Source organism: Roseibium aestuarii, from assembly GCF_008477545.1.
GTDB lineage: Bacteria > Pseudomonadota > Alphaproteobacteria > Rhizobiales > Stappiaceae > Roseibium > Roseibium aestuarii.
This window is the reverse complement of sequence record NZ_VORA01000001.1, coordinates 685,398-742,708: the sequence shown is the minus strand read 5'-3', so window position 1 is coordinate 742,708 and position 57,311 is coordinate 685,398. Positions and strand designations below refer to the sequence as shown.

47 protein-coding genes and 2 tRNA genes (2 of these 49 cut by a window edge) are annotated in these 57,311 nt (G+C 64.8%); 17 read left to right on the top strand and 32 right to left on the bottom strand.

Features of this window, described 5'->3' with window-relative positions:
- From FR728_RS03210 to FR728_RS03195, 4 genes are all read right to left on the bottom strand, one after another.
- On the bottom strand, positions 1-1,529 hold the 5' portion of the coding sequence (locus FR728_RS03210) for an ABC transporter ATP-binding protein (RefSeq protein WP_149891190.1). It extends 109 nt beyond the left edge of the window; only the first 1,529 of its 1,638 coding nucleotides appear in the window; the start codon lies at positions 1,527-1,529; its stop codon lies off the left edge, out of view.
- Between the two features lie 9 nt (positions 1,530-1,538).
- Positions 1,539-2,672 (bottom strand): ABC transporter permease subunit, encoded by a 1,134-nt coding sequence (locus FR728_RS03205; protein WP_208998633.1) that lies wholly within the window; start codon positions 2,670-2,672, stop codon positions 1,539-1,541.
- 14 nt (positions 2,673-2,686) lie between these two features.
- Entirely contained in the window at positions 2,687-3,610 is a 924-nt protein-coding gene (gene oppB, locus FR728_RS03200; protein ID WP_149891188.1) for an oligopeptide ABC transporter permease OppB, read from the bottom strand.
- Positions 3,611-3,756: 146 nt separating this feature from the next.
- Complete coding sequence (locus FR728_RS03195; RefSeq protein WP_149891187.1) at positions 3,757-5,343, bottom strand: peptide ABC transporter substrate-binding protein; 1,587 nt, start codon at positions 5,341-5,343, stop codon at positions 3,757-3,759.
- Between the two features lie 452 nt (positions 5,344-5,795).
- Here FR728_RS03195 and FR728_RS03190 point away from each other — a divergent pair, with 452 nt between their 5' ends.
- Positions 5,796-7,631 carry an ABC-F family ATP-binding cassette domain-containing protein gene (locus FR728_RS03190; protein ID WP_149891186.1) on the top strand — a complete coding sequence of 612 codons (1,836 nt, stop codon included), beginning with the start codon at positions 5,796-5,798 and terminating at the stop codon, positions 7,629-7,631.
- A gap of 485 nt (positions 7,632-8,116) precedes the next feature.
- Positions 8,117-8,779: an FAD-binding oxidoreductase gene (locus FR728_RS03185; protein ID WP_149891185.1), complete on the top strand. Its 663-nt coding sequence runs from the start codon at positions 8,117-8,119 to the stop codon at positions 8,777-8,779.
- Between the two features lie 401 nt (positions 8,780-9,180).
- Here the strand turns inward: FR728_RS03185 and FR728_RS03180 are convergent, their stop codons facing one another.
- The 6 genes from FR728_RS03180 to FR728_RS03155 all read right to left on the bottom strand — a co-directional run bounded on the left by FR728_RS03180 (position 9,181) and on the right by FR728_RS03155 (position 16,584).
- The gene (locus tag FR728_RS03180; RefSeq protein ID WP_149891184.1) at positions 9,181-9,879 is read right to left on the bottom strand and encodes a pseudouridine synthase; all 699 of its coding nucleotides are present in this window, start codon (positions 9,877-9,879) and stop codon (positions 9,181-9,183) included.
- Between the two features lie 3 nt (positions 9,880-9,882).
- Positions 9,883-10,932: a class I SAM-dependent methyltransferase gene (locus tag FR728_RS03175; RefSeq protein WP_149891183.1), complete on the bottom strand. Its 1,050-nt coding sequence runs from the start codon at positions 10,930-10,932 to the stop codon at positions 9,883-9,885.
- A gap of 87 nt (positions 10,933-11,019) precedes the next feature.
- Positions 11,020-13,482 (bottom strand): DUF3141 domain-containing protein, encoded by a 2,463-nt coding sequence (locus FR728_RS03170; RefSeq protein WP_149891182.1) that lies wholly within the window; start codon positions 13,480-13,482, stop codon positions 11,020-11,022.
- 64 nt (positions 13,483-13,546) lie between these two features.
- Positions 13,547-14,311, bottom strand: a complete 765-nt coding sequence (gene fabI, locus FR728_RS03165) for an enoyl-ACP reductase FabI (RefSeq protein WP_149891181.1) — start codon at positions 14,309-14,311, stop codon at positions 13,547-13,549.
- 89 nt (positions 14,312-14,400) lie between these two features.
- Complete coding sequence (locus FR728_RS03160; RefSeq protein WP_149891180.1) at positions 14,401-15,600, bottom strand: MFS transporter; 1,200 nt, start codon at positions 15,598-15,600, stop codon at positions 14,401-14,403.
- A gap of 84 nt (positions 15,601-15,684) precedes the next feature.
- On the bottom strand, positions 15,685-16,584 hold the full coding sequence (locus FR728_RS03155) for an alpha/beta hydrolase (RefSeq protein ID WP_149892178.1): 900 nt from the start codon (positions 16,582-16,584) through the stop codon (positions 15,685-15,687).
- Between the two features lie 446 nt (positions 16,585-17,030).
- Here FR728_RS03155 and FR728_RS03150 point away from each other — a divergent pair, with 446 nt between their 5' ends.
- Complete coding sequence (locus tag FR728_RS03150) at positions 17,031-17,735, top strand: ParA family protein (RefSeq protein WP_149891179.1); 705 nt, start codon at positions 17,031-17,033, stop codon at positions 17,733-17,735.
- A gap of 105 nt (positions 17,736-17,840) precedes the next feature.
- Here the strand turns inward: FR728_RS03150 and FR728_RS03145 are convergent, their stop codons facing one another.
- The 4 genes from FR728_RS03145 to FR728_RS03130 form a co-directional block, all read right to left on the bottom strand.
- Positions 17,841-18,362, bottom strand: coding sequence for an isoprenylcysteine carboxylmethyltransferase family protein (locus FR728_RS03145; protein ID WP_244304362.1), 522 nt, complete (start codon positions 18,360-18,362; stop codon positions 17,841-17,843).
- 111 nt (positions 18,363-18,473) lie between these two features.
- Positions 18,474-20,582: a putative bifunctional diguanylate cyclase/phosphodiesterase gene (locus FR728_RS03140; RefSeq protein ID WP_149891177.1), complete on the bottom strand. Its 2,109-nt coding sequence runs from the start codon at positions 20,580-20,582 to the stop codon at positions 18,474-18,476.
- A 517-nt stretch (positions 20,583-21,099) separates the two neighbouring features.
- Positions 21,100-22,692: a peptide chain release factor 3 gene (locus FR728_RS03135; protein ID WP_149891176.1), complete on the bottom strand. Its 1,593-nt coding sequence runs from the start codon at positions 22,690-22,692 to the stop codon at positions 21,100-21,102.
- A 243-nt stretch (positions 22,693-22,935) separates the two neighbouring features.
- Positions 22,936-23,772 carry a helix-turn-helix domain-containing protein gene (locus FR728_RS03130; protein WP_149891175.1) on the bottom strand — a complete coding sequence of 279 codons (837 nt, stop codon included), beginning with the start codon at positions 23,770-23,772 and terminating at the stop codon, positions 22,936-22,938.
- Between the two features lie 273 nt (positions 23,773-24,045).
- On the opposite strand from FR728_RS03130, the gene minC reads away from it, so the two are divergent.
- The 3 genes from minC to minE are packed head-to-tail and all read left to right on the top strand — an operon-like array spanning position 24,046 to position 25,935.
- Positions 24,046-24,807, top strand: coding sequence for a septum site-determining protein MinC (minC, locus tag FR728_RS03125; protein WP_149891174.1), 762 nt, complete (start codon positions 24,046-24,048; stop codon positions 24,805-24,807).
- 52 nt (positions 24,808-24,859) lie between these two features.
- A complete protein-coding gene (minD, locus tag FR728_RS03120) occupies positions 24,860-25,681 on the top strand; it encodes a septum site-determining protein MinD (RefSeq protein ID WP_149891173.1) in 822 nt (273 codons plus the stop codon).
- A complete protein-coding gene (gene minE, locus FR728_RS03115) occupies positions 25,678-25,935 on the top strand; it encodes a cell division topological specificity factor MinE (protein WP_149891172.1) in 258 nt (85 codons plus the stop codon). The genes minD and minE overlap by 4 nt, the downstream gene beginning before the upstream one ends.
- Before the next feature lie 80 nt (positions 25,936-26,015).
- Here minE and FR728_RS03110 read toward each other — a convergent pair whose 3' ends face one another.
- Positions 26,016-26,570, bottom strand: a complete 555-nt coding sequence (locus FR728_RS03110; protein WP_149891171.1) for a DUF2585 family protein — start codon at positions 26,568-26,570, stop codon at positions 26,016-26,018.
- Between the two features lie 313 nt (positions 26,571-26,883).
- Here FR728_RS03110 and FR728_RS03105 point away from each other — a divergent pair, with 313 nt between their 5' ends.
- Genes FR728_RS03105 through FR728_RS03095 form a run of 3 tightly spaced genes read left to right on the top strand, consistent with a single transcriptional unit; the run spans position 26,884 to position 29,971 of the window.
- Entirely contained in the window at positions 26,884-27,849 is a 966-nt protein-coding gene (locus FR728_RS03105) for an HlyD family secretion protein (RefSeq protein WP_149891170.1), read from the top strand.
- Complete coding sequence (locus tag FR728_RS03100; protein WP_149891169.1) at positions 27,846-28,829, top strand: ABC transporter ATP-binding protein; 984 nt, start codon at positions 27,846-27,848, stop codon at positions 28,827-28,829. The genes FR728_RS03105 and FR728_RS03100 overlap by 4 nt, the downstream gene beginning before the upstream one ends.
- Positions 28,826-29,971 carry an ABC transporter permease gene (locus tag FR728_RS03095; RefSeq protein ID WP_149891168.1) on the top strand — a complete coding sequence of 382 codons (1,146 nt, stop codon included), beginning with the start codon at positions 28,826-28,828 and terminating at the stop codon, positions 29,969-29,971. Before FR728_RS03100 ends, FR728_RS03095 begins: the two co-directional genes overlap by 4 nt.
- A 6-nt stretch (positions 29,972-29,977) precedes the next feature.
- On the opposite strand, the gene FR728_RS03090 is transcribed toward FR728_RS03095, so the two are convergent.
- Positions 29,978-30,730, bottom strand: coding sequence for a GntR family transcriptional regulator (locus FR728_RS03090; RefSeq protein WP_149891167.1), 753 nt, complete (start codon positions 30,728-30,730; stop codon positions 29,978-29,980).
- A 192-nt stretch (positions 30,731-30,922) separates the two neighbouring features.
- On the opposite strand from FR728_RS03090, the gene FR728_RS03085 reads away from it, so the two are divergent.
- The 7 genes from FR728_RS03085 (at position 30,923) to FR728_RS03055 (ending at position 37,812) form a co-directional block, all read left to right on the top strand.
- On the top strand, positions 30,923-32,134 hold the full coding sequence (locus FR728_RS03085) for an amino acid ABC transporter substrate-binding protein (protein WP_149891166.1): 1,212 nt from the start codon (positions 30,923-30,925) through the stop codon (positions 32,132-32,134).
- Positions 32,135-32,364: 230 nt separating this feature from the next.
- Positions 32,365-33,228: a branched-chain amino acid ABC transporter permease gene (locus FR728_RS03080; RefSeq protein ID WP_149891165.1), complete on the top strand. Its 864-nt coding sequence runs from the start codon at positions 32,365-32,367 to the stop codon at positions 33,226-33,228.
- Positions 33,225-34,154 carry a branched-chain amino acid ABC transporter permease gene (locus tag FR728_RS03075; RefSeq protein WP_149891164.1) on the top strand — a complete coding sequence of 310 codons (930 nt, stop codon included), beginning with the start codon at positions 33,225-33,227 and terminating at the stop codon, positions 34,152-34,154. The genes FR728_RS03080 and FR728_RS03075 overlap by 4 nt, the downstream gene beginning before the upstream one ends.
- Positions 34,151-34,882, top strand: a complete 732-nt coding sequence (locus FR728_RS03070) for an ABC transporter ATP-binding protein (RefSeq protein WP_149891163.1) — start codon at positions 34,151-34,153, stop codon at positions 34,880-34,882. The genes FR728_RS03075 and FR728_RS03070 overlap by 4 nt, the downstream gene beginning before the upstream one ends.
- Positions 34,882-35,601 (top strand): ABC transporter ATP-binding protein, encoded by a 720-nt coding sequence (locus FR728_RS03065; RefSeq protein WP_149892177.1) that lies wholly within the window; start codon positions 34,882-34,884, stop codon positions 35,599-35,601. The genes FR728_RS03070 and FR728_RS03065 overlap by 1 nt, the downstream gene beginning before the upstream one ends.
- A 145-nt stretch (positions 35,602-35,746) precedes the next feature.
- Complete coding sequence (locus FR728_RS03060) at positions 35,747-37,207, top strand: aldehyde dehydrogenase family protein (RefSeq protein ID WP_149891162.1); 1,461 nt, start codon at positions 35,747-35,749, stop codon at positions 37,205-37,207.
- A 254-nt stretch (positions 37,208-37,461) separates the two neighbouring features.
- Positions 37,462-37,812, top strand: a complete 351-nt coding sequence (locus tag FR728_RS03055; RefSeq protein ID WP_188318771.1) for a helix-turn-helix domain-containing protein — start codon at positions 37,462-37,464, stop codon at positions 37,810-37,812.
- Positions 37,813-38,041: 229 nt separating this feature from the next.
- On the opposite strand, the gene FR728_RS03050 is transcribed toward FR728_RS03055, so the two are convergent.
- The 13 genes from FR728_RS03050 to FR728_RS02990 all read right to left on the bottom strand — a co-directional run bounded on the left by FR728_RS03050 (position 38,042) and on the right by FR728_RS02990 (position 51,226).
- Positions 38,042-38,117 (bottom strand) — tRNA-Phe (locus tag FR728_RS03050).
- 295 nt (positions 38,118-38,412) lie between these two features.
- Positions 38,413-41,361, bottom strand: a complete 2,949-nt coding sequence (locus FR728_RS03045; protein ID WP_149891160.1) for a FecR family protein — start codon at positions 41,359-41,361, stop codon at positions 38,413-38,415.
- An 11-nt stretch (positions 41,362-41,372) separates the two neighbouring features.
- Positions 41,373-42,887, bottom strand: coding sequence for a tetratricopeptide repeat protein (locus FR728_RS03040; RefSeq protein ID WP_149891159.1), 1,515 nt, complete (start codon positions 42,885-42,887; stop codon positions 41,373-41,375).
- Between the two features lie 178 nt (positions 42,888-43,065).
- On the bottom strand, positions 43,066-44,676 hold the full coding sequence (locus FR728_RS03035) for a bifunctional metallophosphatase/5'-nucleotidase (protein WP_149891158.1): 1,611 nt from the start codon (positions 44,674-44,676) through the stop codon (positions 43,066-43,068).
- A gap of 331 nt (positions 44,677-45,007) precedes the next feature.
- Complete coding sequence (gene yacG, locus FR728_RS03030; RefSeq protein WP_149891157.1) at positions 45,008-45,214, bottom strand: DNA gyrase inhibitor YacG; 207 nt, start codon at positions 45,212-45,214, stop codon at positions 45,008-45,010.
- A gap of 96 nt (positions 45,215-45,310) precedes the next feature.
- Complete coding sequence (locus tag FR728_RS03025; protein WP_149891156.1) at positions 45,311-45,937, bottom strand: Maf-like protein; 627 nt, start codon at positions 45,935-45,937, stop codon at positions 45,311-45,313.
- Positions 45,938-45,987: 50 nt separating this feature from the next.
- Positions 45,988-46,206 (bottom strand): translation initiation factor IF-1, encoded by a 219-nt coding sequence (infA, locus tag FR728_RS03020; protein ID WP_006939340.1) that lies wholly within the window; start codon positions 46,204-46,206, stop codon positions 45,988-45,990.
- A gap of 145 nt (positions 46,207-46,351) precedes the next feature.
- Positions 46,352-46,822, bottom strand: a complete 471-nt coding sequence (locus FR728_RS03015; protein ID WP_377175304.1) for an arsenate-mycothiol transferase ArsC — start codon at positions 46,820-46,822, stop codon at positions 46,352-46,354.
- A gap of 3 nt (positions 46,823-46,825) precedes the next feature.
- Positions 46,826-47,305 (bottom strand): UPF0262 family protein, encoded by a 480-nt coding sequence (locus FR728_RS03010; RefSeq protein ID WP_149891155.1) that lies wholly within the window; start codon positions 47,303-47,305, stop codon positions 46,826-46,828.
- 98 nt (positions 47,306-47,403) lie between these two features.
- Positions 47,404-48,699 carry a histidinol dehydrogenase gene (gene hisD / locus FR728_RS03005; RefSeq protein WP_149891154.1) on the bottom strand — a complete coding sequence of 432 codons (1,296 nt, stop codon included), beginning with the start codon at positions 48,697-48,699 and terminating at the stop codon, positions 47,404-47,406.
- 99 nt (positions 48,700-48,798) lie between these two features.
- Positions 48,799-49,236, bottom strand: coding sequence for a DUF2948 family protein (locus FR728_RS03000; protein ID WP_149891153.1), 438 nt, complete (start codon positions 49,234-49,236; stop codon positions 48,799-48,801).
- 230 nt (positions 49,237-49,466) lie between these two features.
- Positions 49,467-50,756, bottom strand: coding sequence for a UDP-N-acetylglucosamine 1-carboxyvinyltransferase (murA, locus tag FR728_RS02995; protein WP_149891152.1), 1,290 nt, complete (start codon positions 50,754-50,756; stop codon positions 49,467-49,469).
- Positions 50,757-50,926: 170 nt separating this feature from the next.
- The gene (locus tag FR728_RS02990; protein WP_149891151.1) at positions 50,927-51,226 is read right to left on the bottom strand and encodes a hypothetical protein; all 300 of its coding nucleotides are present in this window, start codon (positions 51,224-51,226) and stop codon (positions 50,927-50,929) included.
- A gap of 641 nt (positions 51,227-51,867) precedes the next feature.
- Here FR728_RS02990 and FR728_RS02985 point away from each other — a divergent pair.
- Positions 51,868-51,942 (top strand) — tRNA-Thr (locus FR728_RS02985).
- 266 nt (positions 51,943-52,208) lie between these two features.
- Here FR728_RS02985 and FR728_RS02980 read toward each other — a convergent pair.
- The 3 genes from FR728_RS02980 to FR728_RS02970 form a co-directional block, all read right to left on the bottom strand.
- Positions 52,209-53,525: an enoyl ACP reductase FabMG family protein gene (locus FR728_RS02980; RefSeq protein ID WP_149891150.1), complete on the bottom strand. Its 1,317-nt coding sequence runs from the start codon at positions 53,523-53,525 to the stop codon at positions 52,209-52,211.
- Positions 53,526-53,585: 60 nt separating this feature from the next.
- Entirely contained in the window at positions 53,586-54,206 is a 621-nt protein-coding gene (locus tag FR728_RS02975) for a TetR/AcrR family transcriptional regulator (protein ID WP_188318770.1), read from the bottom strand.
- A 151-nt stretch (positions 54,207-54,357) separates the two neighbouring features.
- A protein-coding gene (locus FR728_RS02970; RefSeq protein WP_149891148.1) for an autotransporter outer membrane beta-barrel domain-containing protein crosses the window boundary here: on the bottom strand, positions 54,358-57,311 show its 3' portion. Its footprint extends 208 nt past the window's final position; only the last 2,954 of its 3,162 coding nucleotides appear in the window; its start codon lies off the right edge, out of view — the gene reads right to left on this strand; it ends in the stop codon at positions 54,358-54,360.

The window sequence follows — 57,311 nt, the reverse complement described above, 5'->3', positions numbered from 1 at the left end:
TTGCCCGACTTCATCACCATGACCGTATCGGACATGGCCCGCACGACCGCGAGATCGTGGGAGATGAAGAGATAGGTCAGGCCGTAATCCGCCTGGAGCTTGCGCAGCAGATCGACGATCTGCTTCTGCACCGTCCGGTCCAGCGCAGAGGTCGGCTCGTCCAGCACCATCAGCTTCGGCTTGAGCACCATGGCACGGGCGATGGCGATGCGCTGGCGCTGGCCGCCGGAGAACTCGTGCGGATAGCGGTTGCGCATGACCGGATCGAGAGCGACCTCTTCCAGAACCTCCGCCGCACGGCGATCGCGGTCGGCGGCCGAGAGCTCCGGCGCATGGACCTTGAGCCCCTCGCCGATGATCTGGCCGACGGTCAGACGCGGACTGAGCGAGCCGAAGGGATCCTGGAAGACGAGCTGCAGGTCCTTGCGCAAGGGGCGCATCTCGTTGCGGCTGAGGCCTGAGACCTGCCGCCCGTTGATCACCACGCGGCCGGTGGCCGGCAGCAGGTTGAGGAGGGCGCGACCGAGGGTCGACTTGCCCGATCCGCTCTCGCCCACGATCCCCAAGGTCTGGCCCTGGCGCAGGGAGAAGGAGATGTTGTCGACGGCGCGCAGGATGTGGGGCGGCTTGAAGAAGCCGGTCTCCAGCGCAAATTCCACGCTGACCTTCTGCGCTTCCATCAGGATCGGCGCGCGATCGGGCACGGGCGCCTTCATGCCGGTCGGCTCCGCGTCCAGCAGCATGCGGGTATAGGCCTGTTCCGGCGTCTTGAAGATGGTCGCGGTTGCGCCGCTTTCCACCATCTCGCCCGACTTCATCACATAGACCCGGTCTGCGATCTGACGCACGATGCCGAGGTCGTGGGTGATGAAGATCACCGCCATGCCGAGCCGTTCCTGCAGCTCCTTCAGCAGCTCCAGGATCTGGGCCTGGGTGGTCACGTCGAGGGCCGTCGTCGGCTCGTCGGCGATCAGCACGTCCGGGTCATTGGCGAGCGCCATGGCGATCATGACACGCTGGCGCTGGCCGCCCGACATCTCGTGCGGATAGGCGCGGATCTTGCGCTCGGGATCCGGGATGTTGACGAGCTTCAGCAGGTCGAGAGCCTTGGCGCGCGCAGCCTTCCAGCTCAAGCCCCCGTGGACGACCATCGGCTCCGCCAGCTGGCGGCCGATGGTGTAGAGCGGGTCGAGGGAGGTCATGGGTTCCTGGAAGATCATGGTGATCTTCCGGCCGCGCACCTGATTGAGCTGGCTGGTGCCGAGCTTCAGCAGGTCGCGCCCCTCATAGGTCACGGAGCCGCCGGTGCGGCCGTTGGAGGCGAGAAGCCCCATGGCCGCCATCATGGTCTGGCTCTTGCCGGATCCGCTCTCGCCGACGATGGCCACGGTCTCCCCGCGGGCGACGCTGATGTCGACGCCCCTGACCGCCTCGATGGGCCCGGTGGGCGTGGTGAAGGTGACGGTCAGACCCCGGATGTCGAGCACCGCATCGGCGGCCGGGGCATTGGTCTTAGTGGTTTCGGTCATGATCGCCCCTTACCTGTCCTTGGGATCCAGCGCATCGCGCAGGCCGTCGCCGATGAAGTTCAGCGCGAACAGCGTCGACGTGAGGAAGATGGCGGGGAAGATCAGCATCCAGAAGGCGCCCTGCATGTTGCGTGCGCCTTCCGAAATCAGCACGCCCCAGCTGGTCATGGGCTCCTGGACACCGAGACCCAGGAAGGAGAGGAAGCTTTCCAGCAGGATGACCTTGGGCACCAGAAGGGTCATGTAGACCACCACCGGACCCAGGGTGTTGGGGATAATGTGACGGCGCAGGATACCGCCATCGGACACGCCCATGGCCTCGGCGGCCTGGACATATTCCTGGCGCTTGATGGTCAGGGTCTGGCCGCGCACGATGCGGGCCATGTCCAGCCACTCGACCGCGCCCACGGCGATGAACATCAGCACGAAGTTCCGGCCGAAGAACACCACCAGCATGATGACGAAGAAGATGAAGGGCAGCGAATAGAGGATGTCGACCACGCGCATCATAACCTGATCGACACGTCCGCCCAGATAGCCGGAGGTCGCGCCGTAGATGACGCCGATGGTGATGGCGACGACGGTGGCCAGAAGGCCGATGGTCAGGGACACGCGACCGGCGATGAAGGTGCGGGTCATCATGTCACGACCGTTGGAATCCGTGCCGAAATAGAAATGCACGAAATTCACGTTCGCCGTCAGGGTCGCGGCCGTCTTGTCGGCCGACCAGTCGACGAGCTGGGGATCGACGAAGAGATCGCTGCGCTCGAAGTAGCGGGTGATGCGCGGGTCGATCTCGCGGCGCGAGCTGACCCGGGCACGGACCTCGTCCCCCACACGCTCGAAGCTCTCGATGGTGACGCGGGCGCGCTTGAGCACGGCCTCGAAGCCGGGCTGGATCTGATCCTCGGCCGGATAGGCGGAAAGGCTCGCCGGTACCTTCACATAGTCCCGGTAGACCTTGTCGAAGGGATGGGGCGAAAGCATGGGGCCAATGATGGACACCAGGGTGATGGCCACCAGCACGAACAGGCTGGCCATGGCCGCCCGGTTGGCGAGCAGCCGGTCGCGGGCATCGTCCCAGAGGGAGCGGCCGCGCGCGAGCGCCTTGTCAGGCACGGGGGCAGAGCTGAGAGTGGTCACGGTCTGCTCCCTCCTCAATCGTAGCGAACGCGCGGATCGAGCACGGCATAGATCAGATCCACGAGCAGGTTGAACAGGATGACGAAGCAGGCGACGACGACCACCGTGCCCATGACGAGCGTATAGTCACGGTTGAGCGCGCCTTGCACGAAATAGCGGCCGATGCCGGGGATGCCGAAGATGGTTTCCACGACCACCGAACCCGTCAGCAGGGCGGCAGCGGCCGGTCCCAGATAGGACACCACCGGCAGGATGGCGCCGCGCAGGGCGTGAACCACGATCACCAGCCATTTCGTCAGGCCATAGGCGCGCGCCGTGCGCACGTGGTTGGAGCGCAGGGCCTCGATCATGGAACCACGGGTGAGACGGGCCACCACGGCGATCTGCGGCAGGGCCAGGGTGACAACCGGCAGAACCGCGTTGACGAAGGCGCCGTTGTTCCAGCCGCCCACGGGCAGCCAGCCGAGCCAGACCCCGAGCGACAGGGTGAGCAGGGGCGCGACGACGAAATTCGGCACGGTCACGCCGAGGGTCGCGGCCGCCATGACCGCATAGTCGGTGCCCCGGTTCTGTCGCAGGGCCGCGATGACCCCGAAGATGCCGCCGACCACGAGGGCGAGCGCCAGGGCGCTCAGGCCAAGCTGCATGGAGATGGGCAGGCTCTCGGCGAAGAGTTCATTGATCGAGAAATCGCGGAAATAGAAGCTCGGCCCGAAATCCAGGCGAGCGATGCTCTGCAGATAGAGCAGGTACTGTTTCCAGAGCGGCTCGTTCAGATGATAGATCTTGCTGAGGTTTTCCATGACCTTCGCTTCCAGCGGCCGCTCCAGGTCGAAGGGCCCGCCCGGCGCGATGCGGATCAGGAAGAACGAGAGGGTGATGATCAGGAACAGGGTCGGGATGGCGCCCAGCAGTCGTCCCAGCACGTAGCGGTGCATGGCTGTCTTGCCCTTTTCTTGGTTGAACGCGGTCTTCCGCCGCGCTTTGCGGGGATCGCGCCACGGCCCGGACATCTGGCGGTCCGGCGGAGCGGCTGCGAAAACCGGAACCGGCGGGGTTTCCCCCGCCGGTCCGCTTGTCACTCTTATTCGGCGATGCTGATCCAGCGGGTCGGGTGGACGTTGAGGAGGTTGTCCTCGAAGCCCGAGACCTTGTCGGAGACCAGGTTCATGGAGCCGTAGTACATCATCGGGATGAAGGGCAGGTCATCCATGAAGATCTTCTCTGCAGACTTCAGGATCTCCGCGCGCTTTTCCAGGTCCACGGTCCCAGCTGCCTCGTCCATGATCTTGTCATAGTCCGGGTTGGCATAGTTGGCGTAGTTGAAGCCGACGTTGTCGCTTTCCACCAGGAACAGGAAGTTCTGCGGGTCGGAGTAGTCGCCGATCCAGCCAGCGCGGGCCAGGTCGAAGTCCCCCTTGTCGCGCAGCATGGCGTAGTGGGTCTTGGTGTCCGTGTTGATCAGCTCGATCTCGACACCCAGCGGCTTCCACATGTCGGCCAGGGCAACGGCCGTGTTCTTGTGGTTTTCCGAGGTGTTGTAGTTGATCGTCAGCTTCAGCGGCTTGTCCGGACCGAAGCCCGCCTGCTTCATCAGTTCGATCGCCTTTTCCTCGCGATCGATCATGGACATGTCCTTGTAGTCGGCATAGGCCGGCTCGCCGTAATTGCCGATCCCCGGGGGAACCAGAGAGTAGCCGGCTACCATGGTGGAGCCCCAGATCTCGTCAGCCAGGAACTCGCGGTCGATGGTCATGGACAGGGCCTGACGAACTTCGCGCTTGGCGAGGTTCTCGTCCTTCATGTTCACGGCGTAATAGTAGGTGCCGAGATAGGGCGCGACGCGGAACTGGTCGCCGAGTTCCGTCTTCATGAACTCGACCTGTTCGGTCGGGGCATCGTTGTTGGTGTCCAGCTCGCCGGCCTGGAAGCGGCGCAGGGCTGCACCGCGATCTTCGGTCGGATAGTAGTAGACGGAGTCGATCTTCACATCGGCGGCGTCATAGTAGTTGGCGTTCTTGACGGCCTTGATGTGGTCGTTGGGGACAAACTCGGCGAGCGTGTAGGCGCCGTTGGTCACCATGTTTTCCGGCTTCACGAAGTCAGAGCCGAACTTGTCGACGGAGGCCGGATGAACCGGCAGTCCGGTCTGGTGCGCCAGAAGGTCGACGAAGAAGGGGGTGGGCGCCCCGAGGGTGATTTCCAGCGTGTGGTCGTCGATGGCCTTGACGCCCAGCTCGTCCCCCGGCTTCTCACCCTTGTTGACGGCTTCGGCATTCAGTATCGGATAGAGCACGGAAGCGTATTTCGCGCCGGTTTCCGGATTCATGATACGCTTCAGCGAATAGACGAAATCGCCGGCAACCACCGGATCGCCATTGGACCACTTGGCTTCCGGGCGCAGCTTGAAGGTATAGACCTTGCCGTCATCGGAAACCGTCCACTCGGTCGCGGTGCCGGGGATGATCTGGCCATCGGCGCTGTAGGCAACCAGGCCTTCATAGAGATCGCGCAGGATGTGGGCTTCATAGACCGTGGAGGTCTTGTGCTGATCCAGGGTCTCCGGGTCGGCGGAGTTGCCGCGGTGGTAGACCATCTCAGCCATGGCGGACAGGCTGGTGGCGGCCATCAGGGCGGTGGCAAGCGCGGTTACCCGCAGGGACTTCATCATCTCGGTCTCCCCTCATTGTTTTGAGTACCAAACGATGAGGGCACGATTCCACTTCCCCCCGCCCTGCGCAAGAGTGACGAGGGACTACAACCCAAACTAAACAGGAAACTTTCCACATCTCCCCCAAATCCCCACTGGAAGACGAACGTATCTTCCGACGTCACGTTAAAATGAGGAAATTCCTTCCGCCTGAACGCCTGCCCGCCAGGCGCCAGCACTACCTTGACGCGAGTTCAAGCACTTCTTCTCCATTGTCAAAAACACCAGTTTCCCTTGCGGAAGAGCCCTGCCCTTCCCCTCCCCGTTGAGCACCATGCCTCACGTGACGGCTGCAGACCGGCGGATTTCCGCGTCCGGATCCGGCACGGGGGCTTGTATTTTGTGGCGCGGCTCTTATTCCTCCTGTCCGGCGCTCGATGCCCGCTTCCGACTTGCAGACCCGACAGGACTCCATGGCCCTTCCCCCGCTTCTGACCCTCCGCGACATCCACCTGACCTTCGGCGGCACGCCGCTGCTGACAGGGGCCGATCTTTCCGTCTCCGAGGGCGAACGCCTTTGCCTTGTGGGGCGCAACGGGTCCGGCAAGTCGACGCTCCTGAAGATTGCCGCCGGCATGGTGGAGATGGACAAGGGGGAACGCTTCTTCCAGCCCGGCCGCACCCTGCGCTATCTGCCGCAGGAGCCGGACCTTTCGGCCTATGCCACCACGCTGGACTATGTGAACGAAGGACTGGCGCCGGGCGACGATCCCTATCGCGGACAATATCTGCTCGACGTTCTCGGCCTGACCGGCAAGGAAGACCCGAAGGCACTTTCCGGAGGCGAGGCGCGCCGGGCGGCGCTTGCCCGGACGCTCGCGCCGGAGCCGGACGTGCTGCTTCTGGACGAGCCGACCAACCACCTCGACCTGCCGGCCATCGAATGGCTGGAAACGGAGCTGAAGTCCCTGCGCTCGGCCATCGTGCTGATCTCCCACGACCGCCGTTTCATGGAGAACCTGTCCCGGGCCACCGTCTGGATCGACCGGGGCATCGCGCGCCGCATGGACCGGGGCTTTGCCCATTTCGAGGCCTGGCGGGACGAGGTCTTCGAACAGGAAGAGATCGACCAGCAGAAGCTGGCCGCCAAGATCAAGCGCGAAGAACACTGGATGACCTATGGGGTCACCGCGCGGCGCAAGCGCAACATGCGCCGGGTACGCGAGCTGGCCGACCTGCGCCAGCAGAAGAAGGACCACCGCGGGCCGCAGGGCTCCGCCAAGCTGACGAGCGCCGAGGCGGAGACCTCCGGCAAGCTGGTGATCGAGGCCAAGTCGATCGCCAAGACCTACGGGGACCGGGCGATCGTGCGCGAGTTCTCCACCCGCATCCAGCGCGGCGACCGGGTCGGCCTCGTGGGGGCCAATGGCGCCGGCAAGACCACCCTGCTCAAGATGCTGACCGGCGAGCTTGGCCCCGACAGCGGCTCGGTGCGGCTCGGCACCAATCTGGAAATGGTGACGCTGGACCAGAAGCGCGAGAACCTGGACCCGAACGACACGCTCTCCTCCGTGCTGACGGGCGGACGCGGCGACACGGTCGTCATCGGCGACGAGACCAAGCATGTCATCGGTTACATGAAGGACTTCCTCTTCTCCCCCGAACAGGCCCGCACACCCGTCGGCGTGCTGTCGGGGGGCGAGCGCGCCCGCGTCATGCTGGCCCGGGCGCTGGCCAACAAGTCCAACCTGATGGTGCTCGACGAACCGACCAACGATCTGGATCTGGAAACCCTCGACCTGCTGCAGGAACTGCTTGCGGACTATCAGGGCACGGCGCTGATCGTTTCCCACGACCGTGACTTCCTCGACCGGGTCTGTACCTCTGTCATCATGTCGGAAGGGGACGGGCGCTGGCAGGAGTATGCCGGTGGCTATTCGGACATGATCGCCCAGCGCGGCGAAGGGGTGACCGCTCGCAAGGTGGACAAGAAGGGTCCGGCTAAAGACAAGGGCGCAGACAAGTCCACGGAGAAGGCCAAGCCGGCCGAAAGCGCAAAGCCTGCGGCCAAGAGCAAGCTCTCCTTCACCCAGCAGCATCTGCTCAAGACCCTGCCGGACACGATCGCCGGGATCGAAAAGAAGCTCGAGAAACTGCAGGGCGAGATGAACGATCCAACGCTCTATTCCAAGAACCCGGACAAGTTCGCCAAGCTCTCCGCCGAGATCACGAAGCTCACGGCCGACAAGGACACCGCCGAGGAACAGTGGCTGGAGCTGGAGATGCTGAAGGAAGAGATGGAAGGCTAAGACGCCTGACACTCTGACCGAGGTCCCGGCTCAGGGGCGGGGCAGCGGGCCGCCTGGTCATCGATAAGGACGCAGCTCGCCCGGCTCACCGATCCCGGCTCAAGGCCGGAATGACGCCGCAGGTCGGTGCGGCGCGATGAGTAGATCCCCGGTCGAGCCGGGGATGCCCCCTGCGAGTGGGCGTAACACACGCGCGATGAGACGAGTGCCGGCGGGGATACCCGCGGCGGTCTCTCAGCCCTCACACCACGAACTCCCAACCTGTCGCCGGTCATCCTCGGCCCTGTGCCGAGGATCCAGCCTGCGGCCCCAAGTCCTCCTCACGGTCAACCCCGCCTTGCGCGGGGATCCACTCATCAACACGGCGAGACCCTTCAGCTCAGCCGCACCGCATGGCGGCAGTCACCAGAGCATGGCACAGCCGAGAGGGAACCCCGCCCCTCCTCTTCCGTTGAAAGCACATGCCCTTTTCAACGGAGACTGACATGCAGACGACAACGCTCCTCGCCGTCGAGGCCGTGACCCATGACGTGCGCCGCTTCACCTTCCGCCGCCCCGGAGGCTTTGCCTACAAGACCGGCGATGCGACCGAACTGGCGCTCGACATCGAAGGCTGGCGGGACGAGAAGCGCCCCTTCACCATGACCTCCCAGCCGGAAGACATCGATCTGGAATTCACCATCAAGTCCTATCCGGAGCATGAAGGGGTGACGACACGGCTGCACGCGCTTTCCCCCGGCGACACGGTGCTCATCGACAGCCCCTTCGAGACCTTCCGCTACCAGGGCCCCGGGGTGTTCATTGCCGGTGGCGCGGGACTGACGCCGTTTCTCGCCATCCTGCGCGACCTGCGCGGTCGCAATGCGCTGGAGGGCAACCACCTGATCCTGGCCAACAAGACGCGTGCCGACATCATCCATGCGGAAGAACTGGCCTCGATGGAGGGGCTGCGCCTGACCCACGTCCTCTCGGAGGAGGAGGCGGAAGGCTATCGCCACGGTCATCTGGATGCGGACCTACTGCGGGAGCTCGTCCCCGACCGGGATCGCCGGTTCTATCTCTGTGGCCCGCCGCCGATGCAGAAGGCCGTTCAGGAGGCACTCAACGAGCTTGGCGTGGAAGCGGACAGCGTGTCGCTGAGCGACTGAGCGACAGGCCTCGATGGGACGTGAACCCTCATCCGATCCTGCGGATCGACCTCTCCCGGTCTCGGGAGAGGTGATGGTGCCCGAGTGACGGGCGGGGAGCGATCTCACGCCAGCCAGGCAATCGCTTCTCCTCCGTCATGGCATGGATGCCATGCTCGAGCCATGGCCTGACGACCGTGAGAAACGCGCGCGTCTCCTTCGTCATCCTCGGGCTTGTCCCGAGGATCCAGCACTCTCTTCCTGAGCGAGCGGAAAAGACAGCTGTCTCAGCGGGTTACTGGATCCCTGCCTGCGCAGGGATGACGGGAGCACAGGGCGTGCGGCGGCACGCCGGCCGGTGCCTGGGGCTTGGGCGCTTGGGGGCGTGCGGATGCAGTCCGGGAAGGCCGCCAAGCCGAGGATCAGCCGAAGATCTTCGCCTTGTCGACTTCGTCCAGCAGGCGCCACTCACCTTCCGCGACGCCGTCGAGGCCGAGGCCGCCGATGGTGAGGCGGGAGAGCGCGTTGACGTGGTTGCCGGTGGCGGCAAACATGCGGCGGACCTGATGGTAGCGGCCCTCGTGCAGGGTCAGACGCGCACGCTTCTCGTCAAGAACCTCGAGCTCCGCCGGACGCAGGGGCTTGTCCTCCCCTTCCAGCATCATGTCGCCGGACGCAAAGAGAGCCGCTTCGTCGCCGCGCAAGGGGCGGTCGAGCTCGGCCTCATAGACCTTGGGCACCTCGGACTTCGGCGAGATCACCCGGTGCAGGAAGGTGCCGTCGTCGGTGAAGAGCAGCGCGCCGGAGGTCTCCTTGTCGAGCCGGCCGATGGTGGAAAGCACGGGCTTGCGCACGCGGAACCGGTCCGGCAGGAGATCATAGACGAGGCGGCCGCTGTCCTTCGTCGAGCAGGTGTAACCGACGGGCTTGTTCAGCAGCAGCACCATGCCAGGTGCGGGGTCCAGGGGCTCGTCGTCGAAGAGGATGTCCTCATGGGCCGTGGTCGCATCGGCCTTGAGACGATTGCCTTCGCGATCGGTGACCCAGCCGTGCCTGATGGCGGTCTGGATCTCCTTGCGCGAGCCATAGCCCAGATTGGCGATCAGCTTGACGAGACGCATGGATTATTTCCCCTTGCCCGTTGCCTTAACGGCGCGGATGACCTTGTAGCCGCCCTCGTCGGCAATCATCTCCACCCGCGCGAAGACCTCGTTCAGGGTCTGCTCGTAGGGCAGATGCCGGTTGGCCACCATGAAGAGCTGTCCTCCGCCGCGCAGGCCCCGGGCGGCCGCCCGGATGAAGCCCTGCCCCACGTCGGACCGGTCGGCCTTGCCGCCCTGATGGAAGGGCGGGTTCATGACGATGAAGTCGTAAGGGCCCTCGATGCCGCGGGTCACGTCCGACCAGACCCCGGTCATGGCCTTTGCCGAGGCGAAGCGCTCCAGGTTCTGGCGCGCGAGGTCCAGGGCGCGCTTTTCCGCCTCATAGAGATCCATGGCGACCACCTTGGGCGCGCGCTCGAAGACAGCGCGGGTGAGCACGCCGAGGCCACAGCCGAGATCCGCGCCGCGACCGGCCAGAGTATCCGGCAGATGGGCCATCAGCAGACGGGAGGCCGCATCCACCCGGTCCCAGGCAAAGATGCCCGGACGGGAGACGAACTCGCCCTCGATCACAGGGCGCGGCGCATCCAGCTCTGCCCATTCGGCCACAAGCGCGCTGTTCAGGATGGCGGCATCCTTCACCGCCCAGATGGCGCGGCACTTGTTCTTGATCAGCGTATCGACGGGGCCGCACAGCGCCTTCAGATCGGTCTCGACCGTCTTCGCGCCCTCGGTGTTGGGCGCGCAGGCCAGCACGATGCCACCGTCGCGGGCGGCCAGGACCGCACGGGCGAGTTCGGCACGGGCTTCCTGACGCTGGCGGGTGGGTAGCACGAAGACCCGCTCGAAGGCCTCGCGGGCGGAAAGCTCCGGTTCGACCTTGAGGCCCAGCGCCTCCAGCCGGTCGCGCTCGGGCGCGAAGCTCTGTTCGCAGGTCAGCGAGGCCGCGCCGAGCCCGGTCAGGGCACGGTCTGCGCGGGCGCGCAGGAAGGCCACCGCATGATCCGGAGCGGGCGTCAGGGCCTCCAGATCAAGGGCCATCATCAGGGTATCCAGGGCCGGGTCGCGCATGGTCTGTCCGTCACGGGTTGGCGGAGCGGCGTCAGGCCGCTCCGCAAAAGGCTGTGGCGGGTGCTATAGGCGCGATGGCCGGCGAGGTCAAAGGGAATGGGCCGGCGCGCTGCGGATCCTGCGGGCAACGGGGGCCCGCGACACGGCAGGCGGCGCGCCTGCCTCGTCCAGCGGATCGTCCAGAACGTCGCCCGGGGTCATGTCGAGCTCCAGGACCTCGATGAAGCGATCGATCACCGCGCGGGTATGCTCCGTCATTTCGGCGCGCGGTCCGGGAACATACTGGACGACCAGCACCGCAAGCCGGCGCTCCTCCGGTGTCTTCAGCAGCCGGGCGAGAGAACTCATCGCGGCCTGGGGCGCAAATTCCACGATCAGCTTCTGCTCGTTGAGGATGAGCGCGCGGGTGTCTGCGGGGATGGAGCGGAAAGGCTCGTTCTGGGTCAGTATGCGGGAGGCCCGTTCCAGCCGGTCGGAGCGCACGTTGCCCCGGCTGTCGGCCAGCAGGATCAGCATGCGAATGACCGCCTCGGCAAAGCCCCCTTCCTCCAGGTGATGGAGGGCGGCGCGCACGGCGGGAAGCGAGAGAAGCTCCTCTTCCGTCTTCAAAGTGCGGCCCGGCTGATGGGTGCGGCCGAACCAGCGGGCAACCGGCGTGCCCCAGAGGCCATAGAAAGTGGCCTCATGGCCCATGTCGCGCCAGTCGCGCCACAGGTCGAGAGACTGTTCGACCATGCCGGCAAAGATCGTCTCGCCCAGCAGGAAGGGATTGTCGGCGCGCGCGGGCTTGCGCTCCCGGGTGGCGCGCCCGGCCGCTTCCTTGAGCGGGGCGACGAGAGGATTGCGGGAGGAGAAGAGACCGCGCTGCAGGCGCATGGGGTGCATCTTGCGGCGCAGGTCCGCGCCCTCCTCCGTCACCATGGCCTGGACGAAGGGACGCAGCAGCACGTCATAGGCCTCCGCCTGCTGCTCGGAGTGGCGGGCAACGGCCGCGAAGGGGATCTCGTCGTCACGGCCATCGTCGAAGGCGGCGATGTCGGTCATCTTGCGTTCGTGGAAGGAGACGGTGAAGGTCCGCTCCATCAGCGGCCCCTCGAAATCCTCGATCGTCATCTCGTAAAGGCCGGGGGCAAGACTCTCGATGGTCTTGAGCGTGGAGGCCACGTGGGTGTGCTCGCGCCGGGCGATCTTGGACGAGACGAAGATGCCCAGATGACCGATCTGCTCGTGCACCATGTAGATGATGCGCTGGCCGCGAATGGCGATCTCGCGCTCGTCCGTATAGGTGTCGAGGATCCAGTTGAGCGCCTGTTGCGGCGGGGTGATGTTGTCGCCCCGGCTGGCGAAGGCGATAATGGGCGAGCGGATCGACTTGATGTCGACGGGACGGCCCGGCTCAAGCCGTGCCTCGTTCTTGGCCAGGCGGTTGCCGACGAAGAGCTGCTCCACGATCCAGCGCATCTCCGCCTCGTTGAGCAGGAAGAACCCGCCCCACCAGCGTTCGAACTCCAGGAAACGCTCCCGCTCCGTGTCGACCTTCGAATAGAGATCGAAATACTTGCCGAAGTAATTGCGCGACGGGTTCAGCAGCTCGAAGTTCTGGACGATGTCGGCGCCATCATAGATGCCGTGACCGAGGTCGGCCGCCAGCATGGCGTTGGCGGTGCCGCCCAGAACCCCGCCGTTGTAGCGCATGGGGTTTTCGCCCACACGCCCGGCCCAGGTCTGCACCGGCGCCCCGTTGAGCAGCACGGGGCCGCAGAGATCCGGGTTGGTGGCGGCCAGCAGCAGCGCCGCCCAGCCGCCCTGGCAGTTGCCCGCGACCACCGGCAGCGGGCTGTCGGGATGCAGTTCGCGCACCTTGCTGACGAAGGCGGCTTCCGCATGGGTGACGGCGGCGAGGGTCTGCCCCGGTTCCGGCATGCGGCGGAAGGCGACGAAATAGACCGGGTGACCATCGCGCAGGGCCACGCCCACCTGGCTGTCCGGCTTGAACCCGCCGATGCCGGCACCGTGACCGGCGCGCGGATCGATGATCACATAGGGCCGCTTCCAGTCGAGGATCTCGCAGCCTTCCGGCGGCAGGATCTTGAGCAGCATGTAATTGCAGGGGCGCGGCAGGTCGGCCCCGTCCAGCACCAGCTCATAGTCATAGGCGAGCACGGGCGGGCAGCCGGCGGCCTCGTGATCGAGGTAGATGTCGCCCCGCTCCCGCAGGGTGTCGAGGGTCAGGGTCATGCGCTGGGCGGCGTCGAAAAGATACTCGTTCCAGGCATCCAGCACTGTGGTGCCCTTGGCGGGTTCCAGCAACTGATGGGCAAAGGCGGTGGTGCGCTCCGCCGTTTCCTTGAGCCGCTCCGAATGGCTCTGCATCAGCTTTTCCATGTGAATGGAGATGCCGCGCTGGAGGATCCCGGCGGTCGAGCCCCATTCCTGGAACTGGGCGGTCCAGGCCAGCATGCGATCGCTTGGCGACCAGGCGGTGGCGTCGGTCATGCGGTCGAGCAGCTCGTTCTGGCTGGCGGTGATGGCGTCGAAGATGTCTTTCATGGCCGTGGGTTCCTGGATCCCGAAAGGTCAGGCGGCGGCTGGTCGGACTGACCGGCCCGCCGGCCTAGCCGATGATGCTGTAGCCCCCGTCGATGGGGTGAACGCCGCCGGTGAGGTTTCGTGCCTCGCGGCTGGCAAGAAAGGCGCAATAGGCGCCCACGTCGTCGATGGATGCCAGATGATGGGTCGGCGCGCGGGCGGCCGCATCATTGAGCAGAGCGTCGAAGGAGGCGATGCCGGAGGCGGCGCGGGTCTGGAGCGGCCCCGGCGACAGGGCGTGAACCGAGATGCCCTTCGGGCCCAGTTCGGCCGCCGCATAGCGGGTGGCCGATTCCAGGGCGGCCTTCACCGGCCCCATGAGGTTGTAGTGGCTGACCACCCGCTGGGCACCGTGGAAGGATACGGTCATGCAGGTGCCGCCGTCTGGCATCAGGGGCTCCGCCTTGCGGATCAGGCGCAGGAAGGAATGGACGGACACGTCCATCGCCAGGGCGAAGCCTTCAGCCGAACAGTCGACCACCCGGCCCTGAAGATCGTCCTTGAGGGAAAAGGCGATGGAATGCACCAGCGTGTCGAGACGGCCCCACTGGCTGGCGATTTCGGCAAAGAGCGCGTTGACCTGAACCTCGTCGCGCACGTCGAGCGGCTCGAAGATCTCCGCGCCGAGTTGCTCGGCCAGCGGCCGCACGTGGGGTTCGGCCTTGGCATTGAGATAGGTGATCGCAAGATCCGCCCCTTGCGCCTTGAGCGCGCGGGCACAGCCCCAGGCGATGGACTGGTCGTTGGCGACACCGACAACCAGCGCCTTCTGACCGGTGAGATCAAACATGCGGCTACCTCCGGATCCGTCCCGACAGGGGAGCGAAGGCTTCATATTGCGCCGCAACAATGAAAGTTTAAAGGCAGGGAATGGATTTTTTAATCCGCAGGCGCGCCTTTTGTCGCAGCGCAGCATGACCAGAGGGCCATCGCGCCCCCCACAAGCGCGGTAAAGAGCGCAATGGCGAAGATCACGGCACGGGCGTCCGCCCCGACGGCAAAGAGCGTGACCAAAAGCCCGGCAAGCGGCTGGGACAGATTGTTGAAGCAGACGATCAGGCCTGTTGTCTTGCCGAAATCGGCCAACGGTATCAGCGTCTTGCGCAGGGTGCGCACATAGACGTTGAACATCTTGTCAAAGCCGGTGAGCAGAATGAAGCCGGCCGCATAGACCACCGGGTCGGCCCCGAAGCCCGTCAGGAAGGCGCCGAGGGTGATGGCCCCGTAGGACAGGCCGCCAAGCAGCGCGAGCGGAAGGCGCACATGGGCGGTCAGGAACAGTACCGCGATGGTTGCCGCAGCCCCCGCCGTCTGCAGCAGCGCATAAGCGGTCTCGTCCTGCCCCTGCAGCCCGGTGACCATAGCGGCCGACGTCGCCAGCGTCACCCCAATCACCAGATTGACCGCCATGGCAAGCAGGATCGGGCGGAATAGCCCGGGAATCGTGCGGATCCGCTCCAAACCGATGAGGAGCGACGTCGCCCAGCTCTCCCGCACGGGAGGCAGCGCCTGAAGCGAGGGATCGTGCCGGCCGGACCACAGTGTGCTGAACAGATCGGCCACCAGAAAGATGACGGCGGCAATGAGCACCACGCCCTGCCAGGGCAGAAGGCCGAGCAGGAAAGCGGCCACAAGGGGCCCCAGCACCGTGCCGAGCTGGTCGGCGAGCTGAGTGTAGCTTGCCACCGTCTCGAACCGTTCGCGGGCAAAGACCCGGGGCAGGATCGCCTCGCGCGCCATCAGCCCCTGGGTGGTCAGGACACCGCTGATCGCCGAGAGCCCGATGAGCCACCACACGCCGCCCATGGTCCATTCCCCCGCCATTCCGAGAAGGCAGACCAGCGCGCGCAGGGCCTGGCTCCAGCGTAGCAGGCGATAGGGCGCGATGCGATCGCACAGGATGCCGGTGACGGGAAAGGCCACATAGCGCGGAAAAGTCTCCGCAAAGAAGGCCAGCCCCGACCAGCCGACGCTTCCCGTGATCTGAAAGACCACGAGCGGCACCAGAAACAGCAGGATCTGGTCACCGAGCCGGGTGAAGAACAGTGAGACGAAGAACGACGCGTGGTGGCGGAGCATTCGGGTTCCTTCAGCGATGGCACGGGGCGCCGGAACCGCCTCGCCCTCGTCCTGCTCGGGCAAGGCGCAGACCGGAGGAGGCTTCTAGCGGGAGAAGATCCAGTTCAGCACAAGACGCCAATCCGTCATGCGGATGGGGGTGCCGTGGGATCCGGTGTCGAAGAGGTGGAACTTGATCGGATAGTCGGGAGCATTCGCCTTGATCTGCTGGAAGAAGGCTGCCTGGTCTTCCCAGTTGTAGACCGTGTCGGCGGAGCCCTGGCCCATGTAGATCGGCACCCGGCGCCCCAGCACGCCGGCAGAGAAGATGTTCGGGTCCTTGGGCGACCCCATGAGCATGATGCCGTCCACCAGTCCGGCGGTGCGGCCATCCTTGATCAGGTTCCAGCAGATGATGCCGCCCATGGAGCCGCAGGCCACCACGACCTGCGCCCCGGGGGACAGCTGGCGCTGGTAGGAGATCAGGGCGGCCAGGTCGGCCGTGCCCTTGTCGCCGAAATCGGCGAACTCGGTGGAGAGATAGGCTCCCCCGTTGCGGACCATCAGGTTCTTGATGCGATTGAAGTTGCCGCCAAAGCTCTCGTCATTCATGCCCTGGAAGCGGTTGCCGCCCTGGCCGTGAACATAGATCACCACCGCCTTCGCCCCGCCGCGAGCCTTGCCCACGCCGACATAGCGGATGGTACGGCCGTTGGCGGAGAGCTCGTAGTTGGACTGGGAACCGCGCGGCTTGTAGGACACGTAATGGCCGAAGACCTTGCGCTCGTCGATCTCGTCCCGGTCCCACAGGTCCCGCTTCTTGGAATAGTCCACCACCAGGAAGTCGCCGTTGAAGCGGCTGTCGGTCACCGTTCGGTAGGAGAAGAGGTTCTCCTTGTAGGGCTGAAGTTCCAGCGCCAGGGCCCCGGCGGGCAGCGCGAGAGAAAGGGCGAACGCCATCGCCAGCGCCCGCAGTCGGCCCCTGTTGGCGCGCAGATGCATCATCACGTCCTGGTCCTTCCACTGGAACGCAAGCGGCGTTCCCTGTCTTGAGCGGCGCGGCGCTGCCTCGCGCCTCCGGTTTGCCGCAAGGGTTTCACGGGGCCCGCCGGCTTGCAAGCAGGCGCCGTGTGCGCCCTGCCCCGGTCCACAGGCAAGACGCTCCGCCCGGGATCCGCTCCCCCGCATTTCCAGCCTCTGCGTTTTCGTCTGCGGTGCGTGCGCCTTGCGGCTGCTTCGCCCCTTCCCAAGGGCGTGTAGCGCGGCTGCGAAAGCAACCTTCGTCAGTTTTGCGGAGGTCTTGGCCATGGTTCTCAGTCATCACCATAAGCATTTGAGCGAAAAAGACATTTTATTAACCAATTAATCTTTTGGTAACCATGTTTCCATGACACTCCCGTTAGGAAACCCGCCCTGAAGAAAGCGGGGAAAATGGAGCCAGGAGACCCAAGATGCCAGTCATTTCCTTCGCGAACGCAAAGGGCGGAGCAGGCAAGACAACGGCAGCCCTGTTGCTGGCGACAGAAGTCGCCGAACGCGGCAAGAGTGTGACCCTGTTCGATGCGGACCCCCAGAGATGGATTTCCACCTGGTCCGATCTTCCCGGCCGGCCCGGCAACATCCAGGTCATCAGCGAGACAACTCCAGCCTCCATCACCGAGCAGATCATGGATGCGGCGGCCCGCAGCGACTATGTGATCGTGGATCTGGAAGGCACGGAAAACCTCATCGTGGCCAACACCCTGTCGGTCTCCGATCTGGTGGTCATTCCGATCCAGGGGTCGTCCATGGACGCCCGCGGCGGCGCCAAGATCCTCAACCTCATCAAGAAGCTCGAAAAGATCGTCCGGCACGACATCAAGCACTGCGTGGTGCTGACGCGCACCAATGCCGCCGTCACGACGCGGGCGCTCAAGGCGGTGCAGGAAAACCTGGCGGTCGCGGGCATCGACGTGCTGCTGACACCAATCGTCGAGCGGGCTGCCTACCGGGATCTCTTCGACTTCGGCGGCGGACTGCGCAGCCAGGACACCCGCATGGTCAGCAACCTGGACAAGGCCAAGGAAAACGCCGAGATGTTCGCGGCCGAGATCCTGGAACGCGCCATGGTGAGCCCGCGCCGGCGCTGGTACGACATCTTCAAGAAGGTCTCCTGAGAGCCCTCCCCCGATCCCATCCCTCTGCTCGATATCAGCCGACAGAGAACCTTGACGCCCCGGACATGTCCCCCCGGGGCGTCTTTTCGTTCTGCACCACGCCCGTCAGTAGTCCGGGAAATGCCCGCGCATGATCGCCTCTTCCTGCCGGATGCGCAGGGCGAGCACCGCCAGATAGACCGGAAGTCCGACCGCTAGCGTCCACCAGGCGCTCAGAGCCAGGGCCAGGCCGATCATCTCGGGCAGCAGGTTCAGGATGTAATTCGGGTGGCGCAGGCGTCTGAACAGGGCGTTCGTCACCAGATGGTGGTCGCGGGCAACGATGATCTTGACGGTCCAGAACCGGCCGAGCACCCGCATCACCCAGCCCAGCGCCAGCATGGACAGAGCCCACAGCACCATCCCGGCGATGCTGAGCCCGCTCACCGCAGCACCCGTCACTTCGGCCTCGCCGATGGCACAGAGGTAATAGGCAATGTGAACGGCGGCCAGAACGGCGCTGGTGCGGGCATGAAATTCCACCGCGCCGTCGCGCTTCATCCGGGCCTCGTTACGCAGGGACACGCGCAAGGCCGCAAAGCGGAGGATCACGGCGAGCGCGATGAAGAGCAGAAGAGGCGTTGGCACGAGGGTTCCCTTTCGGATCATGGGCCCCTGGCTCAAGGGGCGGACTGCCGGAAGGGTTAAGGGGTTTGCGGCCCTCACGCAACGTCGCGAGAGCGACCTTGAGGCAGAGTCTCAGCCGCGCCGCTCGCGCAGATCGACGACCAATGGGGTCCGGCGTGTGGAGATCGGCTTGCGCCCCGAGCCCGGCGGGGGCTCAAGCGTCTCCCGGAGGGCCCGGCGGGCATCGCTCACCGGACACGGATGCCCGAGATGGAAGCCCTGACCTTCCGCGCAACCCTCCTTGCGCACCAGGTCCAGCTGATCCGGCGTCTCGATCCCTTCCGCAAGCACCGGAATGTCCAGCGCCTGTCCGAGGGTGAGCACGGCCTTGAAGATGGCCTTCGAGGTTCGGTCATGGCCAATGCGGTCAACGAAGGACTTGTCCAGCTTGATTCGGCTGAAGGGAAAGACCTGCAGGGTTTCCAGGGAGAAATGCCCGCTGCCGAAGTGGTCCAGGGCAATGCCCACCCCCAGCGCCCGCATCTGGCCCATCACCTGAAGGGCGCGGGTCCGGTCGACGATCAGCGCCTCCTCCGTGATTTCCAGCTCCAGCCGGTCGGCAGGCAGCCCGCTTGCCAGAAGGGTCTCATGCAGCAGCCTGGGAAGTGACGGATCGAGGATCTGTTCGGCGGAGACATTGACTGAGACCCGCGTGGGCGGATCGAAGGTCAGGGCATCATCGCAGGCCCGCTGAAGCACCCAGGCGCTGAGGTGCCCGAGAAGCCCATCACGAAGGGCCACGGGAATGAAGACGCACGGCGCAATGACCCCCAGCCGGGGATGGGTCCAGCGCAGGAGCGCCTCGAAGCCGCTGATCGGATCGCCGCCTGTCAGGCGCTTCTGGACCTGATAGTGAAGCTCAAGAGCATCCTCTTCCAGGGCCAGCCGCAGCGCCTCTGCCATCTGCCGCCGCTCTTCCACGTCCTGCGCAATCTCCGCATCATAAAGGCACAGGTCCTCCATGCCGGAATGCTTGGCGTGATACATGGCCAGATCAGCCCGATCGAGCAGCTCTGCCGTATCGCGGGCATCGTCGGGCCAGACCGCGGCCCCCATGCTGGCCCCGACGCAGACCTTCTGCCCCCCGACCTTCATCGGCATGGTGATCAGGGCAGACAGGCGCTCGGCGAATTTCTGGATTTCCAGTCGGTCACTGTAACGGCGGATGGAGACGAACTCGTCGCCTCCGATCCGTGCCACGAATTCCCCGTCCCGAAGCACTTGCTGCAGGCGCTGGGCAAGGGTCTGAAGCACTTCGTCGCCGGCAGCATGTCCGAGCGTGTCGTTGATTTCCTTGAACCGGTTGAGATCGATGGCAATGACAGCAAAGCGGGAGCGATCCTTGCGGACGCGCGCGAGCATGCGGGACATGTAGTCCCGGCTCGCCACCCGGTTCGGCAATCCGGTCAGAGGATCATGGGCCGCCATGTGCTGAAATTCGGCCCGGGTGTCCTCGCGCACCTGCGTGTCGATGAGGTAGCTGGCCAGCCCTGTCCCGATGATGATCAGGGCAACCACCGCAATCGCCAGCGCCAGGGCGGTGATCGCAGCTGCATCGGTCACGGGGAAGGTTCCGGCCATGGGTGTGACGCGGAACGCCGTCATGCCCGTGAAGTGAAGTCCGACGATGGCCACGACCATCAGGCTGACAGCGCTCCAGAACCGTCGCGCTCCCGCCTCGTGCCACAGCAGATGGAAGGATGTAGCCGACAGCGCCGCAGACAGGGCGATGGAGGCCACCACATAGGCGAACTGCCAGTCCACCAGCCCGGTGACGCGATAGGCGAACATGCCGGTGTAATGCATCGCGGAGAAGGACAGGCCGCACAGGGCACCCGCGACGACAGGCAGGATGCGCGTGGCGCGTCCGCCGCTGACCAGCAGGCTGACGAAGAGCCCGAGCATGGCCACCACGAGGGACAGGCCGGTCAGGGCCGGATCGAAGGTCACGGGCGCCCCGGGATCAAAGGCCAGCATGGCGACGAAATGGGTGGCCCAGACCCCTCCCCCGCCGGCGACAGCCGCCAGAAAACGCCAGCCGGTCTTCTGGGCTCCAGAGGTCATGTTGCCGCGCTGGACCAGACGGAGAAAGACCGTCGATCCGAACAGGCAGACGATCGCGGCGATGATCACCAACGGCAGGCTGTTCTCATAGGCAATGCACTGAAAAACCGACACCATGGTACTACTCGGGAAAATACTTACATTCCCCAGCGTAAGTTACGGAGATTACCAAAATCCTTATTGTATTATAAGCACTTATAACCTCGCGACAAATGACAGAGGTGCGATTGGGATCGTGAAGGGACGGGCGCGAGGGAACGACAGCCCCCCATAAATGATGTGCGGTGCATCGCCCCTCGGACCGTCATGCCCGGGCCTGTCCCGAGCCTCCGAAGTCCTCCCCCAGCTCAAGAAAGACTGGATTCCCGGCACAAGGCCGGGAATGACGGGTGGTTGAGCCTCCCCCCAACCAGGCCTTTGTCCTCCCGGATAAGGGCTTGCCCGAAGATCCGGGATCGGTGAGCCGAGGGCGTTGCCGGGAGGCCTCCCGGAAAGCGCGGCAGGGGCTCACCGGTCCCGGTTCGCGCTGCGCTTGACCGGGATGACGATCGTAAGGGAACCACCCAGTCGGGAACGCAAAAGGGCGCGGCAGGTTGGCCGCGCCCTTGAAACATATCCGGTGATCGCTTGCCGGTCAGGTGTAGACGATCTCGCGGGTCTCGCGGAACTTCACGTCCGGATATTTTTCACCGATGTAGCCCACTTCCCAGGAGTTCTTGAACAGGAACACCGGGCGATCATCGCGGTCATTGGCGATGGACATGCGGTGGTTCTCGATCATCTTCTGCAGGGTGGCGTTGTCGGTCTCGATCCAGCGAGCGGTGGAATAGTTCACCGGCTCGAAGGAGATTTCCGTGCCGTATTCCTGACGGATGCGCTCGATCACCACGTCGAGCTGCAGGATGCCGACGACGCCGACGATCCAGTTGGAGCCGATGTCCGGCTTGAAGATCTGCACGAGGCCTTCCTCGGCCAGATCCTGCAGGCCCTGACGCATCTGCTTGACCTTCATCGTGTCGCCAAGGCGCACGCGGCGCAGGACTTCCGGCGCGAAGGCCGGCAGGCCGGTGACGTGGATTTCCTCGCCCTCGGTCAGGGTGTCCCCCACCCGAAGCTGGCCATGGTTGGGCACACCGATCACATCGCCCGGGAAGGCTTCCTCGGCAATTTCGCGCTCTTCGGCGAAGAAGAAGATCGGCGCGGACACGGCGATCTGCTTTCCGGCGCGCACGTGCTTCAGCTTCATGCCACGCTTGAAGGTGCCCGAGCACAGGCGCACGAAGGCGATGCGGTCGCGGTGCTTGGGGTCCATGTTGGCCTGCACCTTGAAGACGAAGCCGGTGACCTTGTCCTCATCCGGCGAGATCACACGGCCGCCGGTGGCATTCTGGGAATGGGGCGGAGGCGCAAACTGGGCGATGAAGTCGAGCAGCTCCTCGACGCCATAGTCACGCAGGGCCGAACCGAAGAAGACCGGGGTCAGGTGCCCTTCCAGGAAGCTCTCCCGGTCGAATTCGGCATAGCCTTCAGCACCCAGTTCGACGTTCTCGGTCAGCTCGTCCATGATCCGGTCGAAGACTACGTCGGTGAGGATCGGATCCTCGAGGCCAGTGACCTCCTTCGTCTGACGGAACGGGCCGCCGCGCTCACCCTCGGAGGTATGGAACTTGCGGTTCTTCCAGTCATAGACGCCGAAGAAGTCGGAGCCCATCCCAACCGGCCAGGTCATCGGAGAGACGTCGAGGGCAAGGGCTTCCTGCACCTCGTCGAGGATCTCCAGCGCATGACGGCCTTCACGGTCGATCTTGTTGACGAAGGTGATGATCGGAATGTCGCGCAGACGGCAGACCTCGAAGAGCTTGCGCGTCTGGGTTTCGATCCCCTTGGCGGCGTCGATCACCATGATCGCCGCATCGACGGCGGTCAGGGTGCGATAGGTGTCTTCGGAGAAGTCCTCGTGGCCCGGCGTGTCCAGCAGGTTGTAGATGATGCCGCCGCGCTCGAAGGTCATGACCGAGGACGAGACCGAGATGCCGCGTTCCTGTTCGATCTTCATCCAGTCGGAGCGGGCCCGGCGCCGTTCGCCACGGGCACGCACCTGACCGGCGGCTCGGATGGCGCCCCCCGACAGCAGCAGCTTTTCGGTCAGCGTCGTCTTGCCGGCGTCCGGGTGGGAGATGATGGCGAAGGTGCGGCGGTTCTTGTAGGTGGCGCCGTTGGCGGTCATGGGGTCGGGCTCCTGGCCGGAAAATGGGCCCGTCGCGGCCCCTGGCGCCGGCGCTCGACAGGAACGGATACCGGGACCGTCGGTCGCCGGATCGTTTCTGGGCGCGGACGCGGGCCGAAGCGACGGACCGGACTGCTTGTTCGTTGGCGCAAGGTCATAGAGAAACAGCGGCCAAAAGGCCAGAGGCTTTTGCCGGGCGCGTGCCCTGTGCCAGCCTCTTCGCCGGGGCCGCCGGCCCGAGGGTCAGCCGGCCTCCGGGCGCCCGGCGATGGCGTTGGAAATGGCCTTCGCCGTTGCCTTGAGATCGCCAAGGAAGGTGGCGGCAAAGGCCTCGGGCGCCTTGAAGCTGCGCGGCCAGATGAGCGTGACCGCGCCGGAAGGCCAGTTGTTGACGTGGATGGGCACGGCGATGGCGGCCAGTCCGTCATCCAGCACGGTCTCGCCCAGATAGTTCGACAGGCGGGAGCCATAACCCTGCGCCCGCACCTGGCTCAGGCGGAGCATGTAATCCTCGAGGTTCATGTCGAACCGCTTGAGACCCCAGACCGGATCACCGCTGGTCTGGCGGGCGTGTTCGGCGACGACATCATCCGGCATGGCCGCAAGGCACGCGGACCCCGTCGCAGAGCCGAAGATGTTGATCACCCGGTTCACGAAGCCATGGTTGAGGCGATAGGGGCTGAGAGGCCGGGTGCTGTCGACGATGCGCATCTTCGACCCTTCCACGATGTGGATGTCGGAGGGCCAGTCGACCTTGCGGGTCAGGGCCATGAGATGCGGCATGGCCCGGTCGATGAGCATGGCGAGTTCCAGCGCCTGAGGCGCATCGCTGCCGGGCGGAAAGATCACGTTGGAGCGAAACAGCCGGTCGGTGAGCGACTGGCGGATCACGTGCCGCTCGAGCAGGGTTCCGAGCAGACGGCGCAGGGTGGATTTCGGCAGCCCGGTATGGCGGTTCAGGTCGGCCAGACTGCAGGCGCCATGGCGGGCCAGGGCCTCGAGAACGTCGATGCCCCGGTCGAGGGACCGATTCTGCAACCGCGCGGCGGCGTCGGTTCCCGTCTCTGCTTCATCTGTCATTTCGCCTCTCTGCCCTCTTGAAGCGCCTGATAACGGTAAAATTGCCAAAGCCCGACGCGGAAGACCAGTGTCAAGATTCCATCTTCACGTCTGCCGACAGAGGCCTGAGGGCAAACAGCTTCCCGCTCTCACGCAGCGGCAGGCTGAAATCAAGGTTTCGGAATGGTTAAAGGATATCGGTGGAAAACGGAGGGGTGCCTTATTGTGCATTCGTGCCAATGGTAGCTCTTATCTCGGTTTGAATCGCAAGACATCCCGAGTGCCGAGACCCCTATGAAATTCAAGGGCAAGTCCTTCATTGCCATCGTGCTGACCCCGCAGATCCCCAGCGAGGAGTGGTTTGCGGAGATCGACCGGATCATGACCCGTTCGCCCGGGTTCTTCATCGACCGGCCGATCATCCTCGACGTGAAGGGCACCAAGGTCCACATCGACGACCTGGAAGGCATTCTGGAAGGCCTGAATCAGCGCTCCATCCGGGTGATGGGTATCGACGGCATTGCCGGCACGCGCCTCAAGCCGGGCATGCCGCCCAGCTTCGGCGGCGGACGCCTGACGACCGACGTGGATGTTCCCGGGCCGGGCGGCGATGCGACGGCGGCTCCCAAGGCGGCCAAGGTCGCCCGCGTGACCCCGGCTGCCGGGGAGGCTGCGGCGGCAGGCGACCCCGAGACGGATGATCTGGACGACGACACCAATGGGGATGCGCGCTCGATCGTCATCACCGAACCGGTACGTTCCGGCCAGTCCGTCGTCCATCCTACCGGGGACGTGACGATCATCGGCTCGGTCTCGTCCGGCGCCGAGGTGATTGCCGGCGGCTCCATTCACGTTTACGGCGCCCTGCGCGGGCGGGCGCTGGCCGGGGTCTCCGGTGACGAACAGGCCCGCATCTTCTGCACCAAGCTTGATGCGGAACTGGTGTCCATCAACGGGCTCTATCAGATTGCGGACGATTTCGGGGCGGATGTGTTGAATGCCTCTGCCCAGATCCGCTTTGAAAACGAAACTCTGGTGTTCGAACGGCTGGGCTGAGATCCCTTGCGGGACCACGCGCCGGCCTTCGCAAACGACAGGAACAGAACACATGAGCAAAGCCACAGTTGTCGTGGTGACGTCGGGCAAGGGCGGTGTGGGCAAGACCACGTCCACCGCGGCCATCGCCTCGGCCTTGGCCAAGGAAGGCTTCAAGGTCTGCGCGATCGATTTCGACGTCGGTCTGCGCAACCTCGACCTGATCATGGGCGCGGAACGCCGGGTCGTCTTCGACCTGGTGAACGTGGTCCGTGGCGAGGCCTCCATCAAGCAGGCGCTGGTGCGCGACAAGAAGCTGAACAATCTATACCTGCTTCCCGCCTCCCAGACCCGCGACAAGGACGCGCTGACCGACGAGGGCGTTGCCTCGGTGATCAACGAGCTGCGCATGTATTTCGACTGGATCGTCTGCGACAGCCCGGCCGGGATCGAGCGCGGCGCGACGCTGGCCATGCGCTATGCGGACGAGGCGATCATCGTGTCGAACCCGGAAGTCTCTTCCGTGCGCGACTGCGACCGGATCATCGGCCTGCTGGACGCCAAGACCGTGGTGGCCGAAGAAGGCGGGCGCATGCCCAAGCACCTGATGATCACCCGCTTCGACCCGGAACGCGCCAAGAACGGCGACATGCTGTCCGTCGACGACGTGGTCGAGATCCTGTCCGTGCCGCTGATCGGGGTGATCCCGGAGAGCAAGGACGTGCTCAAGGCCTCCAACGTCGGCCTGCCGGTCACGCTGTCCGACGAGGAAAGCCCGGCCTCCAAGGCCTATGTGGAAGCGGTCCAGCGCCTTCTGGGCGAAGACCTGCCGGTCACCATCCCCACCGAGAAGAAGGGCCTGTTCGGCAAGCTCTTCAAGGGGAGGGCTGCATGAACTTCATGAACTTCTTCGCGAGGCGCGGAGAAACCGCTTCGGTGGCCAAGAACCGGCTGCAGATCCTGCTGGCGCACGAGCGCACCGGCGACGGATCCGATGCGAAGCTGATCTCCCAGCTGCGCGAGGACATTCTTGAGGTGGTGCGCAAGCGCATGAACATCGATCCGGACGCGGTGCGTCTGGAGATGGACCGGAGCGGCGACATCACCACGCTGGGCATCGACATCGAGCTGCCCCAGACCAAGAACTGACGCCGATCAGAAGATCCGCAAAGAACCCGGCCTCGCAAGACGCCGGGTTTTTTCGTTTTGCTTTGCGTGTCCCGCAGGCCCTAGCCGCCCTGCCACTGCTTGATGGCCTCGATTGGGTAAAGCAGCATGATCACGTTCAGGGTGAGATTGTCCTTCACCGCCCAGAGCGCGGCCAGCTCGAAGACCACGGCGACGACGACCGTAACCCAGGCGGGCATGCGCCGGGCGAACCAGAAGCCCAGCAGCATGAAGAGAATGTCGGTCACGGAGTTGATGACCGTATCGCCGGCATAACCGGCGGCAACCGTCGCCTCACGGTAGCGGTCGATGACGAGAGGGCTGTTTTCCAGAAGCTCCCAGGCTGCCTCGATCACGATGGCCAGAAGGGCGCGCTCGCCGACCGGCCGCTGGCGCAGCGCCAGCCAGAGCACCCAGTAGAAGATAAAGCCGTGAATGATGTGGGACAGGGTGTACCAGTCGGCAATGTGCTGGGATCCGCCCGACACCGCATCGCCGGGAACCCAGAGGCGGATCTCGCCGCAGGTGCAGATGGGGTCGCGCCCCATCGCAAGCAGGATGACGGCAGTCAGGGCAATCAGGCCGAGGCCGACGCCCCAGGTGACAGGTCCGGACATCAGCGGTCTGGACGGAAGAGATCTGGTCAAGGGAACTCCGGAAGGAAGAAACGCGTCAGGGATGGACGCCCGAGTGTGGCCGTGGCGCGGCAGAACCGCAAGCACAACACCGGGGCGGACGATTGAGATAACGCAAGGCGCGCCAAAGGGATCCGGCCTATGCAGAGGAACAAGGATGCGGGATCCCTCCCCTGCCTGATCAGGGACTGCCAGCAAAGCGCATTGCAGGGATTGCCAAATCGCAACCGCTCGCTGCACCATGCACCCGCAGGTTTACATTGCCCGTTCATCCGAACCTGCCGACGAGGTTCCCATGCCCGCTCTCTCCTCCCGCCTTCTCATCCTCCCTTCGGCCCTTGCCCTGCTCCTGAGCCTGAGCGGTTGCGACGATGCGCCCTCCCATGTGGCACTCGGCACGCTGGAGCGCGACCGGGTTGCCCTGACCGCAACGGCCGCCGAGGTGGTGGTCGAGCTGCCCGTCGCGGAAGGCCAGATGGTGACGAAGGGCACGGTTCTGGTGAAGCTGGACGACACGCGCCAGATCGCCGTCGTTCGGCAGGCGGAGGCTCAGGCGGCCCAGGCGCGGGCGGCCCTCGACAAGCTGAGGAACGGCGCCCGGCCGGAGGAACTGGCGGCCGCGCGGGCCCGTGTGGCCGGCGCGCGCGCCTCTTTGGTCGAGACGCAGCAATCCTTCGAGCGCACCCGCGACCTGCAGCAGCGCGGCACCGCCAGCAAGGCGGCCTATGACACGGCGCTGGCCAATCGCAATGCGGCCGAGGCGGCGCTGAAAAGCGCGGAAGAGCAGCTGCGCGAACTGGAAAATGGTGCCCGCTCCGAAGACCTGAGCGCGGCGGCAGCCAATCTCGCGGCGGCCGAAGCCGCTCTTGCCAGCCAGCAGAAGGTTCTGGCGGATCTGACCGTCGTCGCCTCCCGGGACGGCCGTCTCGACAGCCTGCCCTGGAACCTCGGGGAACGGGTGACGCAAGGCTCTCCGCTGGCCATTCTCATGGCCGATGGCGCCCCCTTCGCCAGGGTCTATGTTCCCGAGCCGGCGCGGGTCCGGGTCAAGCCCGGCGACCAGCTGAAGGTGCATGTGGATGGTCTCGACCGGGAGCTGACCGGCACCCTGCGCTGGATCAGCTCCGAGCCTTCCTTCACACCCTATTATGCCCTGAACCAGACGGAACGGGCCCGCCTCATGTATCCGGCGGAAGTCCTGCTTCCGGACACGGAGGCGGACCTGCCTTCCGGCATGCCGGCGCAGGTGCAGCTGCCATGACCCGCGCCCCCGGCCCCACTGATGCCGCCGAGACTGTGATCCGCACCCGGGGCCTGACCAAGACCTTCGGACCGAAAACCGCCGTCGACCGGCTGGATCTCGACATCGCGCGCGGCACGATCCACGGGTTCCTCGGCCCCAACGGCTGCGGCAAGACCACCGCGATCCGCATGCTGACCGGCCTCTTGACCCCGAGCGCCGGAGAGGTCGAGGTTCTGGGTCTGACCATGCCGCGAGACGCGGAAGCGTTGAAATACCGCATCGGCTACATGACCCAGTCCTTCTCGCTCTATGGCGACATGACCGTGCGCGAGAACCTGGATTTCATGTCGCGGGTCTTCGGCCTGAAGCGCAAGGCTGCGCTTGCCCGGATCGATGAACTGCTTGAGACCTATCACCTGACCGATCTGGCCGACCAGATGTCGGGCAAGATGTCGGGCGGGCAGAGGCAGCGGCTGGGCCTTGCCTGCGCCGTGCTAAACAAGCCGGATCTCCTGTTCCTGGACGAGCCGACCTCGGCGGTGGACCCGGAAAGCCGCCGTGACTTCTGGGAACAGCTCTTCGATCTGTGTGAGGCAGGCACCACGATCCTGGTGACGACCCATTTCATGGACGAGGCCGAGCGCTGCCACTCCATCTCGATCCTGGAGCTGGGCAAGAAGCGGGCGGAAGGCTCGCCGGCAGAGCTGATGGAGCGCATGGGCACCAATGTGCTCGAGGTCTCCGGACCGGATCTGCGCACCCTGCGCAAGACCCTGACCGCCCTGCCCGAGGTCCGCTCCGCGGCCCAGCTCGGCACCCGGCTCAGGGTGCTCGTCACCAAGCAGATCGCCGATCCGGAAGCCTGGTTCCGCGCCCTTCCCGAGAGCCAGAGCGTTCAGCAGGTCGCCCGCGTGCGGCCCAATCTGGAGGATGTCTTCGTGACCAACACAGGCGTCAGCGCTCCGGATGCGACCGGCACCCCGGAGGCCCGCCCATGAATTCGCTCAGCCGGATTTCCGCGATCTTCTTCAAGGAATTGCGCCAGCTGCGCAGGGACCGCATGACCTTCGCCATGGTGGTCATGATCCCGCTCGTGCAGCTCATCCTCTTCGGCTACGCCATCAACACCAACGTGCGGGACGTGCCTGTCGGTATCGTCGACCAGAGCGGATCGGCTGTCGGGCGGGTGCTGGAACAGGTCATCCGGGCGACCCAGGTGGTCAAGTTCACTCATCGCTACGACACGCTGGAAGAGGCCCAGCGCGCGGTGGCGGCCCAGGAGGTGCGCGCGGCGCTGATCCTGCCGAGCGATCTGGTGCAGCGGCTGGCCCGCAGCGGCAGCGTCGGCCTTGCCACGCCCAACTCGACCAACTGGACCACGAGCCGGCCTGTCGGCCAGTGGATCGTGGACGGGTCCGACACGATGGTGGCGAGCGCGGTCAAATCCCTGCGCAACATGCCGCTGACCGAGCTGCTGCGTCAGGCGCCGAACCGGTCGGTTCCAACCTTCGAGATGGCGCTCTTCTACAATCCCGAGCAGCGCACGGTGGTGAACATCGTGCCGGGTCTCGTGCCGGTCATCCTCACCATGACCATGATCATGTTCACCGCCGCAGCCATCGTGCGCGAGAGCGAACGCGGGAACATGGAAATGCTGATCAACACGCCGGTGAAATCGACCGAACTGATGCTGGGCAAGATCATTCCCTACATCTTCATCGGTCTGGTGCAGACAGCAATCATCCTCGGGCTCGGCTATCTGATCTTCAACGTGCCCTTCAACGGCTCGATGCTGGCGCTGCTGGCCGCCACCCTGCTCTTCATCGGGGCCAGCCTGACCCTCGGGCTGGTGTTCTCTACGCTTGCCACGAGCCAGCTTCAGGCCATGCAGATGACGGTCTTCGTGCTGATGCCGTCGATCCTGCTCTCCGGCTTCATGTTCCCCTTCGAGGGCATGCCGTTGCCGGCGCAATATATCGCGGAGATCCTGCCGGCGACCCACTTCCTGCGGATGATCCGGGGCATTGCCCTGCGCGACGCGCTGCTGGTCGACCTGCAATATGACGCGATCTGCCTGGCCGTCTTCATGGTTCTGGGGCTGATCGCCGCCTCCCTGCGCTTCAAGAAGCGGCTGGATTAGCGCCCCTCAGCGGGAGAACAGCAGGGAATAGGTGATGGTGGCGTGGGAATGCTCGCGCATCATGGCCTCGGCGCGGGCTGCATCCCCCTTCGCGATGGCGTCATGCACGATGAGGTGCTGACCATAGCCGATGGTGAGGCGCTGCACCTCGGTGTCATAGCTCTCGTGATTGAAGACCAGAACCCCCAGCCGGACCAGCGGCACGGTTTCCAGCCGTGTGTAGGTGAAGGGCACGAAGGAATTGCCGCATTCCTGCATGATCGTCTCGTGGAAGAGCCGGTTGGCCTCCTGATAGAGATCGATGCCGGCGTCATTTCCGGCGCGCAGCAGGTCGAGGGACTGGCGGGTCATGTCGAGGGAGCGGCGCAGGATCGCGTCCACCTCCGGGCTCATGCCATTCTCCGCCAGGCAACGGGCGGCCAGTCCTTCCAGAACGCCGCGGACCTGATAGGCCTTGTTCGTGTCGTCGAAATCGAAGTCGACGACCGTGTAACCGCGCCCTTCCCGCTTGCGGATCAGCCCCTCCACCTCGAGGGCCCGGAGCGCCAGACGCACCGGCGTGCGCGAGACATTGAGCTGGGCAGCCAGCCCCACTTCGGTGATCTTCTCACCGGCGGGCACGGAGCCATCCATGATGTGACGACGCAGGGCAATCAGCACACGCTCGTCCGACGAGCTGCCGAGGGCCTCGTCGCCCCCTGCGAGCTCCAGTCCGCCGAGGGGATCGGCAGCGGCAGCGTTCGACTCATAACTTTTCATGCGGCGACTATGACTTTGTATCCATAAAACGTCAATCTGGCATGTCCTACGCCAACTGAACCCTGCGGAAAAGCGGATTCAGTCGAATTCATTGAGAATCCCGCTTGTCATTATGGATCCATAATGCCTATCCTGATCGGGAGGCCGAAGGGAGGAGAACCTGTCGGCTCTCACCACTCAGGGAGGAGTGACATGAACAGACGAACCTTGCTGTCCCGCACCACCGCGGGCCTGACGACGCTTGCCGCCGCGAGCCTCTTGAGCTTTACCGCCCTTGCCGCCGACACGATCCGGATCGGGACCGTCGCGCCGAAAACCGGCCCGCTGGCCGGCGGGGCACTGGTCAGCCAGTGGCCGAATGTCGATCTTTGGATCCAGGAAGTGAACGAGCGGGGCGGACTGAAGCTCAAGGACGGGCAGAAGAAGATCGAACTCGTCGCCTATGACGACAAGACAAACCCGACCGAGCACATCAAGGCGGTTCAGCGGCTGGCCACCCAGGACAAGGTCGACTTCATCATCGCCCCCTATGGCACCGGCTTCAACATCGCAGCCGCGCCGATCTATGCCAAATACGACTATCCGCAGATCGCCGTGACCTCCGTCACCGACCAGATCGGCGAGCTGACCGAGCGCTATCCGTCGCTGTTCTTCACCCTCGGCTCCACCACGGCCTTCGTGGAAGGTTTGCGGGACGTGCTCGTCAAGCTGAAGGACGAGGGCAAGATCAACAACAAGATCGCCATGGTCAACGTGGCCGATGCCTTCGGCATCGAGCTGGCGGAAGTGGCACGCCCCACCTTCGAGGCCGCCGGGTTCGAGCTGGTCTATGACAAGTCCTATCCGCTCGGAACGCCGGACCTGTCCCCCATCGTGAAGGGCGCGAAGGCCACCGACGCCGACAGTTTCGTCGCCTGGTCCTATCCGCCGGACACGTTCGGCCTGACGGAACAGGCGGTCATCGAGGATCTGAACGTCAAGGTCTTCTATACCGCGGTCGCCACTGCCTTCCCCGCCTATGGCGGCAAGTTCGGCGCGCAGATCGAGAATGTGCTGGGCGCCGGTGGCGTGAACCCGGACACGCCGGAAATGCAGGCCTATCGCACCAAGCATGAGGAAGTGACCGGCAAGGCCCCGGACTACTGGGCGTCCGCCAACACCTACGCGAGCCTGCAGATCCTCGAGACCGCGATCGAAGCGGTCGGCGAAGTGAACCGGGAGGCCGTCACCGACTACATCAAGACCCACACGTTCGACACGATCATGGGGCCGATCTCGTTTGAGAACCAGAACTCCAACCGGTTCTGGACCGTCGGCCAATGGCAGGGCGGCGTCTTCCGGGGCGTCGTCTCGTCCAACATCGACGGCGCGGTCGACGTGAAGCTGAAGGACGGCTGGAAGTAAGGGGGACACTCCCTCCTTCTTCACGAGCCATCTCTTTTGTCACCCCGGGCGAGAAAAGCGAGACCCGGGGCCGGTGAGCCGAGGCCTTTCACTGCCTGTCGCAGACTTTCGGCTCGCCGGTCCCGGATAAAGTCTGGCGACTTTTCCGGGATGACGACGGAGAGCCCCCCCCGTGCCGCCGAAGACACTCCGGGCGGCAGCTTTCACCAGAACCACAAAGAAACGACCCGATGGACATCCTGATCTCCGGCCTGCTGCTCGGCGGCACCTATGCGCTGGTGGCAATGGGGCTGAACCTCCAGTACGGCGTCGCCCGCATCATGAACCTTGCCAATGGCGAGACACTGGTGCTTGGCGCGCTGGCCGCCTTCCTGGCCTTCACGGCAATTTCCCTCAGCCCGCTCGTCACCATGCTCGTGGTGGCACCGCTTTCCTTCGCCGCAAACTGGGTCGCCTACCGGCTGCTGCTGCGGCCCCTGGTCAAGCGGGCGAAGAGCCCCGGCCAGCTGGAAGTGGACAGCATCCTGGCGACCTTCGGCATCAGCTTCGCCCTCGTCGGGCTGATGGTGTCGATCCACGGGGAGTATTACACCTACTCCTTCCTGGCGCGGCCCATCGAGATCCTCGGCACCACGGTGGCCGAAAACCGGCTCGTCGCAGCGCTTGTTGCGGCCGGTATCGGCGCGGCGCTCGTGGGCTGGCTGAACTTCACCAGGACCGGCACCGCCGTGCGCGCGGTCTCCGTCGACCGGCAGGCCGCACAGCTCGTCGGCATCAACGTGGCCCGCGTCTCCGCCCTTGCCTTCGCGCTTGGCGGCGCGGTGACGGCCACCGGCGGCACCCTGATTTCCACCTTCATCACCCTCGACGGGTCCATGGGCGTCATCTTCACCATGAAGGCGCTGATCATCGTGATCATGGGCGGCGTGGGCGATCTGCGCGGCTCCATCATCGCCGCCATCGTCCTCGGCCTCGTCGAAACCGCCGTTGCCTCGCTGATCGACCCGGGCCTGACCCTCGTGTCGGCCTATGTGATCTTCCTCGGCATTCTCCTCTTCCGCCCGCAGGGGCTCTTTGGAAAGCGAAACGCATGACCGCCAAGGGCTGGAAAGACCTCGTCCTCATCGGCGTCCTTGTGCTGGCAGCCGCCTTCGTGCCCCTGGTCACGGATGGCTACTGGCTCTCCATCGCCGTTACCGCGATGATGTATATCGCGCTCACCACCGCCTGGACCCTGTTCTCCGGGCCGACCCACTACATCTCCCTGGCCACCGGTGCCTTCTTCGGCGTGGGCGGCTATCTTGTCGCCACCGGCATGAGCGACCACGATCTGCCCTTCTGGCTGATGGCGGCGATTGCCCCGGTGGTTTCTGTCGTGCTGGCCGCGCTCATCGGCGCCGCGACCCTGCGGCTGTCGGGCATCTATTTCGTCATCTTTACCCTTGGTCTGGCCGAAATGATCCGCGGCCTCGTCTCCTGGGTGCAGAACAACTTCCTCGGCTCGCGCGGGCTCTATGTGCTCACCGACTTCACCGAGGCCCATATCTACTGGATGCTGCTGGCGATCGCCGCGACCGTCTATGTGATCGGCTGGCTGATCGATCGATCGCGGCTGGGCTTTGCCATGAAGATCATCGGCAATGACGAGGGCGTGGCGAAGCATCTGGGCATCGACACCGCCCGGGCCAAGGTGCTGCTCTTCATGGTCACCGGCTTCTTCTCCACGCTGGTCGGCGCCATCGTCGCCCCGCGCTATTCCTATATCGAACCCAACCAGGTGTTCTCGCCGGAACTCAGCTTCATGGTGGTGATCATGGCCCTTCTGGGCGGCACCCAGAAGCTCTGGGGACCGATCATCGGGGTGATCCCCTTCATCCTCATCTGGGAGACGATCACCGCCTCCTTCCCCAACGCCACCACGCTCTATCTAGGCCTGTGCTTCCTCGCGATCGTCTATTTCCTGCCGAATGGCGTCGTCGGACTTGTGCAGAAGATCATCGCCAAGGGGAGGTCCGCATGAGCACGGGACGCAGCATTCTGACCGTCGACCGCCTGACCAAGCGCTTCGGCGGACTGGTGGCCGTCAACGACCTGAGCTTCGAGGTGCGCGAGCATGAGGTCATGGGGCTGATCGGCCCCAATGGCTCGGGCAAGACCACCACGATGAACCTGATCTCGGGCGCCTTTGCCCCGACCTCCGGCACCATTCACCTGGAGGGCCGCCGCCTGTCCGGTCTGGGCGCCCACGAGGTGACGCGCGCCGGGGTGTCGCGCACCTTCCAGCTGGTGCGGGTGCTGCCCGGTCTCAGCCTGATCGACAACGTGATCGCGGGGGCAGCCTTCGGGCACAAGCGCCGCTGGGGCGGCCCCGCCAAGGAACAGGCCGTCCGCCTGTTGCAGCGGGTGGGGCTCGGCGCGCAGATCGGCCTGCCGGTGAGCGCGCTGACCTATATCGACCAGAAGCGGCTGGAACTGGCCCGCGCCCTTGCCGGCGAACCGGAAGTGCTGCTGCTCGACGAATGGCTTGCCGGGCTGAACCCGACCGAGTTGCAGGAGGGTATCGCCCTGATTTCCGACCTGCGCCGGGAAGGGCGCACCATCATCCTGGTGGAGCATGTGATGGATGCCATCCGCTCGCTGTGCGACCGCTGCGTGGTCATGAATTCCGGCGCGAAGATCGCGGAAGGCACGCCGCAGGCAGTGCTCTCCGACCCGGAGGTCATCCGCGCCTATCTGGGAGACGAATGATGCTGACGGTTAAAGGACTGAAGGCCGCCTATGGCATGCATCAGGCACTGGCCGGTGTGGACCTGAGGATCGCCCTTGGCGAGATCGTCGTGATCCTGGGGGCGAATGGCGCCGGCAAGAGCACCCTGCTCAGGGCGGTTGCCGGACTGTGCGAGGGGCAAGTGAGCGGCGAGATCGCCCTCGACGGCCTGCCGCTCCACACCCTGCCGCCGGAAGAGATCGTTGAAGCAGGCATTGCCTTCGTGCCGGAGGGCCGGGGCATCTTCGGCGACCTGAGCGTGAGCGAGAACCTGCAATTGGGTGCCTACAGCCGGCACGCCCGCAAAAACCGCATTGCTAATCTGGAGCGGGTATACGACCTCTTCCCCAAGCTGAAGGAGCGCGGCCGCCAGATCGCCCGGACCATGTCGGGGGGCGAACAGCAGATGGTCGCCATCGGGCGGGCCATGATGGCCGATCCGAAGATCCTGATGCTCGACGAGCCGTCCCTCGGCCTGTCGCCCCTGCTCTCCAAGGAGCTGTTCCAGAACCTGTCGCGGATCTCCGCAACCGGCCTCGGGGTGCTGCTTGTGGAACAGAACGCCAAGCTCAGCCTCGGAATTTCCGACCGGGGCTACCTGATCGAGAACGGGGCCATCACCGGAGAGGACCGGGCATCGGCCCTGCTGCACGATCCGGCCGTTCAGGCCGCCTATCTGGGGGGCGCAACCGCCTCCTGACCAACCCTTTCCGGGCCTGGCCGCAAGGCCCCTGCCCGACCGACCGCCCCGCGACCCGGACCTCTTGCGTCCGGGGCGCAAAACCAGACCCAGCCGCCCGGACCTCTTGCGTCCGGGCCAAAGACCAGACCCAGGGAGAGACACCATGGCCCGAGTATTTGAAGGTTTCTATGCCGGCGGCAGCTGGCACAAGACCACCAGGACCTTCGCAGATTTCAATCCGGCGACCGACGAGGTCTATGCCGATGTGGCCGATGCCAGCCTTGAGGACGTGCGCAAGGCGATTGACGCCGCTCACGGCGCATTCAAGAGCTGGTCGGAGCTTCCCTTCACCACCCGCGCCGAATTCATGCTGAAGATCGCTGACGAGATCGAGAAGCGCCAGGGCGACCTCTGCGCGGCGATCCAGGGTGAAGCCGGCGGCTGGTTCGGCAAGGGCATGTTCGAAAGCGGCTATGTGCCCGGCGTCTTCCGCGCGGCCGCAGCGCTTTCCTATGCGCCGATCGGTGAAGTGCTGCCTTCCGAGCACAACAAGGTCTCCATGGCCGTGCGCCGCCCGATGGGCGTGATCAGCGTAATCTCGCCGTGGAACTTCCCCGCCCTGCTGACCGCGCGCGGCTTTGCCTTCGCGCTGGTGGCCGGCAACACGATCGTGCTCAAGCCCTCCGAAGAGACCCCCTATGCGGGCGGTCTCTTCTTCGCGGAGGTGATGCATGCGGTGGGCCTGCCCGAGGGCGTGTTCAACGTGGTTACCTGCTCGCGCGACAACATTGCCGAGATCGGTGACGAGCTGATCGCCAACAAGCACGTGAAGGGCATTTCCTTCACCGGTTCCACCGCCGTCGGCCGCCTCATCGCCTCCAAGGCCGGTCAGCACCTGAAAAAGGCCTGCGTGGAACTGGGCGGCAAGGACAGCCTGATCATCTGCGACGATGCCGATCTGGAAAAGTCGGCGCAGACCGCCAACTTCGGCTCCTTCATGCATCAGGGCCAGATCTGCATGAGCGTGGAAAAGGTTCTCGTACACGAGAGCATCTACGACCAGTTCGTGCCGATGTTCGTGGAACGCGCGAAGAAGCTGAAGGTGGGCGACCCGACCACGGACAAGTCCAATGTCATCGGTCCGCTGATCAACGACAAGCAGGTGGCACAGGTGCGCGCCCAGCTGAAAGACGCAGTTGCCAAGGGCGCCAAGGTGCTGTGCGGCGGCAAGATCGAAGGCCGTTTCGTCGAGCCGACCATTCTGGAAGGCGTGACTCCGGACATGCTGGTCTATCAGAACGAGACCTTCGGCCCGCTGGTGCCGGTGATCAAGTTCGCGACCGACGAGGAAGCCGTGCGGATCGCCAATGACACCGAATATGGCCTCTCCTCCGGCGTGATGACCGAAGACGAGAAGCGCGGCCTGGAGATCGCCTCCATGCTGGAGACCGGCATCTCCCACGTGAACTGTTCGTCGGTCAATGACGAGCCGCACATTCCCTTCGGCGGCACCAAGGCCTCCGGCGTCGGCCGTCACGGCGGCCGCTGGTCCATGGAGACCTTCACCGAGACCCGCTGGATCACCCTGGAGCGTGGCGGACGTCACTTCCCGCCGGTCTTCTGAGGCACGGCACCCAGTCCCCGCTCGGCTACCCGACGGAGCGGGCGCCCGGATCCTGTCTGGGGAAACCCACGCCAGCCATGGCGGCCTTCCGCCATGGCTTTTTTTCATGCGCACCTCAGGTCATGCGACCTTTTGCCGGGGAACGATTTAACCTTGCTGGCGTTCTCTCCTCGACATTTTGCCATATTGCAGTGCAATATACTTGAACGCGGGGCGAGCTTTTGGAAGCTTGCGGGATGGAGCACGGCGTGAACATGAGCAATTTCAAGGCGATACTGGATCTCTTCGGGATGTCTGCGGCAGATGCCGCCAGCTATCTCGATGTGTCCGAGCCGGACGTCCTGCGCTGGTGTTCCGCCGAGGATTGCCCGCCGATCAGCGTGTGGCAGAAGCTCGTGGAGCTCTTCGACAGCATCCGCTTTGCCGCCGAGGATGCCGCCAAGGCCGCCGACCTCGATCACCTGACCGCGACCGATCTCAACAGTCTGACCTTCGGCCCGGCCGCGGCCGCCAATGACCGTGGCACGCCGCTCGACCGCCTCGCCGGCCCCCAGCGCATGATCGCCGCCATGGCGACTGCCAGCCTCGCCCGCGTCTTCGTCTGAAGACGCGGCACCAACCCCTTCCCCGATTGTCTTTTCCGATCTGCTGACAGGCGCGAGAGCAGGTCCGCCTGGGCCACGGCTATCTCGGGCCCTGCGCGCGGGCGCGTGTGCGCCTGTCCGGGATGAACCGGTGGCGGCCGATGAGACGGGACAAGGAGGCAATAAAAAAGGCGCCGGACCCTTGAGGATCGACACCTGCACCAAGGCTTCTTCCGAGGAAGAAGGGAAGTGGTGCCCGGAGGCGGATTTGAACCACCGACACGCGGATTTTCAATCCGCTGCTCTACCAACTGAGCTATCCGGGCTTACCGTGGCGCGGGGTGGAGAGTTCTCCGTGCGCCGGAAGTGAGGCTCTTATAGAAGCAGAATTCTGGCATGTCCAGCACCCTGGCAAAGTTTTTCAACATAGTTGAATTTTGCAAGACCGCTTGTGGGAAACTGCGATCAACAGCGCGTAAAAACCGTTATTTTTCAATATATTACGGAATATATCGAGAGCCGTCAGCACCGCCCCTCTGACATCTTCCAGGCGCCCTGCTCCGGGATTTCCGCCCGGTCCGCGGGATCGCATCGCCACGGGCGGAAAGGTCCCCTTGCCGCTTACTGTTGCCCGGCCACGATGCCCACGGCACTCCAGCCGCTGTCCTCGATGTGGAAGTTTCCGACGACGCCCTGTGTGGGCGACAGAGGCCCGCGAACAAGGGAGGTGGTGAGATCACCCACGGTGCCGAGCGAGACATTCTGCAGGGCCCCGGCAATCCGGTTCTGGGTCGAGCCCCAGTCCGACATGGAGGCGGTGAAGTCGCGGCCATCGAAGCTGGTGATGGCGGCCGAGCCGGTTCGGTTGGCGAAGTCCACGGTCATGGAGAAATCGCCGGCCGCGAGATATTGCGATGCCGTGCTGCCCGACCCGCTGATCACGTTGCCCACCGCGTGGCCGGCATAGGTTGCCCCGCCGGTGGTCGGAAACTCGCTCGCGTCGATCACATCGCCAGCCACCCACGTGCCCATGTGCACGTTGACCCGTTCGGTCCCGTTGCCCAGGTCCGTGCTCTGGTTGCCGTCGACCGTCAGATTGGTGCCCCAGTAGCCCCATTCGAGGAAGTCGCAGGTGCATTCGGTGCTGCCGGAGAAGAGGGCCGCATCCCCTGCCCCGACAACGGTGCTCGCCACAAGATAGGACTTCAGACCGGTGGAGGAACTTTTGGTCAGCACATCCTCGCTCTCGGTCAGGATGTAGCTGTCCTGCGCAAGGGAGGCTTCCCGCGCGCCATAGGTGTCGGTGTCGATGAAGGTTCCGCGATTCTCACCCGCATCATCCGTTCCCACGCCGAACTGCAGGTGCAGCCGGTCGATGAAGACGTCCGTTTCCGCCACGTTCGTCCCTGAGTCCGAGACATCGAGCGTCGCCGACATGGTGCTCTCGTCAGGCAGGAAGGTCAGGCTGAAATCATCGGCAGACGTGCTGGCGAAGGCGGTCGGCCCGTATCCGTCGGAGAGATTGAAGGTGCTCTCCAGCACCCCGGCCGCATAGCCCTCAAAGGTCGTGGCTGCGCCCCGATCCAGGGAGGCCAGGTTGGTCTTGCCGAGCAACTCCGCCACATGCATCGTTCCGCTCAGGAGCGATGCCTCATCGACCGCCTGACCGGGATCCGCATAGAGGTCCTGGAAGCTGTCCCCGTCGGTCAGGTCCGTGCCCAGCACCATGTAATTGGCATCCGACCCGAAGATGCTCGCGCCGTCGCCGTTGTCGAGCAGGGTAATGGCCCCCGAATAGCGCGCCGAACTGTCCGTCGCGTTCAGGCGATGACTGCCGCGCCGCCCGGTCTCGAGGGTCAGTTTGTCATTGCTGCTCTCGATCGTCCCCACCAGAAGCGAGGCGAAGGATTTCTGCGACGCGCCCGTTCCGGAGATGAGGAAGGAGCTTGCCAGGGCATGGGCCCCTGCCAGGGTCGTGCTGCTGGTTTCTGCGAGATAGAGATTGGTGCCGACCACATTCTCCACGAAGCCCGCACCGAACTGGGCCGCGACGATGGGGTTCATGAAGAGTGCGGCGGAGTTGAGCGGATCATAGGACCCGTCGCCGTTTTCGGTTCCCAGCGAGAATTGCAGGGTCGGATCGGTCGCCAGATCATAGGTCCGCAGCTGCAACGGATCGGAGGCCGCGCCAAAGGCGCTGAAGTCGGTCGCGACCCCGGTCACGCCGATGACCACATTCTCCGGATCATAGGAGGTCGGGCTGCCGCCGGTCGAAAAGTAATGGGCGAAGGCGAGGAAGCTCTCGTCATAATCGAAATACTGGATGCCCCGGGCGAAGGTGGCAAAGGGATCCGCCCCGCTGTCGGGTGCGGGCGGTGTGGGCACGGCCTCCTGGTCCACGGTCTGGCTGGCCACATTGTCGGCGCTGAGACCCTGGGTGTAGAAATAGCTGCCCGATCCCTCGAAGACGAACTGCACCAGCCAGTTGTCGCCGACAGCTCCCTGCACCACCCCCACGGCCGTGCCGCCGGTGACGGTGCCCTTTTCGAGATTGACGCCTCCGGACTGCCCTCCCGGCCCTCCGATCAGCCCCTGCGCTCCGGGAGCCGTCACCACAACCGAGGCGTCATAGCCGGCGGTGAAGGTGCTGCCGGGGGTTCGCAGGTTGAAGCGGAGGACGTCACTGGCGTCGCTGTCACGCCCGATCTGGCCGCTGATCCCCTCGCGGGTCGGGACCTCGGGCGGCAACAGGTGACGGTGAATGTCCCGCGGCGCCGTCGACTGAACCACGAAGGGTTTCGGCAGCGGCGTGGTGACGAAGCGCGGCAGACGGGAGTTGACGTCCGGAACGCCGGAGCGTTCGATCACCGGATCGGTCGGCGGACGCCCGATACCGCCCTGTTGCCCCGGGGCACCGGTCAGGAACGCCTGCACCTGGCCGAGATCGCCCGGCTCCGTCCGCCGCACCCGGCTGGCCGAACCGCCGGAAGAGACCTCGATGGTGTAGCCCGGTGCATAGGCGCGCGTCGTCCGACCCGAAGGATCGGTGAAGGTGAGTTCATCGCCGAAGATGAAGGAGAAGGTGGAAGGTCCGCCGCCCGGCCCCGCCAGGGCAAGATTGGCGATGCCGCCCCGGATGCCGATGGTGCCGACCGGGGTCTTGACGCTGACGCCACCCCGGTTCTTCGACAACTTGCCGCCGACGAACCGGGCCACGCCCTTGCCGAGCGAGGCAACCAGCGTGCCGGTGCCCGCATTCGGGTCGTAGACGAATTCGTCGATCACCAGATCGGCGTTCGACCCCACCGTGAAGGTGGACCCGTCCTTCAGGAGAACCTGAACCAGACCGCTGCCGCTGGTCTCGATCCGGTGGCGGTAGATGACGTTCTCGCCCAGCACCATCACGTTGCGGGCGCCGCCGGGTGGGGTGCCGAAGGTGGTGGTGTTGATGGCAGCCGCCACACCGACCTGGGGTTCCGCCACCGCAGGGGTGTGGCACAGGGGCAGAAGGACCGTGAAGGCGGTCGCGGTCAGGAGAGACGCGCCGAAGGTGTTTCGCGATGCGGTCATGATCCCCCCCCTCAGAACGTCTTGACGAGGGCCAGAGACGCGGCCCCATTGTTGAAGGTGCCCAGATCATAGGTGGAGACCTGACGGCGCAATTCGGCGCCCAGGGTGAGCGCGATATCCTCCCGCAGGGGCACGGTGAGGCCCGCCTTGAGGAACCCCTCATGGTCCTTCTGGGCGAGGCCGGCATTGATCAGCGGATCCGGGCCCTGATAGATCCGGCGAATATAGCCCGCATCGAGGCTCGCAGACCAATGGAGGCTGAGCCGGGGCGCCGGCGAGGCAAAGCGCCAGGTGACGCCGGCGCCGGCACCGACCTCCCAGCTCTGACGCCAGTCCACCTTCGCTTCCTCGAAATCACCAAAGAGTGTCGCCCGCGCGGTCCAGGCGGCGGAGAGGTGACGCGCGTAGATCAGCGATCCCTCGTAGAGCGCGCCCGAGCGCTCGGAGACTTCCGGGTTGGCCGCAGTGTCATTGTACCAGCGGCGGCGGAATTCCACCTTGCCCTGAAGCTCGCTCAGGGGCTCCGGACGCCAGGCAGCCCGAAGACCGCTGCCCAGAGTGCCGCTGTAATTGGCGTGGTCGAGGCGCACGCCGCTGGCGATGGCATAGACGCCGAGCCGGGCGTCATCGAGTCCGAAGCGGGCCAGGTTGAACGCCGGGCCGAAGGTGACCTCGACCAGCGAGCTGTCGAGCCGGCTGACGTCGCCGTAGCGTGACGCATAGGCCAGCAGATCGGCTTCCAGCGCATCGCCCTGGGTGCCCAGATCATAGCCCCAGTGCAGCGTCGCGGCGGTGTAGGCGTTCACGTCCCGTCGGCCCGTCGAGGTCGGGTCGAGCAGGAAGGTTGTGCCGTTCAGATCGATGAAGCGACTGTCCGGCCCGGCGGTCGCATTGGACTGGACACGCAGGCCGACGAGAAGCGAGGCCTGAAACTCGGTCGGGTTCTCCGCATCGCCGATGGCGGCGAGATAGGCCCCCACCCGCTCGCGCACCTCGTCGGGAACGTTCGGTCCGGAGATGGCCGCCTCGAAATACTGGCGCGCCTGGCCGTTGGCGCCCAGGCGGAAATAGAGGACCCCCAGCTCAAGCTGCACGCGGGGAAGGCCCGGCGCGAAGATCAGCATGCGCTCGAAGGTGCTGATGGCCGCCTCGTAGTCGCCGATGCTGGCTGAGACGGTGGCATATTCGAAGGCGAGGTCCAGATTGTCCGGACGGGCCAGCGTCAAGGCCAGAAGCTCCTGCTGGCGCACGCGCAGGTCGGTCGAAAGCTCCGGGGCGCGGGCCTCGGCGGGGACTGCGAGCACGGCGCTCAGCGCCAGGGCGGCGCCGAGGCTCAGGGCTGCGCTCCCGGTGGCGGGCAGGACACCGGAAAGCATAGCTGCAAGGATGGTGGGCAGGCGCGAGAACGCGCGGCGCCAAGCCGCCCGGTCGCGGTGATGGCTCTTCGTCACGGACAGGCGAGCTCGTCCGGTCTGCCAGGGCAACCGGCTGGCGGCGCGCAGCTGATCTTCACCGCTTGTACACATGAACCGACCCAATCAACGCAACTCGAAAGAAATTGAAGAACGACAAATCCGGAAAGACCCCTAGATGACATCTCGCAGGGGCACATACAAGACGAAAAAAGCGGCGCGCCATGCCATGACGCGCCGCCCTCGTTGACCCAAAGATCAGCCTCCTGCCGAGACCGGCAGGAAACACCATTTACTTCATGACGATACGGCCATCTACATAGGGCTTGTAGTCATTCGACTTGGAAATATAGTCGGCGACAACCTTTTCGAGGTTCGGACCGAAGTCATAGGCCTTCTCACCCTTTTCGGAGAAAATCGAATAGCCGTCACCACCGCCGCGCATGTAGTTGTTGGACACGACACCGTACATCTTGGCCGGGTCGATCGGCACGAAGGCGTCGCCTTCCTTGACCATCACGTCGGAGATGCGCTCGCCCGCGGGCTTGGAGGCATCGACCGTGAAGGTCAGACCTGCCACCTGCGGGAAGCGGCCGGCGCCTTCCTCGATCTGGGACACACCGTTTTCGAGGGCTGCGACGACACCTTCACCGGAGAGCAGGAAGGTCGCCAGGGTGTTCTGGAACGGCAGCACCGTCAGGACTTCGCCCATGGTGACTTCACCGGCATCGATGGAGGCACGCAGACCGCCACCGTTCTGGATGGCAATGGTCACGCCCTGGTCCTTGACGCGGTCCAGCATGGCATCGGCCACCAGGTTGCCCATGGCGCATTCCTTGGCGCGGCACGTGTCGCGGGAGCCGTCGATGGTCTCGGAGGTCGAGCCGATCACCTGCTGACGCACTTCCTCGAGCGGCTTGGCAAGTTCGGTCACGCGCGCGGCAATCGCTTCATCCGGCGTCACCGAGGCATCGAGCAGGATCGGGTCGCCCTTGGCGGAGATGAGATCGCCGTTGTCGCCGAAGGTCAGTTCCACTTCGCCAACATACTTGGAATAGGCATAGGCCTGAACGATCGGAACCTCCTTGCCGTCCGGGTTCGCCACGATGGTCGGATAGGGACCGGCCGCCTTGTCGTCGCTGTTGGACAGGAGGGTATGGGAATGGCCGCCCACGATGGCATCGACACCGGAGACTGCAGCGGCGATCCGCTGGTCACGGGGGTAGCCCACATGGGTCAGGGCGATGATCTTGTTGACGCCGGAAGACTCGAGTTCGGAAACTGCGGCCTTCAGGTAGTCTTCGGCGTTGTTGAAGACGACGCCTTTCCCCGGAGAGGAGGTCTCGGCGGTGTCTTCGGCCAGAACGGAGACGATTGCGATCTTCTCGCCACCGACTTCGAGCACGACGCTGCCGGGAACGTTGTCCTTCAGCAGGGCGTCACCGCTCACGTCGATGTTGCCGGACAGGACCGGGAATGGCACGGCATCGATGAATTCCGCAAGCTTTTCCGGACCATCGTCGAATTCGTGGTTGCCGACGGCCATTGCGTCATAGCCGATCGCCTTGGAGAACTCGGCTGCGGCCTTGCCCTTGTAGGTCGAATAGAAGAGCGAGCCCTGGAACTGGTCACCGGCATCCAGAACGATCACGTTGCGGCCTTCGGCCTTGAGTGCGGCGCGGCGCTCGTCAATCTTGGCCTTCACGCGCGCGATGCCGCCGAAGCACTTGCCTTCAGCAGAATCATCGGCACTGCAGCCGCTGTCGTACTTGTTGATCTGCTCGATACGGCTGTGAATGTCGTTGGTGTGCAGGATCGTGAGCTTGTAATCGGCCAGGGCCGAGCCCGACAGAACCGTACCGGCGGCCAGAACCGCCACTCCCCATCTGGTTTTCTTCGCCATTGTCGCTTTACCTCTTGTTGACGGCCGGGCGCGTCTGAGATCACGCCTCCGATCCTTCCCCTCGACCATAGCACGTGGTTTGCAACGGTTTTTCGTCGCAAAAGGTCATCCCGCCTCCCCGTGCCCCTCTTCCGGCAAACAAGGATTGCCGGGCGACCACGAGCAGGGCGAGCGCCTTCTCCTCACGCACTACGTAAGCCGGAGTATGGCAATGATCATTTTTTCACGACAAGAGGAATTTTTCGCCGCCCCGAGCAAAAATGCGGCACGACTCAGGCAAGTCACTGAAAGCGCTGCGAAAAAACTTAGCCGATTAATTATCGGGGCAGGATCAGGACTCTTCGTTGCCGTCGAGGTCGTCGGTTTCAACCACGGGAACCGTGTAGCTTTCGGAGAACCAGCGATTGAGGTCGACCTGGCGGCAACGATCGGAGCAGAAGGGATAGTCTTCCGGCGTCGACAGCTTGGAGCAGATCGGGCACGGCCGCATTCTCTGAGCGGCGGTGCGGGGGGCGGTCTTGCGGGGCGTCTCGCTCATCGGTCACTCCGTGAATGGTGATCGGCCCGTCGTTCCCCGGCGAGCCGGAGCGGGCGTGAAGATAAGGTAAAGCGGAGAAGCGACCGGAACGGCGCGTCAGGCAGCCGCATGCGCCCAGTTGCCGTGGACGGGATAGCCGGCCCCGGCAAGAAGGTTGACCGTTTCGTAGAGGGGCAGCCCGACCACATTGGGATAGGACCCGCTCAGCTTCACGATGAAGCCGCCAGCCAGGCCCTGGATGGCATAGCCACCGGCCTTGCCGCGCCATTCGCCTGAGGCGATGTAGTCGTCCATGTCCCGGCGGGACAGGCGCTTGAAGCGGACGCGGGTTTCCACCAGCTTGGAGCGGACACGCCCGTCGGCATCGGCGACGCAGACCCCGGTATAGACCCGGTGGCTGCGGCCCGACAGAAGCGACAGGCATGCGAGGGCCTGATCGCTCATTTCCGCCTTCGGGAGAATGCGACGCCCGACGCCCACCACCGTGTCGGCAGCAAGGACGAGGGAGTGACGCAGCTCCGGAGAGGCATCCGCGATCTCGCGGACGGCCTTGGCCTTTTCACGCGCAAGGCGCGCGGCCAGGGCCCTGGGCGTTTCCAGCTTCTTCGGCGTCTCGTCAATATCTGCCGGCATCAGCACGTCCGGTTCGAGACCGACCTGCTGGAGAAGAGCCAGGCGACGAGGCGATGCGCTCGCCAGAATCAGCGAAGGGACCTTGGTCATGGCTGCCCGTGGCGTCTTTCGTGCGTCCGAAGGCCGGAAACCGGCAGAGCTTACTTGAAGCGGTAGGTAATGCGACCCTTGGTCAGGTCGTAGGGGGTCATTTCGACCAGAACCTTGTCACCGGCGAGAACACGGATGCGGTTCTTGCGCATGCGACCAGCGGTATGAGCAATGATTTCGTGATCGTTTTCAAGTTTCACGCGGAAAGTCGCGTTCGGCAGCAGTTCCGTGACGACGCCCGGAAACTCCAGTGCTTCTTCTTTTGCCATTTGGTATCCTGGTTAAGGCGATCAATTGAGCGGGGAAGCTAACGGATCGTTCTGTCAAAGTGAACCGTTCATTTCCGCCAACGTGAGGGGGCATATACAGGAGACTGCGGCCAAGGTCCAGTTTGCTGCCGCCGATCGTCTCACCTCATCCGCTGACGGGGGGTGTCCAGGCCAGCCGTTTCTTGATCCGCTGCATCAGCTGATCCCGTATTCCGCGATAGGCATCCAGGATCTGGGAGCGCGAGCCGGTGGCCAGCGTCGGGTCCATGGTCGGCCAGTATTCGACATCGACCGCATCGGTGCGGGTCAGTTCCAGCGCCGCGTGATGGGCCTCCGGCGCCAGAGTGATCACCAGATCGAAGCCGGATTCGTCCAGATCCTCGAGGGTTTTGGGCTGATGACGGCTGGTGTCCATGCCCACCTCCTCCATCACGCTGTCGACGAAGGGGTCGCGCACGCCCTGGCGAACGCCGGCGGAGCGCACATAGATCTGACCGGGGAAGAGCGAGCTGGCGATGGCCGCAGCCATGGGGGAGCGGACCGCATTCATGCTGCAGACGAACAGCACCGAGGTCGGGCGCCTCGGTGACAGATCGGGGCTCCCCGGGGGCACGATCCGTCAGCCCTTCCAGTGCAGGGCATAGACGAGGGTGAACAGGCGCCGGGCTGTCCGGGTATCGATCTCCACCTTTCCCTCCAGTCGCTCCTGCAGGATGGCTGCGCCCTCATTGTGAACGCCACGCCGGCCCATGTCGATGGCCTCGATCTGGCTCGGCGTCGAGCGGCGGATGGCCTCGTAGTAGCTTTCGCAGATGAGCTGGTAGTCCTTGACGATCCGGCGCAGGGGCGACAGGGACAGGACGTGGGTGACGACCTCCACCCCGTCCCGGTCCTGGATCTGGAAGACGAGCTTCTTCTCGATCACCGAGAGGCGCAGGACATAGGCCTGGGCCGGCAGGCCGACGGGTTGGAACTGGTTGTCCTCGATGAGGTCGTAGATGGCGACGGCCCGGTCGTGTTCAATGTCCGGGGTCGAGCGGGAAATGGAGGCCGCATCGAGGACCACGTCGACGAGGTGTCCGCCCCTGTCCTGGGTCATCCCTGCCTGCTCCGCCTCACTCATGCGTCTTCCCCGTCCCTCTTTCCACATGCGGCGCGCCACGAGCCTCCCCTCGGGAATCGCCTTGGCCCACCCTGCTAGAGGTTGAGCCGAATGGCAACAGAGCGCGCGTGACCGGCCAGGCCTTCTGCCTCGCCCAGGGCCACGGCCGCCGGGCCGATCTGGCGCAGGTTGTCCGCATTGCACTTCAGGATCGAGGTGCGCTTGACGAAATCCAGCACGGACAGACCAGAGGAGAAGCGGGCCGAGCGCGCGGTGGGCAGCACGTGGTTGGAGCCGCCCACATAGTCGCCGATGGCTTCGGGCGTATGGGCCCCGATGAAGACGGCGCCCGCGTTGCGCACCTTCTTCAGGAGCGCTTCCGGGTCGGCCACCGCAAGCTCCAGGTGCTCGGGGGCAATGCGGTTGCTGAGCGGCATGGCCGCGTCCAGATCCGGCACCACGATGACGGCGCCGAAGTCGCGCCAGCTGGCACCCGCGATCTCTGCCTTGGGCAGGGTCTTGAGCTGACCTTCGACCGCCTGCTCGACGGCGGATGCCAGATCCGCACTGTCGGTGATGATAATGGACTGGGCCACCGCGTCATGTTCGGCCTGAGCCAGGAGATCGGCTGCGATCCACTCCGGATTGGCGGTCTCGTCCGCAATGACGAGCACTTCCGAGGGACCGGCGATCATGTCGATGCCCACCGTGCCGAAGACTCGGCGCTTGGCGGCCGCCACGAAGGCATTGCCCGGGCCGACGATCTTGGAGACCGGCGCAATCGTGTCGGTACCATAGGCCAGCGCAGCCACGGCCTGAGCGCCGCCGATGCGGTAGATCTCGGAAACCCCGGCAATGTGCGCGGCGGCCAGCACCTGCGGGTTCAGAACCCCATCGGGGCTCGGCACCACCATGACGATGCGCTCGACGCCGGCCACCTTCGCCGGAACGGCGTTCATGAGAACGGAGCTCGGATAGGACGCCAGACCACCGGGCACATAGAGCCCGACCGCCTCGACCGCCGTCCAGATGGAGCCCAGCTCCACGCCGATCGGATCGGTGTAGCGGTCGTCCTTCGGCATCTGGCGGGCGTGATGGGAGTGGATCCGGTCGCGCGCCAGCTCCAGCGCGTCGAGGGTCTTCTGCGGCACCTGCTTCAGCGCCTCGGCCACTTCCTCGGCACTGACGCGCAGCTCCGCCATGGAGCTGGCCTGCAGGCGGTCGAAGCGGGCGGTGTAGTCGAGCACGGCCGCATCACCGCGCCGCTTCACGTCTTCCAGGATATCCCGGACGATGTGATCCACGTCTTCGGACACTTCCCGCTTGGAGGAAAGCAGTTCACGGAAGCGGGCCTCGAAATCCTCGGCCTGCGCAGAAAGACGGATGGCCATCGTGTGTCGTCCTTGTTCCCATCGACCGGGCCGGCGCCTCTGCATCGTGCTGGCTGCCGACGCCCGGGATCTTGAAAGATTGCAGTTGTTGCGATGCGCTCAGCCGAGGTCGTGGCTCGGCAGGTTCTTCGTTCCCCAGGCCGCGCCCAGATCGGCCAGCTGCACCTCGATGCATTCCACATCCAGCGCCAGCATGCCGCCCCCCGCGAAAGTGAGACGCAGCTCGCCTGTCGGCTCATCCTTGGGCTCGAAGGTCACGGCGAGGAGTTCCAGCACCTGCCCCTTGGCCCGCGGGTCGACACCCAGCGCGCGCAGGGAATGGGCGCGGCGCACGGACAGGGCAGCGCGGCGGCGCTCGTAGTGGCCGGTTCGCCGGTCCTTCTTGCCGTCCCAGACAAAGCGGTTCATCACGAAGATCGCCGTCTGTTCCCTGGGCAGGAAGCGGATGTCGGACACGCTGATCACCGCATCCTGGACATGGGCGGAGAGGACCGCGAGATCCTCCTGATCGAGTGCTGCGAGCTTGAGCTGATCCATGGACATGCCGTGTTTGAAGACCGGGTTCATGAGGATGGAACGAAAGCCCCTTCCCACCCGAAGGCAGGAGCGGCGCGGTTGCCAGATGACCTACAGGGTCGGGACCCTTTTGACAATGCGACAGATAAGGGTGCCACGCAGATATGAAAGGGCGCGGAAACGGAAAAAGGGCGCCGCACATCCTCTGCGCGGCGCCCCTTCCCTCATGATCTGCGATCCGAGCCGGCGGATCAGCCGGAGATGCGTTCGATGGTGGCGCCGCAGCGGGTCAGCTTGTCTTCCAGACGCTCGAAGCCGCGGTCCAGATGGTAGACGCGGCTGACATGGGTCTCGCCTTCGGCTGCCAGACCGGCAATGACCAGAGAGACGGACGCGCGCAGGTCCGTTGCCATGACGGGGGCGCCACGCAGGGTCGACACGCCATCGACCATCGCCGTGCGGCCATCGATGTGGATCTTGGCGCCGAGACGCGCCAGTTCCTGCACATGCATGAAGCGGTTCTCGAAGATGGTCTCGGTGATGCGGGAGCGCCCTTGGGCCCGGGTCATCAGGGCCATGAACTGGGCCTGAAGATCCGTCGGGAAGCCGGGGAACGGTTCGGTGGTGATGTCGACCGGGGTGATGCCATTGCCATTGCGGCGGACGCGCAGGCCATCGGCCTCCTCGACGATATCCGCACCGGTCTGGCGCAGCACGTGGAGCGCGCTTTCAAGCAGGGTCGCGCGGGCGCCCTGGAGCAGCACGTTGCCGCCGGTCATGGCGACGGCCATGGCATAGGTGCCGGTCTCGATCCGGTCTGCCACCACCTTGTGATGGGCGCCGTGAAGGCGCTTCTTGCCCTGAATGCGGATGGTGGGCGTGCCCGCGCCCTCAATTTCCGCGCCCATGGCAATCAGGCAGTTGGCGAGATCGACCACTTCCGGCTCGCAGGCCGCGTTGACGATCTCGGTCTCGCCTTCGGCAAGGGTCGCCGCCATCATGATCGTGTGGGTGGCGCCGACGGAGATCTTGGGGAAGACCACGCGGGCGCCCTTCAGGCCGCCCGGCGCCTTGATGGCCACATAGCCGCCGTCGATGTCGATCTGGGCGCCAAGCGCCGTCAGGCCGTCAATGAAGAAATCCACCGGACGGGTGCCGATGGCGCAGCCGCCGGGCAGCGACACGCGCGCCTCGTGGCAGCGGGCCACCAGCGGGCCGATGACCCAGAAGCTGGCGCGCATCTTGGAGACCAGCTCATAGGGCGCGGTGGTATCGACGATCTCGCGCGCGGTCAGATGAACGGTCTGGCCTTCCAGATCGTCCTGACCGTTGCGCTTGCCATTGACCGAATAATCGACGCCATGATTCTGCAGGATCTGCGTGAGCAGGGCCACGTCGCGCAGGCGCGGGACGTTGCTCAGGGTCAGGGTCTCGTCGGTGAGAAGCGATGCGATCATCAGCGGCAGGGCCGCGTTCTTGGCGCCGGAAATCGGAATAATGCCGTTGAGCTCTGCGCCCCCGACAACCTTGATGCTGTCCATGTCCCCATCCATCAGGTGATGGCCGCGCCGGAGAGGCCGCGCCGGGCCCTTCAGTCTCCATCCGTCGCGGCGGAATTCGTGTGGTCTCCGGCTCTACACGCTCCGTGTGGCCCATGCAAGGCGCAGACGTGGCGGCAACCGGGCAATCCGGCCCTCTCGCCGACCCTGTATCAGGCGTCCGGCGTCTCCTCGTCGTCGGCCCCGCTCGCGCCCGCTTTCCCGGCGGCCTTGCGGCGGCGCAGATTGGCCCTCAGGGCTTCGGCCAGACGGGCCTCGCGCTCCGGTTTGTTCTTCATGGCGGGCTTGCGATGCAACCTGGGCCCGCTCGGTGCCGCATCCTCGGACCGGGGAGCCGCTTCGGCGGCAGCTGCATCGGCGGCAGCTGCATCGGTCCTGGCTGCATCCCCTGTCGCGCCATCGGCCGCGGGACGATCGACGCGGGGCGGAGTGTCCCCCGGAGTGCGGGTCATGCGGTCTTCATCCTCTGCTCGTCTTCCTCTACTCGCCTTGATGGCTTCCGGTCCGCCTTGCCCGGGACCTGCTGGTTCTCGCCGGCCGGGTGATCCCGGAAGGATCAGGTCGGGGCAGACTGGGGCAGGCCGGTCCGGATCGGGCCAGCGCCGGGGAGAGCCCGAAGCCCCCCTGCCCCACCTGAACCTTATCGGGCTCCGCCTGGCCGAGTTCCTTTCCCGCCTCGCCCAGCAACAGCCCCGTTCGGCCGAACAAGCCGGCAACGCGACTTTTGTCGAGCGATCTTACCCATGTGTGCCGTGATCGAAAGGGCGCAAGAGGCAAACCGGACGAAGATCCACAAGGTGCAGCCCGCCCTGACCTTCAGGATTTCCACAAGCACCAAGCCTCGGAAAACGCTGGAGAAAAGCCATTTCCCGGGAGAACGCTGCAGCCGCACCTGAAAAGTTTCACAGGCATTTTTGAAAAAACGCGACAAGGCGCTTGCGCGGCTCCGGGAGTTATGGCAAAAGCCCCTCATTCCGGACGGCACGGCCGCCGGGACACACCGCCGACCGGCAAACATCCTTGAAAATCAGTCGCTTGACTGAGAGTTGAGGAAGGTTCGAGGATCCCCTCACCACCCCACCGGTCCGCACGGGCTGCCGTAGCTCAGGGGTAGAGCACTCCCTTGGTAAGGGAGAGGTCGAGAGTTCAAATCTCTCCGGCAGCACCATTTATCCGAAATTCCCCACTCATCTTTGCATCACGCAACTGATCTTCAGTCTTGCCTTCGCGCGTTCGGCGCAGCATTCGTCGGGGTTCACGTTCGATGTTGCCTGCGCCCTGGATCCCGATTCCTTCGGATAGCATCTTCACGCGCGAAAAAAGCCCCGCGATCCTGGGATCACGGGGCTCTCTTCATTCAAGGACTTGAGGGATCAGGCGACGCGGTTGGGGCTTCCCCCTTTCCCGGGGTGCGCCATGATCCGCATCCTGCGCTCAGGCGTGGTCGGCGATGAGCTGGCGGGCGACGATGTCGTGGTCGAGCCAGAGCACCGGTGCGCCGGCATCGGTCGAGGCGCCGAAGATCAGGGCGCCGGTGGCATTGACCACATGCTGGCTCAGAACATCACTGACAAGCGCCTTGCGGTCCTTGTGCAGGGCGACGATGTCCTGGGAAAGACCGACGGTACGGTCCACCTGTTCGGCGCTGTTGGGCATGGGCCAGGCTTCGAAGTTGTAGAAGGGCTGCATGACCTCGTCGATCTGATAGGCGCGCACCATGGCGAGCACGTCTTCGAGCGAAGTGCCATCCTGAAGCAGCTCTGCGCATTGCTGCCAGAGTGCATCCACGAAGGGGCCGTTGCCTTCCTGGCGCAGGGCTTCAAGCAGCGGCAGGAGCGACAGCTCGATGCCGGCGAAGACGTCGGAGGAGTTGGTGCGGATTTCCGGGCAGTTGAAGACCGTGGCATGCACGCCTTCGGCCCAGGCGGCCTCGGCAAACTGCTCCAGGCGCATTTTGGCATAACCCTGGGTGTAGTTGGTGTAGGTCTGCCAGCGGTATTCGCCATCCACCAGGATGCGGGTGCCGTGGTAGCCATAGGCGCTGTAGCGCACCTTGCCGCCGGCAGCCTCAATCTTTGCGCGCAGGGGCTTGCTGGCGGCCAGAAGGTGACCGAAGCTGTTGGCCGTCACCTCATCGAAATTCTGCAGGATGAGCTTGCCCAGATCGCTTTCCACCAGGGTCTGGGACGGCTGATAGCGCGCGCCGCGGCCCTTGTAGATGCGGTTGGCGATGGCGAGGAACACCTTGGCGCGGGGAATGCCGCCAGCCATGGTGTGGGCGAAGAAGACGTTCTTGCCCGCCGGAATGTGACCTTCCAGCTCGGCCATGACCTTGTCCAGCGCGGCGGTGAAGCGGGCGACGCCGATCTCGCGGCAGCGGGCGATGTGGTCCCAGTCGAGCTTGTGCTCCTGCCAGGTGTCGATGGACATTTCGCCCACCAGATCGGTCGGCGTCTTGCCGCCTTCCGGCGCGTCCATGTCAAAGCCGGCCATCAGGGGCACGTTGATGATCTTGCCGCCGAGATTGGCTTCCGCCTCCGCCAACTCTTCCGCGGTGAGGGCGCGCAGGGCACCGGTCTCGTCGCGCCGACCGACCGTCACGCCCACCACCGTCATGCCGGCGGCCTTCGCTGCTTCGATGAGGCCGGTGGCATAGCCGCGGCCGAAGAGCTCACCGAAGAGGACGAAGATGTCGCCCTCGCCGAACAGGCCGTTTTTGGGAAGGGTGGTCAGGGGTACGGGGGATTTCATATCGGTTGTCTGTCTTTCATCAGCAAGGTCGGGCCGACCGGGTCCGGAAGGGACGTCAGGTCAGGCGTGTTCGCAAGGAGATCGGCCCGCCGTCTGCGGCAGTCCGACGAAAAGGTCAAGAGAGGCCATCACCTGTTCGCGCAAGGATGCCCTGGTCCGGGAGGGCGCGTAGAAGGGGTCGGCCATCATGGTGGCGGTGCCCACGGTCAGCGCGGACAGGTGAAGGAAGAGGGTCTCGGGCGCCTCGTCCCGGCGCCAGCCGGCCGCCTGGGCGGCGCGGATTTCCTGGCGGATCCGGTCGGCAAACTGGCCAACGGCCGCCGACATTTCCGCCGGCGCGTGGCGCATCACATCCGGCAGGCGCATGATCTGGTAGATCGCCGGATGGGCAATCGCCCAGTCCGCATAGGCGCCGGCAATGGCGCGCAGGCGCACAAGCCCCGCCGGCAGGTCGTCATAGGAGCGGGCGAGCGTCACCACCCGCTGCACGCCCTCGTTGGCGATGGCGCCTAGAAGATCGGCCTTGGTCTGGAAATGGCGCAAGGGCGCGGCATGGCTGACGCCAAGATGGCGCGCCAGGGCGCGCAGGCTCAGCGCCTCGATGCCCTCGGTGCTGAGGATCTCGATCGCGCGCCTGATCAGCGCCTCGCGCAGGTTTCCGTGGTGATAGGAGGTCGACATGGGATCCGGTGATGTAGTCACCGCAAACATTGCCCAGAAGCAGCCGCCCGTCAAGCAGAGGCGCGGCGTTGTCCCGCATCCTCTGCGCAGGCCCTGCGCCCCTCGTGCGCGGGCCTTGCCACCGATCTCAGGTCCTGGCTGCCCGCCCCGCTCAGAAGGCGAGCCGCACGCCCGCCCGCGCCCCATGGTCGCGAACACCCTGCCCCAGCTCTCCCTGATAGGAGACATCCACCGACAGGCGGTCCTGATAGGTCATCTTCAGCCCGGCTTCGAGCAAGGCGGTGTCGGTCGCCATCGGCGCCCCGGCAATGTCGAAGGAATTGCCGCCCGAGGCGAAGCGCATGGACAGGGTCGGGTCCGTGTCGCCGAAGCCGTGACGCCAACCAAGCCCCCCGGTCAGAGCCGTGGTCAGATCCGGTGTCTGCGCCAGGATCGCGCTGCCCCGCAAGCCCAGGGTACTGACCCCCTGGACGGCCGTATCGAAGGCAACGGAAAGCGCGGCTGCGCCTCCGGTTTCCGTAAACCCGTCGCTGTGCTGGTGCAGCACAGCGAGGCCCACATAGGGCTCCATCACCGCCCGCCCCATGGGCAGGCTCCAGCCGAGTTCGACGAAGCCCTGGGCAGTTCCCGCGTCATAGTCGGCCGCAAGGCGGTCACTGAAACCGGTGAAGGCGACGGTGCGGGCGCTCTCGACCGCGTGATAAGCGTAGGACGCGCCCAGACGAAGCCCGAGAGATCCCTGCCCCAGGTCCCAGGCGGTTCCACCATAGACCCCGACATGGAAGCTGTCCGTGGTCCCGGTCGTGGCATTGAGCGGGGAGTCGAACAGGCTCCTGGACCACCCGGCCATGAGGCCGGTGCGCCAGTCGGGCAGGATTTCGGCGTCCAGACCGGTGAGCAGGCCGCCGCCCCGGCGATTGACCTCTGCCGTTCCGGCCGTCGCATCCACCGTGCCCCAGCCGCCAAAGCCGCGCCCCCAGATCTGGGCATTCACCTGCTCGAGAACCGGAACGCTCCCCTCGCCATTGAAGGCAAGGGCCCCTGCACCGCCAGACGGGCCGAAACCGCTGAGCCGCTGTAGCGCGGCGCCGCGCAAGATGCCCCCGTCGCCGATCATGGCCGTCTGGAGGCCCGCATAGGTCTCGCCCGACAGCTGCTGGAACGCGGAGCCCGGTTGCCCGGCGGGCAGCCCGCGCACTGCATTGAAAAGCGGATTGCCATTGCCGAGGCTTTCCACCCCCCCACCCGCGCGGGTCTGGTTCGGTGTGGACCCGAGGGCGCCGAAGCTGATGTCATTACGGCTCAGGGTCAGGGTCGCCTCCGTTGCGGAGTAGGCAACCTCGGCATCGAGATAGGCAAAGCTGTCGGTCACCGTATCGAAGCGGCCGGACAGGGCGGCACCGCGCAGGATGGTGTAATCCGTGCTGTCGCCATAGGTGACGCCCGTGTCAGTTCCGTTTTCCGCGAGCACCGAGAGGATTGCTCCATTGGCAATGGCAACAGCACCCGAAGCCTCCAGAAGGTCGGACTGGCCGGCCGCGTTGACCTCGATTTCAAGAGTGCTGCCGGTGACCAGATCAAGCCCGCCGCTGACCGTCAGCGTGCCGATGGAATTGCCCGGCGCCAGTGCCGCACCGGCCGCCAGCACCACATCCGAGACCACACCCGTGCCACCAAGGGTGCCGCCGGAGCTGATCGACAGCTGCCCGGTCGCCGTGTCGTTGATCGCGAGCCGCCCCCCGGAAAACACGGTGACGTCATCATCAAAGGCCCCGGTCATGATGGCCGTGCCGCCAAAAACGTCGAAGGTCCCCGTATAAGACGACAGATCTCCCCGGATGCTGGTCGTGCCGGAATAGAACTCGAGGGCACCGCCACCCTGGAGTGCCGGATTGAAGTCGTAGGACGTCTCCGAGTGGTTGAAGACCAGCTTGCTTGAGGAGCCGTCGGTGAACATCACCGTACCGGCCGCAACGGAGCCGGCTGCAGCTGCCGTATCCCCGGCCGCAGCGCCGATGTTCAGGATGCCGGCGGTTCCATTCAACGCACCGAGGCGGACGGTCCCGATATTGTTCAGACTGTCGCCGCCGGATGCCACAAGCTTCCCGCCGTCCGAGAGGGTTACGGTCGCGCCGCCATCCAGTCCCATCCGGACGTTCTGATAGGAGCCCAGCGTGCTGCCCGCACCGGACACGGTGACCAGGGCATTGCTGCCAGGGGCATATCCCAGGACCATGTCGGAGATGCTGGCAAGGCCCCCGCCACCGGTCAGGGACACGATGGCGGTTCCGCTGATCCCGACGTAGGCGATATCTGAAGCCACCAGTCCGCTGGTCGCGCCCGAGATGGAAATGTGGGCCGCCACGCCGGGAGCCGCTGCGAGTACGGCCGTCTGTGCACTCACGTATCCGCCGTTTTCCAGCGTCAGCGTCGCGGGCCCGGTCGACGAAAAGTAGAAGAAACGAGGTGTGGACCAGTGAGCATTGCTGCCGGAGAGCCGAAGTTCCGTGCTCTTGCCCGATGTCCCCGAAACCAGAATGTCGCCGGCTGATGCCGCTGCCGTGCCGACCAGCGTGCCGGAGACGAGGTTGAGTTCCGTCAGATCCACTGCGCCAGTCAGTGTCGTGTGCCCGGCCAGATGCTGAAGTTTCGAGGTTCCCGCGCCCTTCGTGAGGTCCGCACCCAGGACATAGTCCGTATCTGTATGATTGAAAACGAGGGTGCCAAGCCCTGCCCCGAAGGTGATTTCGTCAACCTCCAGAGCCCCGGCACCGGCTGCCGCCTCGCCCTCTGCCGCGCCAATTTCCACGGTGCCGGTGGAGGAAACCCCAGCCGCAACGGCAAGAGCCTCACCCGCACCAAGACGGAATGTGCCGTCATCAGAAACCGTGAGTATGCCGACGCCGGTGCCCCCGATCTCTGCTGAAGTCGAAAAACTCGCCAGACTTCCGGTGCCCGTAATGGTCAGCTCACCGGTATTTCCGATGCTCTCCCCAACCGACAGCTCGACGCCGGTCACCTGACCTCCATTCGAGACCGTCAGACTTCCATCTCCTCCGCTCGGCCCGATGCTCAGGAAGGAGGACGAATCGTAAGGGGAGCCCA

Coding starts and splice junctions, on each gene's coding strand:
- oppB (WP_149891188.1), bottom strand. CDS start 3,610: ATGCACCGCTACGTGCTGGGACGACTGCTGGGCGCCATCCCGACCCTG.
- FR728_RS03195 (WP_149891187.1), bottom strand. CDS start 5,343: ATGATGAAGTCCCTGCGGGTAACCGCGCTTGCCACCGCCCTGATGGCC.
- FR728_RS03190 (WP_149891186.1), top strand. CDS start 5,796: ATGGCCCTTCCCCCGCTTCTGACCCTCCGCGACATCCACCTGACCTTC.
- FR728_RS03185 (WP_149891185.1), top strand. CDS start 8,117: ATGCAGACGACAACGCTCCTCGCCGTCGAGGCCGTGACCCATGACGTG.
- FR728_RS03180 (WP_149891184.1), bottom strand. CDS start 9,879: ATGCGTCTCGTCAAGCTGATCGCCAATCTGGGCTATGGCTCGCGCAAG.
- FR728_RS03175 (WP_149891183.1), bottom strand. CDS start 10,932: ATGCGCGACCCGGCCCTGGATACCCTGATGATGGCCCTTGATCTGGAG.
- FR728_RS03170 (WP_149891182.1), bottom strand. CDS start 13,482: ATGAAAGACATCTTCGACGCCATCACCGCCAGCCAGAACGAGCTGCTC.
- fabI (WP_149891181.1), bottom strand. CDS start 14,311: ATGTTTGATCTCACCGGTCAGAAGGCGCTGGTTGTCGGTGTCGCCAAC.
- FR728_RS03160 (WP_149891180.1), bottom strand. CDS start 15,600: ATGCTCCGCCACCACGCGTCGTTCTTCGTCTCACTGTTCTTCACCCGG.
- FR728_RS03155 (WP_149892178.1), bottom strand. CDS start 16,584: ATGATGCATCTGCGCGCCAACAGGGGCCGACTGCGGGCGCTGGCGATG.
- FR728_RS03150 (WP_149891179.1), top strand. CDS start 17,031: ATGCCAGTCATTTCCTTCGCGAACGCAAAGGGCGGAGCAGGCAAGACA.
- FR728_RS03140 (WP_149891177.1), bottom strand. CDS start 20,582: ATGGTGTCGGTTTTTCAGTGCATTGCCTATGAGAACAGCCTGCCGTTG.
- FR728_RS03135 (WP_149891176.1), bottom strand. CDS start 22,692: ATGACCGCCAACGGCGCCACCTACAAGAACCGCCGCACCTTCGCCATC.
- FR728_RS03130 (WP_149891175.1), bottom strand. CDS start 23,772: ATGACAGATGAAGCAGAGACGGGAACCGACGCCGCCGCGCGGTTGCAG.
- minC (WP_149891174.1), top strand. CDS start 24,046: ATGAAATTCAAGGGCAAGTCCTTCATTGCCATCGTGCTGACCCCGCAG.
- minD (WP_149891173.1), top strand. CDS start 24,860: ATGAGCAAAGCCACAGTTGTCGTGGTGACGTCGGGCAAGGGCGGTGTG.
- minE (WP_149891172.1), top strand. CDS start 25,678: ATGAACTTCATGAACTTCTTCGCGAGGCGCGGAGAAACCGCTTCGGTG.
- FR728_RS03110 (WP_149891171.1), bottom strand. CDS start 26,570: ATGTCCGGACCTGTCACCTGGGGCGTCGGCCTCGGCCTGATTGCCCTG.
- FR728_RS03105 (WP_149891170.1), top strand. CDS start 26,884: ATGCCCGCTCTCTCCTCCCGCCTTCTCATCCTCCCTTCGGCCCTTGCC.
- FR728_RS03100 (WP_149891169.1), top strand. CDS start 27,846: ATGACCCGCGCCCCCGGCCCCACTGATGCCGCCGAGACTGTGATCCGC.
- FR728_RS03095 (WP_149891168.1), top strand. CDS start 28,826: ATGAATTCGCTCAGCCGGATTTCCGCGATCTTCTTCAAGGAATTGCGC.
- FR728_RS03090 (WP_149891167.1), bottom strand. CDS start 30,730: ATGAAAAGTTATGAGTCGAACGCTGCCGCTGCCGATCCCCTCGGCGGA.
- FR728_RS03085 (WP_149891166.1), top strand. CDS start 30,923: ATGAACAGACGAACCTTGCTGTCCCGCACCACCGCGGGCCTGACGACG.
- FR728_RS03080 (WP_149891165.1), top strand. CDS start 32,365: ATGGACATCCTGATCTCCGGCCTGCTGCTCGGCGGCACCTATGCGCTG.
- FR728_RS03075 (WP_149891164.1), top strand. CDS start 33,225: ATGACCGCCAAGGGCTGGAAAGACCTCGTCCTCATCGGCGTCCTTGTG.
- FR728_RS03070 (WP_149891163.1), top strand. CDS start 34,151: ATGAGCACGGGACGCAGCATTCTGACCGTCGACCGCCTGACCAAGCGC.
- FR728_RS03065 (WP_149892177.1), top strand. CDS start 34,882: ATGCTGACGGTTAAAGGACTGAAGGCCGCCTATGGCATGCATCAGGCA.
- FR728_RS03060 (WP_149891162.1), top strand. CDS start 35,747: ATGGCCCGAGTATTTGAAGGTTTCTATGCCGGCGGCAGCTGGCACAAG.
- FR728_RS03055 (WP_188318771.1), top strand. CDS start 37,462: ATGAGCAATTTCAAGGCGATACTGGATCTCTTCGGGATGTCTGCGGCA.
- FR728_RS03045 (WP_149891160.1), bottom strand. CDS start 41,361: ATGACCGCATCGCGAAACACCTTCGGCGCGTCTCTCCTGACCGCGACC.
- FR728_RS03040 (WP_149891159.1), bottom strand. CDS start 42,887: ATGTGTACAAGCGGTGAAGATCAGCTGCGCGCCGCCAGCCGGTTGCCC.
- FR728_RS03035 (WP_149891158.1), bottom strand. CDS start 44,676: ATGGCGAAGAAAACCAGATGGGGAGTGGCGGTTCTGGCCGCCGGTACG.
- yacG (WP_149891157.1), bottom strand. CDS start 45,214: ATGAGCGAGACGCCCCGCAAGACCGCCCCCCGCACCGCCGCTCAGAGA.
- FR728_RS03025 (WP_149891156.1), bottom strand. CDS start 45,937: ATGACCAAGGTCCCTTCGCTGATTCTGGCGAGCGCATCGCCTCGTCGC.
- infA (WP_006939340.1), bottom strand. CDS start 46,206: ATGGCAAAAGAAGAAGCACTGGAGTTTCCGGGCGTCGTCACGGAACTG.
- FR728_RS03010 (WP_149891155.1), bottom strand. CDS start 47,305: ATGACCCAGGACAGGGGCGGACACCTCGTCGACGTGGTCCTCGATGCG.
- hisD (WP_149891154.1), bottom strand. CDS start 48,699: ATGGCCATCCGTCTTTCTGCGCAGGCCGAGGATTTCGAGGCCCGCTTC.
- FR728_RS03000 (WP_149891153.1), bottom strand. CDS start 49,236: ATGGATCAGCTCAAGCTCGCAGCACTCGATCAGGAGGATCTCGCGGTC.
- murA (WP_149891152.1), bottom strand. CDS start 50,756: ATGGACAGCATCAAGGTTGTCGGGGGCGCAGAGCTCAACGGCATTATT.
- FR728_RS02990 (WP_149891151.1), bottom strand. CDS start 51,226: ATGACCCGCACTCCGGGGGACACTCCGCCCCGCGTCGATCGTCCCGCG.
- FR728_RS02980 (WP_149891150.1), bottom strand. CDS start 53,525: ATGAAATCCCCCGTACCCCTGACCACCCTTCCCAAAAACGGCCTGTTC.
- FR728_RS02975 (WP_188318770.1), bottom strand. CDS start 54,206: ATGTCGACCTCCTATCACCACGGAAACCTGCGCGAGGCGCTGATCAGG.